We start from the raw sequence: 57,671 nt of genomic DNA on the forward strand, positions 1-57,671 counted from the left end.
GCATCTTCCTCGGGTCTCATTGGCATGCAAATGCAGGGGGCGATGGCCATATTCGCAGTTAATTTAAAACGAATCATGACCTTAATGAAAGAAAAGAAGTAAAAAAAGCATAAGAAAAAGGCGACTTTCCGTTCAAAATTGAACGGAAAGTCACCTTTTTTCGTTTCACATATGTTTTACGGAATGAAAAACGTAAGTTTTTCAGTGCCCTCGTATGAGGCCGCATCCTTTTTTGTATGTTAGTAAATTAAAGTATCCTTTGTAATAGGGGTATGCTTTTATATAAAACCTCATTATGAGAGCCATGCACTATATATTTCTCACCATCTAAAAACACTATTCGTAATGGTATTTCCATCATCCAATTTTGTGAGAATATTTCCTACAACTTTACCATCTGCCCATATTATTTTGGAATGTGAGGGGATTACTTGTAAATATCGAATCGTTTCTTTCGTATCCCATATTTTCTAACATCATGATGAAAGGGTCATATACAAATGCAGCTAACCCGAAGCTCCAATTACCTGTACCCGGAATAATAACATTACTCATAGAACCAAAAAGTCCCGGAAAAAAGACGATGGGTCGTTTTCTTTTATTGGTTTTCATAGTCTCCACCTTTTTATATGAATATTTTTCTCATAACAGTGGCTGAAATAAGCATTAAAATCAGATTTTGTTGAACACTACATAAAAGAAATGACTATGAGTGGAAGGAAACTGAGATGGTGAAAAAAATACTACGTGTTATTTCTATTATCATTAGCATAGTGATTTTCTTTGTTATTTGGATGCATATTGACGTAACACTCGGAAGAAAAATAGAAGCTGAGAAAAATCGCTTGAAGGAGTATCCACCTCATTATAGTGATTTTCAATTATATGTAGAGGGGGAATCACTATATCGTCAGCTCTTTTCTGATATAAAAGGAGCAAAAAACTCTATATTCACTTATTTCTATATTATTTCGGATGATAAAAGCAGCCATACGTTTTTAAAATTGTTAAAGGAAAAGGCGAAAGAAGGGGTAGAAGTATATTTATCAATTGATTGGATTAACGATCTATCTTTTGAAAGAAAGTTAAAAGATGAATTGCAGGCAAGTGGCGTTCATTTTACGTATAGTAGAAAACCGGAATTTCCATTCTTTTTTTATTCGCTTCATCACCGGAATCATCGTCGCATTACAACAATAGATGGAAAAGTTGGTTATACTGGAGGCTTCAACATAGGTGATGAGTACTTAGGAAAAGACAAGCGTTTCGGATACTGGAGAGATTACCATGTACGAGTACAGGGAGAGGGAGTAACGGATTTAGAAGAGCAATTTGTATTAGATTGGAAACGGGACACTTCAGAAGAAATGAAGCGGACAGTTCAGCGGACAGTTAAAGGAAACACGTTACATACTATGTTTAGTTATAATGGTCATGGGATTATTGCGAAATATATTTCTCTCATAAATCAGGCCAAACATTCTATTGTGATTGCTACACCGTATTTTATACCGCGAGATCAAAAACTCATGGATGCATTAATTCAGGCTCGAAAGCGTGGTGTATCTGTAAAAATACTTTGGTCTTATAAACCAGATGTACCTCTTATTAAAGAAGCGGCGTATCCGTATATTCGTCAATCTGTCGAGAATGGGATTACAGTATATGGTTATAAAAAGGGGATGTTCCATGGGAAGTTAATATTTATTGATAATGAAACAACCATTATTGGTACAACAAACTTTACTTCGCGAAGCTTTCATATAAATGATGAAATGGATTTGTATATACATGGTGGTCCTATCGTATCACAAGTGAATCAAGCGTTAGCGCAAGATTTTCATGATTCAAAAGAAATAACAACAGCCTTTTTTGAAACATTATCTTTTTTTGAGCGTTGTAAGGAGAAAGTAGCAAGGTTGATTAGTTTTTATTTATAAGAAGTGGATGACGGGAGGAAAGGGATACGGTAGGATGTCGTATCCTTTTTTTCATGAATGTGAAAAGGAGATGATAGTATTTTGCATTTTTAGGTTTACTTGCCTTTTTCTTCTTGATATTGTTTTGGTATGAAACACAATATTTTAATATAGAGAGGTGCCTGTGAAATGTGGTGTGGTGTTTAATGATGAGGAATATATTTAAATTCATTACAGTCTTTATATATATGGTATTAGTACAGTATGTATTTAATATGTTAGTAGAGCAGGGAGTACTAGTTAAAAACTATGTGTATTTGTTAATTACAGCACCTATTCTGTTCATTGGAGTGTTTAGTATTTTGTATATTTTTGAGCAGGGTGCTAAGGATAAGAAGTAGAACGTGATATGCGTATTGAAACGATATGGGAGAAAAGGGATGTAATGCACACCCCTTTTATTAGAAATATTTAATTTTCATGTACAAGCTTAGTAACATCATCATTTATTAATGTCCCCACATGTTCACCTAAACATATTTTCTTCATAACTCCAGATTCATCAAAATTAAAGACATGTACTGGTAAGTGATAGTCGCGAGCAAGTAATAAAGCAGATTGGTCCATTACTTGTATATTGTGCTGAACGACATCATTATAATTAAGTTTTCGATACATTTTTGCTGATTTATTTCGTTTTGGATCACTTGTGAAGACGCCGTCTACTCCTTGTTTTGCGACTAAAATGGCATCGCTATTCATTTCGATTGCTCGTTGTACACTTGGATAATCTGTTGTAACGAAAGGTTGCCCATTTCCGCCACCAAAAATGACGATATATCCTTTTTCTAAATGATGTACAGCTCGTAAGCGAATATAAGGTTCTGCGACTGCTGTAAAGGGGATAGATGTCATAACGCGTACTTCTGTATCTGTTTTACTTGTTAATACACCCCGAAGCATGAGGCTATTAATAATTGTGCCTAAAGTTCCGATATTGTCTGCTTCAACACGGTCAATCCCCCATTCTTCCGCTAAGTTTCCTCTGAAAATGTTCCCTCCGCCAATGACAATTGAGACTTCGATACCTAAATCAACAATGGATAAAATTTCAGTCGCGATATGCTCTAAACGTTTGGAGCCAAAGCTATTTCCGTCTTGATCAGCAAGCGCGCCTCCGCTTAATTTAATTAAAATACGTTTGTATGGTTTCATGAAAATCCCCCTATATAGATGGCAATAAAAAAGGAACAAAGGCGGGCGCCCTTGTTCCTTGCTAAAAAAAGAAATAGAAAAGAAATAGATATAATGAAGTCCTTCATGTAATTTTTCATAACATCCACTCCTTTTCATTTTAATTAGTTTCGATTCGAATAAATATATCTTTTAGATTATACAAAATAATCTGATGTTTCATCAAGGTTATTTTATTTCTTTTTTTATGAAATAGTGTCAATGAATATTTTAAGAAAAAAATTAGGATTTTTTGTGACAAACTTGTAGGTTTTTGTCTGATTTTGTAGGTTCACCTATATCATGTGTGAGTAAGCTCTTATAAATACAAATTGAAAGCGTTCGCATGAAGGGGATGAAAATACATGAAAAAATTTGGATTAGCAACACAAATATTTGTCGCACTTGTTTTAGGGATTGTAGTAGGGGCAATCTTTTATGGCAATAAAACGGCAATTTCTTATATCACACCAATTGGGGATATATTTATTCATTTAATTAAAATGATTGTAGTACCGATTGTTATTTCAGCACTGATTGTTGCAGTAGCTGGTGTAGGTGATATGAAGAAGCTAGGGAAATTAGGCGGTAAGACAATTCTTTACTTTGAAATTATCACAACGATTGCGATTTTGATGGGATTACTTGCAGCTAATGTGTTCCAGCCAGGTACAGGCGTGGATATGAATAACCTGCAGCAAAGTGATATTTCAGCATATAAGCAAACGGCTGATGCAACACAGAAAAAAGGTTTTGCAGAAACAATTGTTCACATTGTACCAAAGAATGTATTTGAATCAATTGCACAAGGCGATCTATTACCAATTATTTTCTTCTCAGTTTTATTTGGTTTAGGAGTTGCGGCGATTGGTGAAAAAGGAAAGCCTGTGTTTAACTTCTTTGAAGGTGTACTTGAGGCAATGTTTTGGGTCACAAACCAAGTTATGAAATTTGCTCCATTCGGTGTATTTGCATTAATTGCTGTTACAGTTGCAAAGTTTGGCGTAGGAACACTTCTTCCTTTAGGAAAATTAGTGCTAGCTGTGTATGTAACTGTTATACTATTCGTTATTGTTGTATTAGGTATTAATGCGCGAATGGTAGGAGTAAACATTTTTACATTAATGAAAATTTTAAAAGAAGAGCTTATTCTTTCATTTACAACAGCAAGTTCAGAAGCTGTTTTACCTAATATTATGAGGAAAATGGAAGAGTTCGGTTGTCCGAAGGCCGTTGCCTCTTTTGTTATTCCGACAGGTTACACATTTAATTTAACTGGTTCAGCGATTTACCAAGCGTTAGCAGCATTGTTCGTTGCACAAATGTATGGTGTACACATGTCATTAACGGAGCAGATTACGCTATTATTCGTTCTCATGCTGACATCAAAAGGTATGGCAGGGGTTCCTGGTGCATCATTTGTTGTTGTACTTGCAACATTAGGCTCAATGGGATTACCGCTTGAAGGAATCGCGTTAATTGCTGGTATTGACCGCATTTTGGATATGATTCGCTCAGCTGTCAATGTATTAGGAAATGCATTAGCAGCCATTGTTATGTCGAAGTGGGAAGGCGAATTTGATCATGAGAAAGCAAAACGATATGTAGAAACAGTCAAACAAACAAAAGCAGCATAAGAAATAGATGAGGAGTGGGTATTGATGGCAACATTAACTGAAACTACAAAAAATATGCGAATTGAAAAAGACTTTTTAGGTGAAAAAGAAGTACCGATGCATGCTTATTATGGAGTTCAAACAATGCGTGCTGTAGAGAACTTTCCGATTACAGGATATAAAATCCATGAAGGTTTAATTAAGGCACTTGCGATTGTTAAAAAAGCGGCTGCACTTGCGAACACGGATGTAGGACGATTGGAATTGAAAAAGGGCGGTGCTATTGCAGAAGCGGCGCAAGAAATTCTTGAAGGAAAATGGCATGATCATTTTATTGTTGACCCAATTCAGGGCGGTGCAGGAACTTCTATGAACATGAATGCAAATGAAGTCATTGCCAATCGTGCTCTTGAATTATTAGAGATGGAAAAGGGAGACTATCATTATATTAGTCCAAATAGCCATGTGAATATGGCGCAGTCAACAAATGATGCATTCCCAACAGCAATCCATATTGCAACATTAAATGCGCTGGAAGAATTATTACAAACGATGGGATATATGCATGACGTATTTGAATTGAAAGCAGGGCAATTTGATCATGTGATTAAAATGGGACGTACACATTTACAAGACGCTGTACCAATTCGTCTTGGACAAGAATTTAAAGCCTATGCTCGCGTTATTGAACGTGATATAAAACGAATTCAGCAATCCCGTCAACATTTATATGAAGTAAATATGGGAGCAACAGCAGTTGGTACAGGATTAAATGCAGATCCAGAGTACATTGAAGCAGTAGTGAAACATTTAGCTGCGATTAGTGAGTTACCTCTTGTTGGGGCGGAAGATTTGGTAGATGCAACGCAAAATACAGATGCATATACGGAAGTATCAGCTGCGCTGAAAGTATGTATGATGAATATGTCTAAAATTGCAAATGATCTTCGTTTAATGGCATCAGGCCCACGTGTTGGACTTGCAGAAATTATGCTGCCAGCTCGTCAACCAGGCTCATCTATTATGCCAGGAAAAGTAAACCCTGTTATGCCGGAAGTAATTAACCAAATCGCATTCCAAGTAATCGGTAACGACCATACGATTTGTCTTGCTTCAGAAGCTGGTCAATTAGAACTAAACGTTATGGAACCAGTACTTGTCTTTAACTTACTTCAATCCATTAGCATTATGAATAACGGTTTCCGTGCCTTTACAGATAATTGTCTAAAAGGAATTGAAGCAAATGAAGGACGTTTGAAAGAATATGTTGAGAAAAGCGTAGGGATTATTACAGCTGTGAACCCTCATATTGGTTATGAAGCAGCGGCTCGCGTTGCAAAAGAAGCAATCGCAACTGGGCAGTCTGTAAGGGAGCTTTGCGTGAAAAATGGTGTTTTATCACAAGAAGAATTAGATTTAATTTTAGATCCATATGAAATGACACATCCAGGAATTGCGGGAGCAGCTCTTCTAAAGAAAAATTAAAAAAAGAGGGGACATTCCCCTCTTTTTTGTTTACAATATAGAAATGTTATATATAAATAAGGGTAGGGATGTTATGAGTAAATTTACGGTTTCCTCTAATGGAACATTAGAAACAACATTAAGAGGAGGAGAAGTATTGGCAACACCGCTTTTAAATAAAGGTGTCGCTTTCACGAAAGAAGAAAGAGAAGAACTAGGATTAAAAGGGTTATTACCGCCAGCGGTATTAACATTAGATGAACAAGCACGCCGTGCATATGAACAATTTTGTTCGCAGCCGGATGATTTATTAAAAAACGTATATTTAACAGCGTTACATGATCGAAATGAAGTGTTGTTTTATCGCTTATTAACAGATCATTTACGAGAGATGCTTCCAATTGTGTACACGCCAACTGTTGGTGTAGCAATTCAAAGATATAGTCATGAATATCGTAAGCCGCGCGGAGTTTATTTATCAATTAATGATCCTTCTGGTATTGAAGAAGCATTTTCTAATATTGGTGCAACAGCTGAAAATATTGATTTAGTCGTTGTAACAGACGGAGAAGGAATACTAGGAATTGGTGACTGGGGCGTTGGTGGTATTAATATCGCTATCGGAAAGTTAGCTGTTTATACGGCGGCAGTTGGAATCGATCCTAGTCGTGTATTACCTGTTATTTTAGATGTAGGAACGAACCGAGATGATTTATTAAATAATCCGTTTTATATTGGAAACCGTCATCCGCGTGTGACTGGTGAAGCTTATGATACATTTATCGATACATTTGTAAAAGCTGTATGTAACAAGTTTCCGAAAGCATTATTACACTGGGAAGACTTTAGTTCGCGTAATGCACGCAAAATCTTAGATAAATATCGTAATCATGTATGTACATTTAATGATGATATTCAAGGAACAGGTGCTGTTTCACTTGCAGCAGTATTATCAGCCGTAAAAGCTTCAGGTGTCCCGCTTTGTGAACACCGCGTTGTTATCTTTGGTTCTGGTACGGCTGGAATCGGAATTACCGATCAAGTGCGAGATGCGATGATTCGCGCAGGATTATCGGAGAAAGAAGCAAACGAGCATTTTTGGTGTATTGATCGTAACGGTTTACTTACAGATAATATGGAAGATCTTCTTGATTTCCAACGTCAATACGCACGTAAGGAATCTGAAATGAATCAATGGAAACAAGGTGAAGTAATTGGACTTGCAGAAGTTGTGAAACATGTAAGGCCAACAATTTTAATTGGTACATCAACAGTAGCAGGTGCATTTACAGAGGAGATTATAAAGGAAATGGCTTCTCATGTAGATAGACCTATTATTTTACCAATGTCTAATCCAACACCGCTTGCAGAAGCAAAACCAGTAGATTTAATCCATTGGACAGAAGGACGAGCGCTAGTGGCAACAGGAAGTCCATTTGAACCAGTTACATATAATGGTGTAACATATGTAATTGGACAATCAAATAATGCACTTATCTTCCCAGGTCTTGGTCTTGGAACAATTGTTGTTCGTGCGAGTGTAATGACAGATGGTATGTTTGCAGCAGCGGCAGAGGCAGTAGCAAGCAGGGTAGATACAAGTAAGCCAGGAGCACCAATTCTTCCAGAAGTCGAAGAATTGCGTAACATTTCTGAGATAGTTGCAATTGAAGTAGCGAAAGTTGCGGTTGCCGAAGGTGTAGCTCGTGAGAAACTTGATGATAACGATATCAAGGAAGCTGTAAAAAAAGCAATGTGGCAGCCTGTGTATCGCCAAATTAGAGCAGTCGAAATGGTAAGAATATAGAAAGAAAGCCCGTTTATATGATAAGCGGGCTTTCCTTGTTCAATTTTTGAACAAACATATTTCATAAATAGGAAGTGGCATTTTTGAGTTGGAATCAATTATGGAAGAAAGATATGTCCCTTTTAATTATTTTGATGGTGGTTGTTCCGATTGCTGGAGAGCTAAATTTTCATCCGTTTAATGATACATTCCGTGTTAGTTTTGGGACGCCAATTTTTTTCTTTTTGCTATTGTTTTTACGGAAAATACCAGCTGCAGTAGCCGGTATACTTGTTGGGTTATCTGTAGTAGGGTTTCGAGTTTGTCTTGATTGGATGTTACAAGGGTCTTTTCATGTAACGGAGTCTTTTTATTTGCGTTATCCAGTCTTCTTTTATTATTTTGTTTATGGAAGTTTATTTTCAGTATGTAGAGTAAATAAATTTCATCAGAAACCATTTGTAATTGGGTGTCTTGGGATTACAATTGAGATTATAGCAAGCATGTCAGAACTTGCTTTTTATCATGTTTTAGTACTCGGTACGACAATAACTTTTTCTGAAGTAAATAAGATCATCATTATCGCTATTTTTCGAAGCTTTTTTGCTCTTGGATTTTTGAATATGATGAACTTGTATGAAACGAAATTAAAAGAATTACAAATTCGGAAAGAAAATGAAAAAATGTTGATGCATCTTTCTAATTTATATGTAGAGTCGGTTCATTTAAAAAAGACACTTCAAAATGCAGAGTTAATTACACAAGAAGCGTATCAATTATACCGAAATTTACAAGCGAGTGATGATGCAAGTAGCATAGGAATGCATAGTAAAAAAGCGCTAAAAATTGCTGGGGAAGTACACGAAATAAAAAAAGATAATCAAAGAATTTTTGCGGGATTATCAAAACTTTTATTAGATAAAAATCTTTCTGAGTATATAGAAGGTCATGAGTTGACAGAAATGATTGTTAGGATAAATGAGAAGTACGCGCAGCTATTAGGAAAAAAGATAACATTTTCTAAAAGTATAGAAGGTGAGCATGCCGAATATCATGTTTATACTGTATTGTCGCTTTTAAACAATTTAGTTGCAAATGCTGTTGAAGCAATCGAGAGCACCGGTACAATTATAATAAAGGCATATAAAAGAGACACGAATGTGATATTTGAAGTAATCGATGATGGACCTGGTATTTTAGCAAAATATAAAGAGTTAGTATTTAAACCGGGATTTACGTCGAAATATGATCAAACAGGGGCAGCATCGACAGGCATTGGACTTTCCTATATAAAAGAGATGGCTACAGAACTTGGAGGAGAAGTGAAGCTCCAAGGTAGCGAAACCAGCGGAGGATGTAAGTTTATTGTCTGTTTACCAGAGTCAAGTTTAGTACGGGAGGGGGAATAAGGTGTTTTATTATATCGTAGATGATGATGAAGTATTCCGCTCTATGCTTTCACAAATCATTGAAGATGGTGATCTTGGAGAAGTAGTGGGAGAAGCGGAAGATGGCGCTTTCATCGAAGCTGATCAGCTAAATTATAAAAAGATAGATATTTTATTTATTGATTTATTAATGCCGATTCGAGATGGGATTGAAACGGTTCGTCACATCCTGCCAGCGTTTACAGGAAAAATAATTATGATTTCTCAAGTAGAATCGAAACAGCTAATTGGAGAAGCGTATTCGCTCGGGGTAGAATACTATATTACAAAACCATTAAACAAAATTGAAGTTGTATCGGTTGTAAGAAAAGTGATGGAACGCATCCGATTGGAACGCTCCATACAAGATATTCAAAAATCATTGAATAACGTCTTTCAATGGGAACAACCGCAAGTTCGAAATGAACCAGTGCAAGAAGAGAAAAAAATAACGGATTCAGGGCGTTATTTATTATCAGAACTTGGCATTGCTGGAGAGAATGGAAGTAAAGATTTCCTTAGTATGCTGGAATATTTATTTGGGCAAGAAAAAGAAAAAACATTTGAATACGGGTTTCCAGCATTGAAAGATATTTTTCACTATATTACAGTCAAAAAATTAGGAGAAGCGGCCTCGGAAGTGGAAATTGATAAAGAAAGAAAAGCTTCAGAACAAAGGGTACGCAGAGCGATTTATCAATCTTTAAATCATCTAGCTTCCCTTGGCTTAACAGACTTTTCGAATCCCAAGTTTGAAAGCTATGCTCCGAAGTTTTTTGATTTTACTGTTGTTCGGAAACGTATGACAGAAATGACGAAGGAAGAACTAGCAACCTCTGGACATACGAGAATTAATACGAAGAAGTTTATACAAGTATTATATTTTGAGGCGAAGAGGTTAATGGAAATAGAATCAATATAAAAAAGGCTTTCTTATTTTGTAAATGAAGAGGAATTTCAGGGTGAGAATTTCTTTAAAACAATAATTTATCCCGCATTAACGGGCAGTAATACTCCCACCTCAAAATTGGGAGAAAGCAAAGAAGTTAGGTGGGAGATAAACCGCCCGTAAAAGCTCGATTGGTGAGGGCTAATAATCAGTAAGGGATGAAGAAAACCCCCACTGATTAAAGTTTCACTTTATATGTAAAGCTATATACGTCCTGTTTATAAGTACATTACTCTCAAATGAGTAGTGTATTTTTTATGTTATTTTATATTTAAGTGTATAACATGTAAAATGTTGTATAAGAGAAAGTTTTTAATAACTTTAGGAATGTGAATCTTTAGTTTTAGGGAAGGGTCAAAATAATGAGTTTTACATTAAATAAAACAATAATTAAACAGTTATGCGGAGAAACCTCTTACAAAAAGGGCGAGGCTTATTATAGGACAAACAAAGTTAATATTACGAATTATGACGTTGAGAGAAATGTTTGCGAGGCAACAGTGGAAGGGAACGAAGATTTTCACGTCATAATAGAAAACGCTGATAATGGTGATATTGTTGGCAAATGTAGTTGCCCTTCACTGGCTTCTTTTCATTCATACTGCCAACATATTGCCGCTGTATTATTATATGTCAATAATTTTCAGCAAACTGGACGCTCACTACATTCTAGCGATTTCACAAATAGTATGTCTAGAAATGTTCAATTCGCGAACGGGATGTTGGATTTATTTGGTGAAAGGCCACTGCGTCCGAAAAGTAAGCAACATCGGTTTGATACACGTAAGATACTTGATGTGGAATTTATTTGTATGCCAGTTGTTTCAAGAAATGGGGGAGCTTTATTTGGAATTCAGGTAAAGCTAGAGAAGTTATACTCTATATATAAGATTAGAGAGTTTCTTAATAAAGTGGAACAAAGAGAGTCTTTCATATGTTCAAATGATTTTACTTATATGCCAGAGGCCCACAGTTTTCAACAAGAAACTGATGCGGTCATTCAACAATTGATTCAAATTTATCGTAACGAAAAAATGTATGTAGAATCGTTGCAAATAAGTTCCGAGCAAGATGAAAGTATGATTTTAATTCCACCCGCTTCATGGGACTACATGCTTTCATTGCTTTCCGCTACTCAATTTGCAACGTTTGCGTATGATGGGAACTCATTTCATGGCATACAAGTTTCAAAAAAGTTATTACCGATAGAGTTTGAGTTCAGTAAAGGTGCAAATGGAGGATATACCCTTCAAATCAGCGGTTTACATCAAGTTTACGTAATGGATACATATGCGTATGCTCTTTCTGGAGGGCGCTTATATCGCTTGAATGCGGATGATTGTAATCGACTGGTTGAATTAAAAAGAATGATGCGTAATGCACAAAGTAATCAATTTCATATTTCAAATGAGAAAATGAAGTACTTTGTAGAAAAGGTAGTACCAGGTTTAATGAAACTTGGAAATGTTCGAATGGATGAAGTCATATCAGAGCGAATTGAAAAAACACCTCTGAAAGCGAAATTATTTTTAGATCGAGTTAAGAATCGTTTATTGGCAGGTCTAGAATTTCAATATGGAAATGTTGTCATTAATCCGTTAGAAGAGGATGGACAACCCTCTGTCCTTCATCGGGATGAGAAAAGAGAACAAGAAATATTACAAATTATGAATGAAAGTGCCTTTGCGAAGACAGAAGGCGGTTATTTTATGCATAATGAGGAAGCGGAATATAACTTCTTATATCATGTTGTTCCGAAATTGAAAGGTCTACTGGAGATTTATGCGACTACGGCTATTAAGTTGCGTATTCATGGAGGAAACAGTGTACCTCTCATAAGGATAAGGCGGAAAGAACGAATTGATTGGTTATCATTCCGTTTTGATATAAAAGGTATACCGGAAGCAGAAATTAAAGGAGTATTAGCTGCTCTTGAGGAGAAACGAAAATATTATCGATTAGCGAGCGGTGCTTTATTATCATTGGAGAGTAAAGAATTTAATGAAATTAATCAATTTGTAAAGGAATCGGGTATTCGAAAAGAATTTTTAAAAGGAGAAGAAGTGAATGTATCTCTTATTCGTAGTGTGAAATGGATGAACTCACTTCAAGAAGGAAATGTTTTAAGTTTAGATAAATCCGTTCAAGAATTAGTAGAAAACATTCAAAATCCGAAAAAATTAAAATTTACTGTGCCAAATAGTTTAAATACAGTAATGAGAGAGTATCAAACATACGGATTCCAGTGGATGAAAACACTTGCTTATTATCGTTTTGGGGGCATTTTAGCAGATGATATGGGACTCGGCAAAACGTTGCAAAGCATTGCTTTTATAGATTCTGTTTTACCTGAAATTCGAGAGAAGAAACTGCCTATATTAGTTGTCTCTCCGTCTTCGCTCGTTTATAACTGGTTAATTGAGTTGAAAAAATTTGCGCCACATATTAGAGCTGTTATTGCAGATGGGAACCAAACGGAGCGCCGTAAGCTTTTAAAAGATATTACAAAATTTGATGTCGTGATTACGTCATATCCTTTATTACGAAGAGATATAAGACTATATGCACAGCCATTTCATACGTTATTTCTTGATGAAGCACAAGCGTTTAAAAACCATACGACGCAAACTGCAAGAGCAGTGAAAACCATTCAGGCTGAGTACCGTTTCGGGTTAACAGGAACACCTGTAGAAAATTCATTAGAAGAACTATGGTCTATTTTTCACGTCGTCTTCCCGGAATTACTACCGGGAAGAAAAGAGTTCGGTGATTTAAGGCGTGAAGACATAGCGAAGCGCGTAAAACCTTTCGTATTAAGACGATTAAAAGAAGATGTATTAAATGAGTTACCAGAGAAAATAGAGCACTTACAATCATCGGAGCTATTGCCGGATCAGAAGAGGCTTTATGCAGCTTATTTAGCAAAGTTAAGAGAAGAAACTTTAAAACATTTGGATAAAGATACGTTGCGTAAAAATAAAATTAGGATTTTAGCTGGTTTAACGAGACTACGACAAATTTGTTGTCATCCAGGTTTGTTTGTTGATGATTATAAGGGAAGTTCAGCTAAATTTGAACAGCTACTAGAAATTATAGAGGAGTGTAGAAGTACAGGGAAGAGGATTCTTATATTTTCACAATTCACGAAGATGCTTTCCATTATTGGACGTGAATTGAACCGACAAGCTGTATCTTTTTTCTATTTAGATGGGAACACTCCAGCGTTTGAACGTGTAGAGTTATGCAATCGGTTTAACGAAGGGGAAGGAGAGTTATTCCTTATCTCTTTAAAGGCTGGTGGTACTGGACTTAATTTAACGGGAGCGGATACTGTTATACTGTACGATTTATGGTGGAACCCTGCGGTCGAACAGCAGGCAGCAGACCGGGCGTATCGGATGGGGCAAAAGAATACTGTACAAGTTATTAAGTTAGTAGCACAGGGTACAATCGAGGAAAAAATGCATGAACTGCAAGAGAGCAAGAAAAATTTAATTGCAGAGATTATCGAATCTGGACAAGAAAAATTATCATCAATTACTGAGGAAGAAATCCGGGATATTCTTATGATTTAATATCATGAATATAAAAAGCTATGCTCTCATAAATGTGAAAGCATAGCTTTTTTGTAATAATTATATTCTTTTTCGTGTAAAGTAAATAAATCACATGCGTTCCTTAATTATTTTTTTGTGCCTTTACTTTTATATGGTTTCGCATTTTGCTTTTTCTTAGCACTAGATTGCCAGCGGTTCCAGCCTTTACTTCCTGTACCTTGGCCTACACCCTTCTTAGGTTTTGCTTTTGTTTTACTCATATGATCACTCCGTTATTATAGAAAATCTACTTTGATAGTAGTCAATGCCTTTGAAAGATAATCTCGATCTATGACTATGTTTGTTCCTAACAGTTACTGATAAGAACAAACAACTGAATGATATAGTATATCATAAAATCGGCAATAATTTGATGCATTATGAGATCATTATCGAAATTTGTATAGATTCATTCGAATTGTAGAACGTTATTACATATGAAAAGAATCGCAAAGGAAATGAGAATGATGAGAAATACAATGGATTCGGTTTTTCGGACGATTACACTACTTGTCATATACATGATGGTTACAGTGAGTAAATCATTTTTAAAATTAAAACAACAAAAGAAGCGGTAGATTTGATAAGGGTTTTTCATTAATACAAACAATCAATAAAGCTGTAAAATAAAGAATTGAAAAATAATTTTAAACTTTTTGTTGACTTTCTCGTTTTTTTGTATAGAATAATCATTAATAAAATGTTTCAGAGATGTGACAACAAAACGACTATGAAAGGACGAGTAGTAGTAGGAAGTAGTCAAAGCGAGTCAGGGGTGGTGTGAGCCTGATACGAAGCCTGTTATGAAGAACCTCCTGGAGTCGCTAACCGAAACCCTTTAGGGGAAAGTAGACTTAGCCGGGAACTTCGCCGTTACAAGAAGAACAGTATCGAGATTTCTTTAATCTCCGTACTGAATAAGTGAGCAACCTCTGTTGCTAATTTGGGTGGTACCGCGGAACCAAAGCCTTTCGTCCCAGTTTTTTTGGGAAAGAAGGGCTTTTTTTGTTGGCTTCTTTCCACTACATCCAAACATTTTAGGAGGAAACCAACATGTATCAATCATTAATGACAGTAAGAGAGACACAAATCGCAATTAAGGAAGTTAAAACATTTTTTGAGGATCAATTAGCAAAACGTCTTGGATTATTCCGCGTATCTGCACCATTATTCGTAACAAAAAAATCAGGTTTAAACGATCATTTAAACGGTGTAGAACGTCCAATTGAATTTGATATGCTTCATTCAGGAGAAGAATTAGAAATTGTTCATTCACTAGCGAAATGGAAACGATTTGCACTCCATGAATATGGTTACGAGGCTGGTGAAGGTTTATATACAAACATGAACGCGATTCGCCGCGATGAGGAACTTGATGCAACACATTCAATTTATGTTGACCAATGGGATTGGGAAAAAATTATTCAAAAAGAATGGCGTACAGTAGATTACTTACAAGAAACAGTACGAACAATTTATGGAATATTCAAAGATTTAGAAGATTATTTGTTTGAAAAATATCCGTTCCTTGGTAAGTATTTACCAGAAGATGTCGTATTTATCACATCTCAAGAGTTAGAAGATAAATACCCAGAGTTAACGCCGAAAGACCGTGAGCATGCAATTGCGAAGGAGCACGGTGCAGTCTTTATTATCGGAATTGGTGATGCACTTCGCTCTGGTGAAAAACATGATGGACGCGCAGCTGACTACGATGATTGGAAATTAAACGGAGACATCTTATTCTGGCATCCAGTACTGCAATCTTCATTTGAATTATCATCAATGGGAATTCGTGTTGATAGCAAATCACTTGATGAACAGTTAACAAAGACGGGTGAAGATTTCAAACGTGATTATGATTTCCATAAGGGGATTTTAGAAGAAGTACTCCCATTAACACTTGGTGGTGGTATTGGGCAATCAAGAATGTGCATGTACTTCTTACGTAAAGCGCATATCGGTGAAGTTCAATCATCCGTATGGCCTGATGACATGCGTGAAGCTTGTAAGAAGGAAAACATCCACTTATTTTAATGAGGAATGAATTGAACTACTTTTTGAACGGGGATTGACGATTTATAAGTCTACCAAAAGAATGATTTAAATTATATATACATCGATTAAAAACCGACATAAAACCCATCTTCTTAGGTAGGAGAGAGCATAGAAGCGGTCTGCCACATGCGAAGTAACAACAGAAAGAGCAAACGAGTGTAGGTCACTTTTTCTTCTGTATAGCAGGGACAGGGATTTAGATGTCGAAAAATTAAAATGGATTTATATAGCTTTACCTTTTCACTAATTTTAAAGTGTGAAGCTTTTCAAAAAACATCCGAAATATCAAGAGATATCATCTTTTTCTGTTGAAGGCAGAGGAAAAGAGGTACATGATATTTTTGGATGTTTTTTACGTTTTGCACAAAGGAATGTCGTACATTATCAAAAGAAGTAACGGCTAATTGTATGATAGACTGGGATTTGAAATAGCATGTGTGTAGTAGGTACGCATTTGTTTGATAGATGTCTTAGATAGAATGGTTATTGGATAACAAAAAGGAGAGAAAAGTATGTTACATAGTTTACATGCAATAGAAGAAGCGCGGAACGGAAATATGTATACGAAAGAAGCGAATATATGGTTAGGTTTTTTGTTGGAAGAATATGGAGTGGTAAGTGTAGAAAGGAATTACCGAAGTGTATTAGAGTATGTAGAACGGACACTAAGACATTTAGAAAAAATGAATGTTTCATATGGTATTCGTGCTCGTGTAGAAACGGTATTGTGCTGGAGTGAAGTATCGAAGTGTGGTTCTGTAACGCAGCGCAAGAAGTGGAAAGATTTAGGGGTATCTTTTTTAGCACATAATGAAGATTCAGCTTATATTTATAGACGCTATTTCCCATATGATGATGTAACTTTTACACTTATTCGTACACATGGATTAATAGGACAAGTTTTACGAGGAGAAGTGTCCATGACTTCTCATGAAGAATTGGTAAGATTATGGCAGAAAGGTGTAATTTCAAAAGATGAAATGCGTGAAGTGCTTCGGGTTTTAAATGAATGTATTATTGCTGGCGTATCGTATAAGTTATGGAAAAGAGTGCAAGGAGAGGTATATGAACGTATTGAACAAATACTTTGCGGAGAATTGATTGAATATAGTGTTAAGGAACGAATTCGGCGGTTACGTACGAATGCTTCACCTAATGATACATATTTTGTTCAAGAGTATAATTCAATTATGAATGATAGGTTAGAAGAAATGTTTACCGTTTTATTTGATTATGATCTTTGGTATGTAGAAGCAGCATTAACTCATTTTAGTTTTGAAGAATTCGTGAAAGTATTTACATTAGCCTATCAACATATTACTCAGAAGAATGTAGATCATATCAGTTTCCAGCCTCTTATGGACGCATTATATTATGAGAGAGATGGAGAGAAATACTTAAATATTTATACGAAACGAGCAATTGAAAAAGTATTGCGAAGCGTATCTGTAGTAGAATTGCTGCATATGAGCCAAATTCCTAAATCAGAAATGTATCCGGAATTAAAGGTGATTGAAAATGTATTAACAATTGGTTTTGGAACAAGTGAAGTTGGAAAAACGCTCATCGAATTTTGTTTGGCTTGTAAAAAAGAAAATAATGCTCATTATGAACAAGCTGTCATGATGTTATGTGAAATATTTGGCTTACGCCGTGACATGTTTGACCGATTGGAAAATGAGGAAGAATATCTTTCCCATATGAATGGAAGTGTAGATGATAAAGTCGCGGTTCTTCCATATGTAGTAGGAGATACAATAGTAGAAATTGGTCCTGGTGGGGGCGCGATGATGAATAAATTTAAAGAAGCTTACCCGAATAAATCGGTTATTGGAGTAGATCTATCACGTAATGTAATTGAGAAGTTAACAAGTGATAAATACGAAAAAGGCCACGACTGGGAAGTTACACTAGGGGATGCTTTACATCTTGCAGATACATTTCATCCGGAAAGTATTTCTACAGTTCATTGTGGCTCAGTGAATCATGAGATTTTTTCTTACGGAGAAACAGATGGTAAGAAATTTAATGTTGCAACAATGGAACGTTTAGTGAAAAGTGTATTTCAAGTATTGAACCATGGTGGACGTTGGATTATTCGTGATGGAGTAAAGACAGAAAGTAAAGAATGGTGTGAATTACATTTTCACGATGAAACGGCTATGCCTTTTTTAAAAAACTATCAACGTGATTTTAAAGGGCGACAAATTCAGGGCAATATATTGGATGTGGATCGAGTAAGGATGCCAGTTAATGATGCAATGGAATTTTTATATACGTATACATGGGGAGAAGAAGCGTATCCACATGAGGTGCAAGAACAATTTGGTGTATTTACACTTCAAGAATATATTGATTTTGTAGAGAGTGTTGTAGGTTCAGAGAATGTAAAAGTAATTGAGGCCAAGCAGTACCTTTTAGAAGGTTATATAGAACATTTATCGCAAAAAGTTACATTGTATGATGAACACGGTGAACAAATAGCATTGCCAAATAGTACATGTTTGATTGTGTTTGAGAAAAGGTAAAAGAGAAGGAATCATGTTTTTTTACTTAGAGGATAGAAGATGGGGCTAGCAAAATTCGATTGCGTTGCCTCTTTTCAGAAAAGATTCCGAAACGGATTTACATATAATCTGTTTCGGAATCTTTTTTTATGAGCAGGTATAAATTGAGCTTTAGAAATTATGTGTACTAGTTTTATATTTTAAACTAATTTTCTCTAGATTTTACTTAGATTTTACTTTCGCCACCTACAATGAAAATAAGAAAACGTAAGTGTTAAAAAATGACACTTGTTTCATAAGGTGAGGAGGTAACGTGATGGAATTAATAATTGACCATGTCACAAAAAAATACGGAGAGAAAGTAGCGTTAAATGACTGTAGTTTACATTTAAAACCAGGAGTATTAGGACTTTTAGGCCCGAATGGTGCGGGGAAGTCTACACTTATGAGAATTTTAGCAACAATTGAACAACCGACGAATGGTAGTGTGATATGGGATGGGGAAAATATTCAAAAGAAACCGAAGCTGTTACGTTCACAACTCGGATATTTACCGCAAGACTTTGGTGTATATCCAAATATGAACGCAGTCGAGTTTTTAGAGTATATAGCAGCGATGAAAGGTTTATCAATGAGCTCTTCAAAAAAGCGTATCAATGAATTGCTTGAAGCGCTGAACTTAATGAATGACCGGAAACGACTATTAGGCGGCTATTCAGGTGGAATGCGGCAAAGAGTTGGAATTGCACAGGCGCTATTAAATGATCCGAGATTATTGATTGTAGATGAGCCGACAGTAGGATTGGACCCTGAAGAACGAATTCGGTTTAGAAATTTATTATCTAGTCTTTCTTCTAATAGAATCGTTATTTTATCGACACATATTGTAACGGATATTGAATCGATTGCGAGTGATATAGCTTTATTATCAAAAGGGAATGTATTAGCCCATATGCGTCCTGAACAACTATTAAAGCATGTGGAGGGGAAAGTATGGGAATGGGTTATACCAGCTTCTGAGTTACATAATGTTCAAAAGAAATACATAGTAAGCAGCGCGATTCACCGGAGTGATGGAATTCATGCACGCATCGTTTCCAGCAATGCTCCTAGTGCTAAAGCGCATATGGTCGCAGCCTCTCTTGAAGATGCTTACTTATATTATGTTTCTTCGAAAGGAGCGCATAAAATTGAACAATGTATATAATCTATTTTATTTCATGAAAAACAATTTAATTAGGCAAGTGAGAAGTTATCCATTTTTAATTGTAATTGGATTAACGATTTTTTTGGGGTATGCTTGTGTGCCAGCAGCTTCAGCAGGCTATGAAATATTTTATCTTGGTGGAGTTAGAGGAATATATAATTCAAATTGGCTTGGTGGTATGGGAGCAATGACTTCTACTTTATTTATTTGGTTGCTTGGTTTTTATATGCTAAGAAGTCAAATTTCAGACGATCAACAGTTAGGAGTAGGGCAATTGATTGCAGCTTCACCTATAAGTAAATTTCAATATATTTTTAGCAAAACGATTTCTAATTTTATCGTTTTAGTGGCCGTTGAGATGGTATTTATTATTGCTTTTATGGTGATGCAATTTATACGTGGGGAGGACCTTTCGTTTCAATTAGGTGGTTATTTATATCCACTCTTTTATATTGTATTTCCTTCGTTATTGCTTCTAGCGGCATTCACAACTTTTTTTGATGTGTTTCCTGGTTTAAAAGGTGTAGTAGGCAATATTGTGTTCTTTTTCTTGTGGGTGTTATTAGCGATTATGTCGTTTGAAATGCCAAATCGTTATTTAGATGTATTTGGTTTAGGAGTCATTCGTTCTGATATGATACATGATGCAATGAGAGAATATGAATTTTTAAGAGGAACAAATGGTGGAGGATTCGGGTATAACCCAGTAGAGGGAAAGGTTAAAACATTTCACTGGGATGGATTGACCTGGAATGCCGAAATACTTGTAACAAGTTTGGTTTGGAGTGGAATGGCGATGTTACTAATTTGGCTAACGTCCCTGGTGTTTAATAGATTTCTTACATTTACCAAAGTAAAGGAAAAGGTAAGAGAGGTTGAGGGGAATAAGAAAACAATTGCTGTGAATGAACAAAATCATAACGCGTTTACATTCGCTGCTATAACGAAAACAAAGAGCATTAGTATGTTTCGTTTAATTAAAGCTGAGCTATCGATTATGTTAAAAGGATTTACGATTTGGTGGTATGTAATTGCGATTGGGTTTATAGCATTTGGATTGATATGTCCGGTAGATATGTCAAAAGGATGGCTACCTATTATTATAATTTGGCCAATTGCAATTTGGTCACAAATGGCAACTAGAGAACGGTTTTATAGGACAAATCAAATTATTTATTCAAGTTGTTCTCCTTTGTATAAGTTTTTTGCGACGTGGATTTCAGGGATTATAGTAGGGGTTATCATTTCCAGTGGTCTTATCATTCAATTTATATTAATTGAAGATATTTCATTTTTGCTTTCTTGGCTTAGTGGCATAGTATTCATCTCCACACTCGCATTGGCACTTGGTGTATGGAGTAGAACACGTAAGTTATTTGAAGTACTGTATATACTATTATGGTATTTAGGTCCAGTAAATTATCTTCCGTATTTAGATTTCTTAGGGATATCAACATCACACGCAAGTTTGTATAGTATATTATCTATTTTACTACTATGTATCGCATTAATCGGACAAGCGCAACAAACAGGGAGAGTATGGTTAATATTCAAGTGAGTGGTCAAGAGGAGTGATAGAATGAAGAATATAAAAGAGAAAATGTATTTGTTTTCATTAATTGTAGTTTATAAGATTTGATTATAAGTATCTCACAAGCACGACCAAGAAAAAAATAGTAACAAAACACATTCCAAATAGATTTGTTTGGAGTGTGTTTTGTTGTGTAAATAGTTTTTGATTTGTATATTTTAAATTGGCTTGGATTAGAAAATTTTCTAATCTTCCTGGCGGGAGGATAGGAGCATGTTTTGTAGTGCTTTTCCATATAAATCAAGGGGTATGTGATTTTGACTAATGTGATAAAATATAGACATGCCATTTTCTAACGACAGCATGGTCCACGCTATTTCTTCGGCAGATAAAGTAGATTTGTAATTCTCCTTCAATAGTAAACTCTCAATTGCTTTAGAAATTTGTTTTACCGCTTCAGTTATCATGTTAGACCATTTATGGCGTACGGATTCTTCACGCATTGCATATAGAAGAAATTCCATGCTAAGCATACTCCATGTTTGAGTTTGCTGTCTAACTGAATCAAAATACTCATCCATCGTTTCAATAAAATGTGATAATGACTGCTGCTGCCCTATTACTTGACGGATGTTCCGCACATATAAATTCATTTGTTGTTCTACTATAGCTAAGAAGAGATCTTCTTTTGTATGAAAATGAGCATAAACAGCTCCTTTACTAAATCCAGCATGTTCTGCAATCTTATCAACAGAAGCCCCATGAAATCCCAATTTGGCAAAAGTTTCAACAGCTGATTCCAAGAGTAATTGTCGTGTTTCTTTCTTCCTCTCTTCTTGGGTTAATCTTCGTCGGTTCATCGTACTCCTCCTTTTCTTGACAAGTTATATAGTATTAATATACCGTATAGTATGTAAATTCTTATTGGTATATAAATTATAGACGATATCTCGTTAGAAAGTGACCATTATATAAATCTATTTTAATTTTTCGACATCTAAATTCCTGCTAGGCAGAATAAAAAGTAACCTACACTCGTTTGCTCTTTCTGTTTTTACTTTACATGTGGCAGAAAAAGGCCCTGGCTTCTATGCATGGCCAGATGCTCTCTCCCACCTAAAAAGAGGGGGTTTATGTCGGTTTTTTAATTGATGTATATAGTAATGAAATTTTTGATTGTAGTAAGATATAGTAAGAGAGTCTAGTAAAAGGGAGAAGGGGTATCATGCGAAGGAAAGAAGAGTTAATAACTTCGAAACAGAAAGTATCAAAAATTTTGGCGCAAACTGTTAAGAGCGGGATTATCAAGTCGAACCTAATTCCAATGTTTGCAGGATTGACATTGGCTTTATATAAATACCAAATTAGCCCGCTTGAGAAGATTCCGGAAATTATATTTGCTTTTATTGGTTCGATTTTAGTAATAGGTGCGGCAGGGGCGTTTAATAACTTATATGATCGTGATATTGATTCGATTATGGAGAGAACAAAAAATAGACCAACTGTGACTGGGGAAATAAGTCCTAAGGTTGTATTATACCTTGGAATTTTAATGACTATCTTTGGGGTAATAGCGCTATCATTAACTACGTATTTAGCAGCATTGTTAGGATTTTTAGGCTTATTTTTGTATATTGTACCGTATACAATGTGGAGTAAAAGAAGAACAATTTACAATACAGAAATAGGAAGTATTTCAGGGGCAATGCCACCACTCATCGGTTGGGCTGCTATTTACCCAGATATAACGCATCCAGCTATTATTGGTCTTTTTATCATAATGGTTATTTGGCAAATGCCTCATTTCTATGCCATAGCTATTCGCAAACATAATGAGTATAAGGCTGCGAAGGTTCCAATGCTTCCAGTAGTCAAAGGTGTGAAAAGAACATATATACAAACGAATATTTATTTAATCATTTTAATTGGAATCAGTGTTCTTTTAGGCTCTTTAAGTGTTGGACTTATGTTAGTAGCGCTTCTTTTAAGTATTTTATGGCTGCTTTTAAGTATTTTTGGTTATAAAAAAATGGATTCAGAGAAATGGGCAAAAGCATTGTTTATTTTTTCTCTTTTCCATATGACGATTTTATTTTCAACAATTATTATCTATTCCCTTATCGGTGTTTTTTTCGGAAGATGAATATGTGTAACGAATTAAGATATTTAGAACGGTTTGATTTGTAAAGAACAAGAAAAAACCAATTTCTCACGTATAAAAAAGAGAGATTGGTTTTTTGTGTAGGAATAAATTTTGTTTATGTTTGTGCTGTTAAATAGAACAACAGGAATCGTTACTTGAATCAAACTGTATTTTTGTCGGCAATACGTACTATAGAGTTGGAAGTGTAATATGAATCGTTGTCCCTTTCTCTATTTCACTGTATACATGAATTGTTCCGCCATGTGCTGTTATAATTTTATGAGCGATCGCCATTCCTAGGCCGGTGCCTTCGCTTGAAACATTTGTAGTTGTCCCTCGGTAGTACTGCTTAAATAAATTTTGAACTGTCATTTCATCCATACCGGCGCCAGTATCTTCTATTATAATATGTATATCGTCTTCTAATGAGATAGTGGTATGAATTTTCGTTCCTTCATGGTTATGTAAAACAGCGTTTATAAATAAGTTTTGTAAAGAACGGTGGAGTAATTTTGTATCAATCGGAATCATTATTTTTGTTTCGTCTGACTGAAAGCTAAAATAATAATGTTCAGACCGTGGATCGTTTGTTATATTAGCTATTATTCTTCTTGTAAATTCAACAATGTTTATTTCTTCTGTTCTTAATGGGATCTGTGAATCTTGAAGACGAAAGGAGAGATTTAAGTCTTCAATTAATTCTTTCATATGGTCCCCTTTTTGCTGAATCTCTTGTAAGAACTTCTCTTTTTCTTCCTGACTCCACTCATGGTCAGGTGATAACATAAGTGCACTGTATCCTGTAATATAAGTGAGCGGTGTTTTTAAATCGTGAGAGATTCCTGCCATCCATTCTCGTTTCATTTTTTCTAATTGCTCTCGTTCAGTCTCTATTTCTCGTAGTCTATTCGTTAAGTGCTCTATGTTAAGAAAGACGTCTTTATATAAGCGGTAAGGTCCCTTTAGTCTTCCTGTTTTTTTACTATACATTTGCTTTGTATTTTCTGGTGCGGTATAAGAACCATCTGCTAGATGATGAATCCATGAAATCATTCGAAATAAAGGCTTTCCGATATACCATCCATATATAATAGCACCTAAAATAAGAGTGCATATAAACAGACTGAAAACGATAAGAGCTTCCGTGTCCTTGTTGTCTGTATTTATTCCAATAAGGGGCAATATAACTTCTATTAAGACTGCCATTACAATCCCCATAAAAAAAGTGCCGATAACTAAACTAAGAATGAAATGAAAGCCTAGTCGGAAACCGATTTTCATTTGGACAGCTCCTTAGTATACGGCATAAATTTGTAGCCGATTCCTCTTAAATTAATGATATATTTAGGGGACTTTGGATCGACTTCTATTTTCTTGCGTAATTTAGAAATGTGCATTACTACTGTTTTATCATCACCCATAGAAGAGAGTCTCCATACTTGTTCATATAGTTGTTCAGCTGTAAAAATTCGATTTGGATGCGTACATAAGAAAGTAAGTAATTCTAGTTCTTTTGCTGTACAATGAACAGGTTTTCCGTGTACAGTCATACGTCCTTCGCTTGGATAGAGAGAAAAGGACTGGAAATGTAGATTTGAATTTTCTACTTGCTGGTGATCTAGCAGTATACGTTGTCTACGTAATTGTACGTTAATTCGAGCAGCTACTTCTAAAGGATTAAATGGCTTTGTTATGTAATCATCCCCGCCAATTCCGAGACCTGTTAATTTATCTAAATCACTGGAGCGTGCTGTTACAAATAAAATAGGGGTATTTGTATAGTTTCGAATTTGTCTACATAGTTCGAAACCATCTATGTCTGGTAGCATAACATCAAGTAAAATGATATCGAATGAATGATTTTTAATTAAGTTTAACGTCTCTGTACCGTTTATAGCGGTTGTTATATGAATGAAGTTTTCTTTCTTTAAGGTAAGTACCAACATGTCTAATATACCTTGTTCATCATCTATTAAAAGGATCTTTTCTGTTCTCATTATGTATCCGCCTTTACATGTTTTTCGTATTGTTTAGAAGTGATTTGGAAAATATTTCACATGTAATAGTGTAACATAATTGTATTTTGCTGGAGAAACAAATAAGAGCAAAGAAGATGCTCCTTGCTCTTATTTTTGGAATGAAATTAATTCATTTGTACCATGGGTTCAATTTTAGCCATAAATGATTGGTGAAGTGCTTCTACACCATCTACTAAGTGTAAGCGGTTGATTACAACAGATACTTTAATTTCAGATGTACTTACCATTTTAATATGAATATTTCCTTCTTTTAATGTAGAGAACATATTAGCAGCGACACCTGGATTAGATACCATGCCAGACCCTACGATAGATACTTTTGCTAGATGATTTTCGTATTCTATAGATTCATAGTGAAGTGCTTCTTGATTTTGTTCTAATACTTCTAATGTTTCTCTTAAATCATTGGAGTGAATAGAGAAGGATAGATGTACAGTTCCTTCATTTGTAATACTTTGAATAATAATATCAACATTAATATGAGCAGTAGCTAATGTAGAAAAAACAGTTGAAAGCGATCCTTGTTCGAGTCCTTTAATTGTGATGCGTGTAATATTATCTTCAAATGCAATACCTTTTACCACCGATTGTTGTTCCATGTTACATTCTCCCCTTACAATTGTCCCATTTTCTTGTTTCATACTTGAGCGAACTTCTAACAATACGTTATAATTTTTTGCAAATTCAACAGCACGTGGGTGTAAGACACCAGCACCTAAATTTGCGAGTTCTAACATTTCATCATAAGAAATTTCATTTAATTTATAAGCGTCATTTACAATGCGTGGATCAGTCGTATAAACGCCTGTTACATCTGTGTAAATATCACATTTTTTTGCTTTCAGCGCAGCTGCTAATGCAACAGCAGTAGTATCAGAACCACCGCGACCTAGGGTTGTAATTTCTTTTTCTTCACTTAAGCCCTGGAAACCAGCCACAATGATAATGGTTCCTTCTTGTAAATGGGATTGGATACGTTCTGTGTTAATATCAGTGATCCGTGCACTACTATGTACAGATTCTGTTGTAATACCAGCTTGCCAACCAGTTAGTGAAATAGCGTTGTACCCTTTTGTTTGTAGCGCAATTGTTAAGAGGGAAATCGTTACTTGTTCGCCAGTTGTTAAAAGCATATCCATTTCACGTTTACTTGGATTTTCAGTAATAGCGCTAGCGAGCGCAACGAGTTCATCTGTATTTTTGCCCATTGCAGAAACGACAGAAACAACGCTATGACCTCGTTCATATTCCTCAATAATTAAATCTGCTACATGTTGAATGCGCTGTATACTTCCGACAGAAGTGCCACCAAATTTTTGAACAATCGTTTCCATTACAAATTCCTTCTTTCATCCATTTTTGTTAATAAATCAGGAAAGGTGTAAACATATATAGGAGATTAATGTATAAATTTTCCAATACCACTGTAGTTACCGGAAAGAAAAATAAAAAAACACCATCTCAAATAGATGAGGATGGTGCTGTTACAGGAAAAGGGAAACAGAAAAGGGAGCTAATAAAAAAACCGCCAAAAAAGGAATATCATAATAAGCATGATATCTCTTTTTTGTAGATAGCTCTTCATACATACACGTCTGTACATATGACAGTTCTGTTTCTATTCGAAAACAGCCCCAATTGATAAATACAGAGAAATTTATCAATTTCGGCAACACTTCCTTTTTTCTAAACTCATCGACATCTCTGTGTCTCCTTTAGAATACTTATAAGTGCTGCAACCTCTATCTCACGTTTTAGGCGAGAGTGTTTGATTTATGAAGTTGTTAATAACATTTGTTTTATAATAATTCAAAATTTTTCAGGAATCAAGTACTTTATTAAAATTCCGAAAATTAAAGTCTATTTATTTCTCTTTTACTTCCCTAGCTGCAGCTTGAACAATACTTTCTGGAAATTCTACCTTTCCGCCAGGGGCTAAATATCCTAGAAATCCTAAATGATCAGGACGCTTTATTAACAAGACTTTGTCATCATTTTGAATCATGCACATAGTATACATTCGATGTTCTATTTCTTTCCATTTTGTCGACATAATGATTAATCCCCTTTGTTAATAATATAATAAACTGTATTTTTCAATGAGGAATTTGTGTGAATTTTCTAGAAATAAGGTTATGCTCAAGAAAGATTTTATACCAAAAAAATACAAAATTAATACAAAAAAATCCATATTTCGATTGACTGTAAAAAATTTCGAAATTATACTTATTTTATTAAAAATATTATCCTTGAGAGGGGAACATATTCTATGAAATATAGAATCATCGCAGCAGGTGTTCTAGCAGCTAGTTTATTATCTTATTCATCTAGTAGTTTTGCTCAAACAAAAACATTCCCAGACGTAGAAAACCATTGGTCTAAAGAGTCTGTGAACTATTTAGTAGGAAAAGGTGCTATCGCAGGTAACCCGGACGGTACATTCACTCCTGACAGAGAAGTAACTCGTGGGGAAGCAGCTACAATGATGGCAAAAGTCTTAAACTTAAAGATTGAAGATGGGGCGAAACCAACTTATAAAGATGCTCAAAATCATTGGGCTACAAAATACATTGCAGCTGTAGAAAAAGCGGGTGTAATCAAAGGTAAAGGAGACGGTACTTTTGACCCAGATGGTAAAATTGATCGTGCTTCAATCGCATCTATGGTTGTAGGAGCATACAAATTTGATACAAAAGTAAGTGGAACAGTAGAAACAAAATTCGCAGACTTAAACAATCACTGGGGGAAAGAGAAAGCTAATATTCTAGTTGCTTTAGGAATCTCTAAAGGTACTACAAGTACGACTTGGGAACCAACAAAAACTGTAACGAGAGCAGAAGCAGCGCAATTTATTGCAAAAGCTGATTCATTTCAGGTTCAAGATCCTTTAGAAGGAAAAGTAATTATTATTGATCCTGGTCATGGTGGAAAAGATCCGGGGAAAGATACTCAAGGGCTATCTGAGAGTAATATTGTGTTAGATACGTCTAAACGATTACAACAATTATTAGAGAAAAATACGCCATTCAATGCTTTATTAACACGTGAAACAGATATCCGATTAGGGGATGACCAAAAAAGCGATCTTGAAAATCGTGTGAAATTTGCAAAAGAACACGACGGAGATATTTTTGTTAGTATTCATGCGAATGCTTCTCAGGAACACAATGGATATGGAACAGAAACATTTTATTATAAAGAATCAAAAACAGGTGAATTAACTGAGCGTGAAAAAGAAAGTCGTATGTTAGCAGAAAAAATACAAAAACGTTTAGTTGAAGCACTTCATACAAGAGATCGCAAGGTGCAAGAAAAAGATCTTTATGTAACTAGAGAAAATGAAATGCCAGCAGTGTTAACTGAACTTGCTTTTTTAGATAATAGCGCAGATTATGAAAAGCTAGCTACTGAATCAGGAAGACAAGTTGCAGCAGAAGCAATTTATGCTGGGATTTTAGATTATTATGAATGGAAAAATTATGACGTATCTAAATATCGACTAGCAAAATAACTGTTTTATATTTGAGCACATCAGCTTTTAATAGGATGTGCTTTTTGTGTGAGAGTTATATAGTTTTTAATCAAAATAGAAAAATATATCGTTTTATATTGATTTTAAATAAATATAGGGCTAGATTAGTTTATTTTTATAACGTATACTTTTATCGTTGACTAATTTATCTCGTTATTTGTAGGTTGTAATCATTTCTCTTAATAAGAAATCACCAGTTTATTAGAGGGAATGAAAGTGTTACTTCATTTGAGAGTGTGTTAGTTTAATAGGTGAAATGTTAATATTTTATGAAAAAAGGAGGCGAGTTAACACGGGACGAGCAAGTACATAACGTGTTAAAAGTAAGATGAAAAAAGTAATTTCTAATGTTTTAGCAATGACAATTGCATTGCAAGTTGTAATGGTTCCATCCACTTCGTTTGCGGCTGAAAATGAATTTTCAGATGTGCCAAAAGATTATTGGGCATATGAAGCAATCACTTATTTAACAAATAAAAAGGTGATTGCAGGATATGACAACGGCAAATTTGGTCTAGGGGACGCTGTAACACGTGAACAAGTAGCTGCACTCGTTTATCGTGCACTTAAGTTAGAAGCTAAAGAAGGATATAAAAATCCATATCATGATGTTAGTGCGAGTACAACGATGTTTCCAAATGAGATTCTAGCTTTAACAGAGATGGGAATCTTTTCAGGGGATGAAAAGGGAAACTTTAGACCAAAGGCCTCTTTAACTCGTGCTGAGATGGCAGTGATTTTACAAAGAGCCAATAAATTAGCAGTAAAGGCTAACCATACATTTAATGATGTAGATCCAAAAGCATGGTCATGGGCACAAGATGCGATTAGTGCTCTACAGTCTAATGGTATTGCAAATGGAGATGGAAAAGGTGCATTTAACCCGTCTGGAATTGTAACACGCGAAGAATATGCACAATTTTTATTTAATGCTGAATCTTATGTGAACTTAGATTTAACATTGGCTTCTAATGTTACAGCGCAAGAGATTGATAATTTTATTAAGAAATCTCGTTCTGATAGCCCGCTGATTGGCCATGGACAAGACTTTATTGCAGCTCAAAATGAACATGGTGTAAATGCTCTTTACTTAGCAGCACATGCAATTTTAGAATCTGGTTATGGAAGATCTGAAATCTCGTATCGTAAACATAATTTATTTGGATTACGTGCATATGATCGAGATCCGTTCTATCATGCGAAATATTTGCCAACATATCGTGATAGTATCTCATATAATGCCAACTATGTAAGAGAACGCTATTTAGAGAAAGATGGAATGTATTTTTATGGGCCAACATTAGTTGGGATGAATGTGAAGTACGCATCTGATCCAGAATGGTCTGGAAAAATCGCCGGTCTTATGGAACGAATTAAACCGTTTAACAGAAATGATTATCAAAATGCAAATAAATTACCAAAAAACCCTAATACATTAGATGTTGATGCGTTAGGAAATGAAATTCCATATAACGATCTAGGGAATAAAGAAGTAACTGTTCAATCGGCAGGAAAGTATTATCAGGTACCATATCCGTACGACTTGCAAATTAAGAGTGTACCGAACGTTACACAAAATGAAATTGGAACATTAGAGAATGGATCAACAGTAACTGTTCATCGGGAAGATCCAAATGGATGGGTAGAGTTCTCTATGAAAGACAATCCAGAAAAATATTGGACATTAAAAAGCAATTTAAGCATGTAATGTTATAAAACGAAGAAAAGGTGTTTTCCGTGTGGGAAAACACCTTTTCTACATTTCATGGAATACAAATGTTTGCTTCATTTTTTTTCCTTCATTCTCTGGATGCCCGTTATAACTAAATTCTTTCTCTTCCCAAGTAATGACGACTTCAAATGTATTGGCATTGGTGTATAGAGGGAAAATCATATGTTCAAAACTTGTATGGCTTTTTGAAATATTCATATCTGAGTTACTGGAAGGTTTAAATATCGCTTGCGATGTTGGGTTATTATGAAGTACCTCAACGGACACGTTCGATACATCTTTACCAATATTTTTTACAAATAAACTGTATGTATCAAAGACGCCTTGTTTCGGTTGTAAAGCATTTGGATTTGTGCTGTGAGATTTATCGATTTCGATATACCACTGTTTAGACTTTGAAGCAACGGGAAGCTCTTGGAATGTATAGGCACTAGCTTGTAGAGGGAGTGCTAAACAGATAAGAGTGAATAAGAAAATTATTTTTTGTTTCATATATATCTCCCATTCGTTGGAAATTTGTTGTTAGTATGTGCTATTTTTAGGGGAATATGCATTGGTTATTTGTGAAAAAGATTTTGATAACTATATGTTGAATAACTGGGATGAGCATTTTGCAATTGGAAAAAACGACACTAATTCTTTTAGTATCGGCTTGATTTTTAAATGTAGTGTAGTGTTTTCAAAATAAACTATAATCATTAAAATATCAAAAACCCCTGATTTCGATCAAAATCAGGGGTTTTTGGTATTTTAATAGACTTAGTGAAATGAATAAACTATTGTTGCTTATTCAAGAAAAGCACCTGTTAAATTAATGAACAAATACGGATTAACGAATGCTAGCTTTGCGGAAACCGTCAAATATACCGATTGCTGCAGATAAAATAAAGATGAAAATTCCACCGCCAACTATCCATCTTTCAAATTGATTAGCTGTTATGGTAAATAAATCAGCCATATACGTAATAAAATCTGGGGTCATCACATTTGGATTTATTACTATAACAATGAATACAATGGCTGCGATAAGCAGGAGTGCAGTATTACAAATTGCTATTCCTTTTGTCCATTGTTCCTTTATTAATTTATAAAGAGCTAATGCTATTTCGCAACCAATTACAACAAGAACGATTGGCCAATATCCAAGTAAAACTTCCTGATTAAAAGTTGGGGTCACGAATTTAAGTCCGTCTCTGCCGCGTTCATATACACCTACAAGATGATTCGCATAAAAATAAAGAGTTGACCAAATTGCAGTCCACATTAAACTTCCAAATACTTCGCCTTTTAAAATCGCTTTTTTCTTAGGGACATGAGGGATATTTTTCAAATCATCAGGAGTCCATTTTTTAAAGCTTGCTGTTAATGGCTGCTCATCTCTTCCTTTATCTGTTCTTTCTAAAATAGCAAACACAAGTGTTAGCCAAAAGAATACGTGGATCCCTACTTCAATGATGCTCCCGATTCCTTTGCCTATAAGATTCAAAACAATATTTAGAACCGCTTGTTCTCCACTATATCCAATAAAATATACGGCAATCACCGAGATTAACGAAATGACAGCGGCAATCGGTAAAATCATTTTTAGTAGCGTCACATATACATCAAAATAGCGTGGACCAATTAAGTGCATTGGCCGATCTCGATAACCACTAGCCAATATGACTGGACTCCCTAATTTTTTAAGAACCGCCTTTACATCTTCTTCGCTGTAATCATCAGGCAGCATATCCTCTATGGTTGACCGTAACTCAAGTGTAATATCTTCACGATTTTTTTCAGGCAGTCTCCGAGTAACTTCCTGAATATAAATCTCAATTAGATTCATCATCTTCCTCCCCCTTTAATAAGTTATAAAGCTCTTTCGAATTCTTTAGCCATTCCTTTTTTAACTGCAAAAATATCTCTACCCCATATTCACTTAAAACATAGTACTTACGGGGTCTACTCTCAGATGTATCCCAACTACTCGACACCAATTCCTGTTTCTCCAATCGGCGAAGTAATGGATATAAGGTACTTTGATCTATGGAAATACCTGATCCCTCCAATAACTGAACAAGTGAATATCCATACTGCGGGGTTTGTAATTGACTTAAAACCGCTAATGTCAACGTTCCTCTCCTAAGCTCTGTCGTTAATGAATTCAATAAATTACTCATTCACCCACCTCATCTTTATTACTATATGTCATACAGTATTTGTTTTATACTATGCATCGTACACTGTTGTTGTGACAAAATTAATCAGAAACAAGAAATATTTAAAAAAACAAAAAATTAGTAAGTAAGGTATATAAAAAGAAGCCACAAATTGGTGCTATTTCAATAAGGAATGTGCTTATTTCTTACTACTGGTAATGGAATTTATGTAAATTACCAAAGAAACATTTTTATTTAATGGGAATGTATAGCTAATCCATTTGTAATATTATCGCAACGATTGTAACGATAATTCTGAAAAAATGAAATCGAATTCTAATTCTGAGGGTATTTCCACTTGTTTGGTTGGATTTTGAGAAAGAGTAAGGTAAATACTTTCAAAGCAATATAAAAGGAAAAATAGGTACCTTTATGCATGTTAAACTAGCATAAATAGGCATACTAGATAGTTTTGAATTATTTGAATTTAAAGTGTTTTTAACCCTGATGAAACACGAATCATTCTAATTGTTAGTACAATTAGAATGTAAGATTTAATTGGAAAGTGGGGGTTATTGTGAAAGAAACAATTAGTAGTTATGAAGATTTATTGAATATGCTAGACTCATTATTGCGTGAACCAACTCAATTTTGGGATAATTTTTATTCTAATCGTGAAAAAGGAATTCCCTTTTTTAGCAATAAACCAGATGAGAACTTAGTTAATTATTTCGAGAAAAAATTACTTAATTCAGGAAAAGTTCTTGAACTTGGATGTGGTCCGGGAAGGAATGCAATTTACTTTGCTGAAAAAGGATGCTTAGTTGATGCAGTAGATTTATCACAGGAATCCATTCAATGGGCAACAGAACGAGCAAAAGAAAAAAATGTAAATATACATTTTATTTGTAGTAATATCTTTGATTTACAAATTGAAGAGGGTACATACGATATTGTGTATGATTCAGGATGCTTTCATCATATTGCTCCACACAGAAGAATGAGTTATATAAATTTGGTGAAAAAGGCTTTAAAACCAGGTGGTTATTTTGCAATCACTTGTTTTGTTCAAGGCGGAGAATTAGGTGGGGCAGACATAACGGATTGGGAAGTATACAAACTACAAAGTCTTAAAGGTGGATTAGGTTTTACAGATGAAAAACTTAGAGTCATCTTTAGAGATTTTTCTGAAGTAGAAATACGTAGAATGAAAGAGATAAAACAATCGAATAAAGTATTTGGTGTCTCTGGATTGTGGACAGCCTTATTTATGAAAAAGTTTACTGAGTAGGAAAAAGAATTATATTTATTTATGTTAACAAAGACTATGTGAACGAAGAAACCCTTCAAAAAATCTGAAGGGTTTTTTCTATATGAGAGAACGCTTTTTTTATGTTTCAAGTAAGATTACTACTAGAATAACAAATGTTTATTAAGTATCCAAAAATTTCAATTGGAATTATAGTAACCATGTTGACAAAAATATTAGAGGTTGTTATTGTAATTATAGTCAACATGGTGACGAAAATAAGAGGAGGATATATTTATGGAATATTCTAAAGTACTTAGAGAGTTATATTTAATGCAGCAGACTTACGCTACTTTTTTTTCCGTTACTAATAAGCTGCAAATACAAGGTGATAACTACTTTGAGAAATTAACATCACGACAGTACATGATCATGCTTGCAATAGCCCACTTGCCAGAGGATGAAACAACACTCATTAATATTGCAAGAAAGTTAGAAACCAGCAAACAAAGTGCAAAAAAGCTGATAGTCAATCTGGAGAATAAAGGATACCTTGTTACGATGCCAAGCAAACGAGATAAACGTGCTATTAACGTTACAATCACAGAATCAGGAAAAAAAGTGATGCTAGAATGTGGTGAGAAAGCAGTATGCTTGATGGCGGATATTTTCAATGATTTCACAACGGAAGAATTAGAAACATTATGGAGTTTATTAAAAAGAATATATGGTAATAGCGACGAAGAAGAACAGGTTGGTTTTGAGGAAGATGTAAATTATAAATTTGAAGATCTAGAAGGGTTCCAAGAGGCACAAACTCGAGCTTTGGATCGTTTTGTTTTACGAAGAAAGCATTTTTAAATGGTCGAGATTAAAATATATAACATTATTGCTACTTAAAATTTTTATACCATTATGGAGGTCTTGTGATATGAAATTACAGATAAAACCAAAAGTTGCGCTTATTGATGAAAGGATTAATATTTCTGTTACAGAGTTGACACCAGGAGAAAAGTTGAAAATAACCGCATCCATGCATTTTCCGTGGGCAGTAGGTGAAAAGTATGAATCATTCGCTTTGTTTACTGCAGATTCAAACGGTAATGTTGATTTATCAAAACATAAACCTGATTCTGGAACTTATGACTATATAGATAGTATGGGGCTTATTGCATCTTTACAAAAGATTAGTAGTGAGGGAGGGAATATGGCTCTTAATATATCAATAGAAAATAGTATATTTATTGATATAGTATGTGAATCTGGACAAGACCGAGAATGTGTAAGATTAGAGCGTATGTTTAAGTTATCTGAAGTAAAAAGACAACAGATTACTGATGAATTTATGGGAGAGTTGTTTTACTCTGAAAACTCGAATAATAAAACGATTATAGTATTGGGTGGATCTGATGGTGAACGAAGTGGTCTTGCTCTTCTGTCAGGACCATTAGCATCTAGAGGTTTTAATGTTTTAATCGTTGGATACTTTAATGAGGAGGGATTACCTAAAAAGCTTGAAGAAATTCCTCTTGAATATTTCGAAAAGGTGTTTTCTTGGCTTAAAAAAAATTCATTAACACATGCTAGTGAAATATACGTACATGGTACATCTAAAGGCGGAGAGTTGGCGTTACTTCTGGCTTCAAGATACAACGTCATTTCTAAAGTAGCAGTTTCTGCACCTCATGCGTATTGTTTCCAAGCGTTAGATGGCCTTATGAGCGGAAAAAACGTTTCATCATGGTCATATGAAGGAAAATCATTGCCATTTATACCAGTTGATAATGACATTTTTTATGAGCATCAGCGTAGTTGCTTAGAAAAGAATACACCTTTTGGATTTACTACTACATATAAAAAGAGTGTAGAAATAGCAAAAAATAAAGAAGATGCACGAATAAAAATAGAGAATGCACATGCAGACTTACTATTAATTGCAGGCCAGGAAGATAACGTGTGGAATACTTATGATGCATGTGTTGAAGTGATGGATACTTTGGCAAAACGCAATTATAAATATGACTACAATCTTTTAGAGTATAAAGATTTAGGTCACTCATTACCAATACCGTATGTTGTACCTTTAAGTGAAACATTGAACGTAAAAATGGGTTTAGGAGTTTTCACTTGTGGTGGTACATTACAAGGAAACTCTTATGGTCAATCAGATTCTTGGCAGAAAACAATAGAATTTTTTATGAATTAATTTAACATTATAAAGGAAAATTATATGTAATTTTACATATTTGTTGATATTTAAGTTTAATATCTGTATATTGTAATTAAGAGTGTTATTTGTATTTGTATTTGTATTTGTGTTTTTATTTGTTGTATTACTTGTGTGCTCCAGTTCTGGAGCCTTTTTTTATGCGAAAATGCTTCAAGATTGAGACAGGGGCAGAAATATATAAGTTATAAAGCTAATCTTTCTTGTTTTGTAGGAGGATTAGCTTTTTTTATAAATGCGTGTGCTATTTGTTGGCTACATTTTACAAATAAACGAATAAGTTATATAATCAATAATTATATTAACATTGTTAATATAATTATTGATTATATAACTCGTGTGGGGTGTTTATATTGAAAGGAAGAGATGTTGTTTTAGGGTTATTAATGGAAAAAGAGTTGTCTGGTTATGACATAAAAATTGTCTTTGAAGATGTATTTACTTATTTTTTTGATGGGAGTTTTGGGATGATCTATCCAACGTTAAGACAATTAGAGAAAGAAGGGAAAATAAAAAAAGAGGTTGTAATGCAAGAAGGAAAGCCAAATAAAAAAATGTACTTCATAACGGACGAAGGAAGAGAAGAGTTTTATCAATATATGAAGACTGATGTAGAGAAGGATGTTCTACGCTCTGACTTTCTAATGCGCATGTATTTTGGGGACTATAGCGATACAAATACGATGAAAAAGTGGATTGAAGAAGAAATTGAAAGAAAAGAAACGTATATCGCCGATCTTCGCTTGAAATATGAGAAGTGGAAAGCGGGTATAACATTTGCAGAAGAGATTTCGTTAGATGTGGGGATCGCATCCTATACCGCACAAGTAGAAACATTAAAGGAGAAATTAGCTCAGCTTACACATAAAGAAGAGACTGATAAAACGAAAGAGTAAAAAGAAACGTTCAAGTTAAATAAAAGGGGGAGATTGACATGGAGCAATCAAGGGGTATCAAGATAGTATTTTTAATGTGTTTAGGTATCTTTCTTTGTATGATTGATACCACCATTATGAACATTGCTTTACCGGCCATACAATCTAGTATAAATACATCATTAGAAAAAATGTCATGGATATTAAATGTGTATACAATGACGATTGCGGTACTTGCGATTCCATTAGGACGTATTGCAGATATTTTTGGTAAGGCGAAAATGTATATCATTGGTTTAATCGTTTTTGGAGGCGGCTCGGTGCTTTGTGCATTTGCGAATACAGGAGATTTTTTAATATTTTCTCGATTTATACAAAGTATAGGTGCTGCGATTTTATTTCCGACTAGTATGGTAATTGGAGTATCAGCAGTTCCATTAGCTAAGAGACATATTGCACTTAGCATTTTAGGGATAACACAAGGCTTATCAGCTGCAATTGGCCCTGTAATAGGGGGGCTTATTACACAAAATTTAGGATGGAGATGGGTATTCTTCGTCAATATTCCGATTTGTGTCGTTGGGATTGTTTTATGCTTTATTATGCTACAAATAAAAAATGAAGAACGTGTCGTATCCAAAATTGATTGGATCGGGTTGGTGCTAAGTAGTTCAGCGATTTTCTTTTTCACCCTCGTATTAGTAAAGGGGAATACATGGGGATGGCTAAGCGGTTTAGCATGGGTTTGCTATATGACTAGCATTATTTCCTTCCTATTATTTATTTTAGTAGAAAGAAAAGTTGCAGCGCCGATGGTGAATTTACAACTCTTTAAAGATCGGACCTTTGTTGGAGCTTCTATTGTTGTTATATTAAGTAATCTATTCTTAATTGGAGTAACTGTATTACTTCCAACTTTTCTTACAAAAATGCAGCATCGAACAGAAGTTGAAGCCGCTTTTTTAGTTACACCTATTTCAGCGATGATATTTGTTGTTTCTCCGTTATCTGGAATGCTGATTAAGAAGTTTGGGAAAACCTTTATTATTTTATCGGGATTTATCGTGATGAGTGTAGCGTATTATTGGTTACAACTGATAGGGGTAGATTCGGCGAGTAAGGATATTATTGTTCCTTGTATGATATTAGGTGTTGGGTATGGTTTAGTTGTAGGGCCTATTACAATTTTAAGTGCTTCTTCATTTGAAGGAGAATTACTAACTGCTTCTCAAAGCGTCGTATCGATGCTAAGACAAGTAGGGATTGTATTAGCTGTGGCTATATTTGTGTCAACTTTAACTCATAATCTATCGATAAATAAAGAGAAAGTTTATCGCTATGCCGAAGAAAAAGTTCGTAATATCCACGTAGATCAGGATGAGCAAGCTAGAATATTACAAATAACAAAAGAAAATATACAAAATAAAAACTTTGAATCAAATGCGGAAAAGAAACAAAGTGAAGATAATTTTGGTCTGAGCAAGGAACAAAAAGATAAGTTAATTCATGAAAAAGTGAATGAAGCTTTAAGCAGCGTTCCAATAGAATATAGAGAAGTAAAAAGAGAAGAAATTACAAGGCAAGTAACAAAAGCAATTGAAGAAAAAGAAAAGAAAGTAGGGGAAGAGATTCTTGCATTCGCAAGTGATGTTAGTCACTATGCAGAAAACAAGATGGCGATGAGTTTTACAGATTTATATAAGGTGAGTGCACCAATAATTTTGATTTGTGGTTTGGTTAGTTTGGTGTTTTATGAAGGGAAGTTTCGAGTAAGCAGGAGAAGAAAGAGGGTAACAAGTGAGGTGTAGTGAAGTAAATAAGTAATCATTGTGATTGGATTAATGAGAGAAAAGCTGTATACTGTATTTTAGAAAATGTAGTAAAGTGTTAAGTTAGTTCTCTCCACTTAGAATACCACTTTGAAATAGAATGTAGTAAAATTGTTCATACCAATAACATTCTTATAGAAGGAGAAATGCAGGAGCTATTTTTCTTGTGAAAAGATGCACATTTATCCTCGGTTTATCTCGTAAAAGCCCGATTGATGAAGGCTAATAATCAGTGGGGGATGAAGAATCCCTCACTGATTAAAGTTTCACTTTATATTTAGAAGTATACGGTTGGAATTTTAATAGGATTTGTTGGAACAATACTAGGAGATGTATAATTTTTTGTTTACAAAGGTGTCTCAATGATTGAGATATTAATTCGCAATTGGTATGGCTGGATGGTGATTACAAATAGAACAACAATTACATTATCTCATTTCGCATTTTGGGTATTTCGGAATTATTGTTGCTTTAGTTGGTGGGATTATTGGGTTACCAATACCTGATGAAACAATATTAACGTTTGTAGGGTACTATGTACATAAAGGGGAAATGAATTTTTTCCTTGCATTATTAACTGCGTGTATCGGTTCGTCAATTGGTATTACGATTAGTTACTTGTTAGGAGTAAAACTTGGAATTCCGTTCTTAAAGAAATTTGGTCCGAAAATACATATTACAGAAAATAAAATAAATCGGACACGGATTTTGTTTCAGAAAATTGGTCCTGCCTTATTGTTTATTGGCTATTTTATTCCAGGAGTTCGACATGTTACTGCTTATTTAGCTGGGATTTCTGGTTATCGATTTTCGACATTTTGCTTTTATGCGTATTCAGGAGCATTATTATGGAGTTTCACTTTTATCAAGCTAGGATTTGAGTTAGGAGAAAAGTGGCGTCAGGTAGGGCATTATGTTCACCGTTATGGGTTTGTTCTTTTGCTTCTATCACTGGTTATTGCGTGTTTGGTTCTTCTATATTTTCGCTTGAAAAAAGATAGACGTAATGTATCATGATAAATATTATTTCGAGGGATATGTAAATTAGTAATTACATCATTAATGTAATGTATGGTGATTACAACAAAAGAGACTCCACCAGGAATCTCTTTTGTTTATTTAAATGAAAAATAATCAGTATCCCTGTTACTGAAAACAAGAGTAGGAGAATGTTTTGGTACCACTGAGTTTGAAGTTTTCTAGCCTGCATGTATGTTTTCATCACTTAGTCAAAAATCCATTTCTCCAAGTAGGATACAATAATTTCCATCCTTCCTTTTTTGCTTTTTGATTCGATGCTCCTCTTTCCCATGGCATTTTTCCATATATATAATTTGGACTTGGTGTATGCAGCTGCTCTGCATAATACGATCCCCAAACAGCGCTTTTTACTGGTTCGTCATCGACAATGTTATAGGTCCCGTTTGCCCAACCTATTGCTTGAATTGTAGCATTTACTGCATCTTTCACATGAATAAACGATGTTATGCCATCATTTACAGCCATTTCACTGTTTATGCATTGTTTTGCAATCATGCCGTTTTTATCATACCAAGTTCCTGGTCCATACAGTGAACCATATCTTAAAATAATGGAATTTGGAATTTCTTGCACAGCATTTTCCAATGCTACAATACCATCAATTGTAATTTTTCTTTTGCCCATCGCTTGAATATCTAAAGAGTCCTCTTCGGTTGCGATTGTTTCACCTGGTTCATATGCCCAGGCAATACTCTGGGCAATCATTCGTTTTACATCAAGTTTTTTTACTACATCAATTATATGGCGCGTTCCAATTGTGCGTACTTTGGCATTGTCTAATACACTTCCATTACTAAGTGCTGTTACTTGATGTATAACAATATCTGGTTGGAAGTCTTGTAAAATGGCTTGTACTTGTTCTTTTTTTAATACATTTCCAACGTAAGCTGTTGCACCTAATGACTGTAACAATTCAACTTTTCTGTTGTTTGTTGTCATTCCACCAACTATATGTCCTTTTTTAATTAAGGCTGGTATGAGATTCACTCCAATAACGCCTGTTGCACCTGTAACGAAAACTTTCAAATTAACCCCTTCTTTCTTCTATGCTTTAAACAACTTCATTGTAGGGCGTCCTATTATCCTATACAATGACAATAAATCTAAACTGTACCGGTAAAGGGGTATATAAATGCTGAAATATCAACAAATTATGGCTGATTTAATTCAAGCAATGGAACGAGGCGTATTAACGGAAGGATCTAAAATACCTTCTATACGTGAGTTGAAAAATCGATACTTTTGTAGTTCAGAAACAGTATTAAAGGCATTAAATGAATTAAAATATCAACATAGAATTTTTTCGATTCCTAAAAGTGGTTTTTACGTATTGTCTACATCTCATTATAAAAACATTAAAAAAACAACGATGATTGATTTTGCTACCGCTACACCGGAAAAGACAATGTTTCCGTATACAGAGTTTCAACATTGTTTAAACCAAGCTATTGAGATTCAACAAGGTGGGCTTTTTTCTTATGGTACGACAGTGAATGGGCTACCTTCATTAATTCAGGAAATACAAAAACTACTTGGACAATACCAAGTGTTTGCAAAGCATGGAAATATTGTGATTACAACAGGTACACAACAAGCGCTCTATATATTGACTCAAATTCATTTTCCAAATGAAGGGGATACCATTCTAATTGAACAGCCAACATATCATCTTTTTAATAGATTAATTGAAACTACAGGTGTAAAGTGTATAGGTATTAAGCGCGATGCAAACGGTATTGATTTCAATCAGTTAGAAAACATTTTTTCGAATCATCATATTAAATTTTTCTACACGATGCCTAGGTTCCATAATCCCCTTGGGACCTCATATAGTAAAAAGGAAAAACTAAACATTTTATCTTTGGCAAAAAAATATAATGTTTACATTGTGGAAGATGATTATTTAGCTGACTTTGACCTTGATACAAAAGCAGATCCTTTATTTGCTTATGATTTATGTGATCGAGTTATTTATCTAAAGAGCTTTTCCAAAATTATTTTTCCAGGATTAAGAATTGGAGTAACCGTACTTCCTGAAGATATTCTCAATAATTTTTTAACACTAAAACGAGTAATTGATTATGATACAAGCCTTATTACACAAGGTGCATTGGAACTTTACTTGAAAAGTGGTATGTTTCATACGCACAGTAAGCTGCTTGCAAAAAAATATGCGAAAAAATCGATACTATTACATCAAGAAATTAAAAGACAACTCAAACATTGTGAAATTAGCATTGACTATAAACGACCAATTTCTCCTGATACAAAGTTACATCTTGCTTTACCTCAAAATATTAATGCAACCGAATTGATTCAACGTTTACATGTTGAACATGTGCTAATGAAGCCTATTGATGAAAATTATTTATCAAATTTTTATAAAGAAAATATCATCAAAATAGATGCAAGAAATATAAATGCATCTCTCATTTCAACTGGCATTCAAACTATATTTCAAATAATATCTCGAATGAGAATGTAATAACTTATAAAAAGGAATGATATGAATGCCTTGTAAATATTTGTCCATTTTAAGTATAAAGGAGAGTAAATAATGAGCGGAGATTTTACAGAAAATCAACAACATAAAGAAAAAGTACCTTGGAAATTAGGGAAGCATCTAAACCACAATCATGTAGAAACGTTAAATAGACTAATAACAGATCACCATCAACGTATGTTTCATTTATTAAACAACAAGAGAACGTAAAGTATGATGGAAATATATAATTTAGGGTAAATTTATAAACCGTTGTTTAAATGCATTTTCTCTATATGGAATGTAAGATAATGAAAGTATAGTTTTCAATAATTACATAGTCAGAAGAGACAAGATAACATATAATGAGAAAGGATTTTAAAAAAAGGTGAGGTGGAACTGTTTTATGAGTAATCCGAGTATAGGAGAGTCGGATATAGAATCGACATTAGAGGCAGTCATACAACTGAATATTCGAAGCGGATTACTTTGTAGAAATAGTTACCGCTTCATGTGGATTTTGGAAAGATGGCTTCCTCTATAAGTGAGGAGGTTTGTACAATGGTACAAAAAATCTGGAATCAAATTAAAGGACAAAAAAAAGAAGCTACGAAAATTCAAGGTTTTGATATTGATTTAAACCAAGAAAGCTTATCACGTATTGACCGACTTGTAGATCGTTACGAGTCAGAAATCCTTCGCCAACTTGATAGTGCATATACACAACGAACAAAGTGGGCAGACCGACTAGCTGATAAAATTGCACAGTTTGGAGGTAGCTGGCGATTCATCACCTGGTTTGCATGTTTTCTTGGTTTCTGGATTATGTGGAATAGCCTGTCTATCACAAAAGGAACACACTTTGATGCTCCACCATTCATTTTACTGAACTTATGCTTATCTTTTATAGCAGCATTTCAAGCTCCTGTTATTATGATGAGTCAAAACCGTCAAGCTGCGCGTGATAAACATGAATCTGTTATTGACTTTGCGATTAATTATAAAGCAGAGCAAGAAATTGATGACATGCAAAGTCGGCTGCACCATATAGAGAGTGAATTAACGGAAATTAAAGACTTATTGAAACAATTAAAGGAAAAATAAATATATTGCTTTTAAGAAAATTCCCGATAACGGGATTTATGTAAAAGGTTGATATATATAAGTACAAATTGAAAAATTGCATAAAGCCTTTCTTTTTAGGTGGAAGAGAGAATCCGGCCATGCATAGAAGCGGTTAGACCCTTTTCTTGCCCCATGCCAAGTGAAACCAAAGAGAGAAAACGAGTGCAGGTCACTTTTTGTTCTTCATAGCCGCGACTTATATGCTGGAAAATTAAAATGGATATATCATAGAACTTTTAAAAAAAAAGAAAGATAGAAAACCTTCTGGTGAAACAGGAGGTTTTCTATTATGTTGATTAGTTTTTTGTTTCATTCTAATAAAGAAGAGTGAGAATAGAAGAACTCCCTTTAAACATAAAGGTTGAAGGGGATTTTTCTATTTTAATGGGAGTAATATCTTTATATTTAGAATGTTTTCATCCTGAAAATGTAGTAAAGAGTAGATATGCATTTAAAATAGCGATAATAATAGCAATGAACCAGGCGATCAATTTGGTCCAAAGTGAGTTTGTAAATTCACCCATTTTCTTTTTGTCACTAGTAAACATAATAAGTGGAATAACTGCAAATGAAAGTTGAAGAGATAGGATAACTTGACTTAATACTAAAAGATCCGTGGTTCCTTTTTCTCCATATATTAGTGTTACAATGACCGCAGGTATAATAGCGATTAAACGCGTAATTAAGCGGCGAATCCATGGGCGTAAACGAATTTTTAAAAAACCTTCCATTACAATTTGCCCAGCTAACGTTCCTGTTAATGTAGAATTTTGTCCTGAGGCTAATAAAGCAACGGCAAATAATACGCTCGCAACCCCACTTCCAAGAATCGGATTTAACAATTGATAGGCATCCTGAATTTCTGCTACTTCGGTATGCCCTGTTGTATGAAAGGCAGACGCTGCTAATATTAAAATTGATGCATTAATAAATAAAGCTAACATTAATGCGATCGTGGAGTCAATCACTGAAAACTTAATCGCTTCTCGTTTTCCTTTGGGCGTTTCTTCATAATTTCTCGTTTGTACGATAGAAGAATGTAAATACAAATTATGTGGCATAACCGTAGCTCCTAAAATTCCAAGTGCAATAAATAGCATTTCAGGATTTTGAATAATCTCTTTACTTGGAACAAATCCTTTTGCAATCTCATTCAGTTGTGGCTGCGACATAAAGAGTTCCACACCAAAACAAACGGAAATTGTTGCAATTAAACTAATGACAATAACTTCAATATAACGAAATCCTTTATTTTGTAATAAAAGTACTAATAAGATATCAAATGAAGTAATGCATACGCCCCATACAAGAGGAATATGAAATAAAAGGTTTAATGCGATAGCGGAACCTATCACTTCCGCTAAATCACAAGCTGCAATAGCTAATTCACATAGTATCCATAAAACAAATGACACAGGCTTACTGTAATGATCCCGACATGCTTGTGCTAAGTCTCTTCCTGTTACAATCCCTAACTTTGCAGATAGTGCTTGCAAAATAATAGCCATAAAGTTAGAAATCAAAATGACAGATAGTAATGTATAGTTATAAGCAGATCCTCCAGCTAACGATGTAGCCCAGTTCCCGGGATCCATGTATCCTACTGCAACAAGATAACCTGGTCCCATAAATGCAAGGAGCTTTCGAAGGGAATTTCCCTTCTTCGGTACCTTCATACTTTTATACACTTCTCGTAAGCTAGGATTGCTGTTGTGTTGCCGCCAACCTTCTCGATGTGATACAGCAACCGCCTCTTTCTTTTTGACTGTTTCTAATTCATCCATAACGTATCCTCTCCTTTTAACTTATTTTCATTTTGTTCACTGAAGGCGAAATGACAGATAGTGTAGTATTTTTATTTTTAAAAACCTAAAATATGGTTTTATTTTTTCTTTATGGAAAAAATATGGCGTGACACTTCGAAATTTTACCTAAACCAACTTTTTTAGTCTAATGTAAAAATATGATGTGTGATTAAATTTTATGCAAAAGGAAGAAGATAGGTGAGTATAAATAAGATTACCTTTGTCATGAAACATATGTACTTGTTAACAGACAACATAGGAAGCTTGAGAGGGATTCAATTGGTAATGCCTTTGGTGCTATTTTCAGTTGTATCTCGTATGATTCAACAGCCGAAACACGTAGGGTAAGTTTCCTATGAACGGTATGAGACAACAAAAGAAAAAACGATGTTAAATTCTTATACAACATCATGGTGGAAAACAAATTCACCTTAATTTGATGACGACATGGTGGTACCCACAAGTACAAAAAAATGGGTTCCAAATAGGAACCCATCTAATTATCTCCTTTTAATAGTCGCAGACCATTTGAAATAACGAGACTTGTACTCCCCTCATGACCGATAACGCCAAATAGAAGAGCCAAAAAATGATGTATTGAAAGAGGTTGCCCAAAAGTAGCTATTCAGCTACTTTTGGGATAACCTCCTGTATTTTTTAGCTGTATATTTTAAAGTTCCTAATGTAAATCCCACTTTATAATTAGTCCCAAATGTGTAAGTCCTCCGCCAAATCCATATAGTAAAATCGTATCACCATTGTTTAATGTTCCTTCTTTTCTAGCTAAGTCTAAGGCTAATGGAATAGAAACAGATGAGGTATTTCCCATGAATTTCACACTAGTTAAAGTTTTATCTAATGAAAATCCGGATTTATCACATATAGATTCAATCATTCGCAAATTAGCACTGTGTGGTACAAACCAATTTATATCATCCATTTGTAGGCCTGCTGCATGTAATAAGGTTTTCATACCCAGTGGTACAGTACGCACAGCCCATTTATAAACTTCTCTTCCGTTTTGTACCATTTTTCCATTTGTTTGTAGAGGTTTTTCATCCATGATAGTAGAAAGATTTGTTCTATATAGATGGATACCGCCTTCCCCGTTTGTTCCCATGTGAGAAGCGATAAAACTTGGTTTTTCCTCATCTCTTTCCAATAAAAAAGCTCCGGATCCGTCACCAAATAAAATACAGGTGGTGCGGTCTGTATAATCCGTTACTTTTGATAATGTTTCTGTAGCTACGACTAAAACTTTACGATGGGATCCAGCAGTAATTAAATTATTAGCCACATGTAATCCATAAGTAAAGCCAGCGCAGGTAGCGTTTAAATCAAAAGCAAGTGTATGAGGAATGTGAAAATGATTTTGGATTTGACATGCTACACTTGGAAACACATAGTCAGGAGTAGTTGTGGCTACGATGATACAATCAACGTCTTCTAAAGTTTTTTTATATGTTTCAGTTAAATTTTTAATAGCTTTGAAAGCTAAATTTGATGCGAATTCTTGTTCACCGGCAATTCTTCTTTCCTTCATTCCCGTTCTTTGTACAATCCATTCATCGCTAGTATCAACCAGTTTTTCTAAATCATCATTTGACAACTTTTGTTCTGGAACATAAGTCCCAATTGCTGTAATACGAGCTGTGGAGTTCATTCCAACATCCCCTGTCCTTTGGATTTATAACTTGATATTAGTACTAGGTTATAAAAATGTCAATAGTCTGTAATTTTATAGTTGTTATATTTTAAAGACGGATATAAGGCTCAAGTTGGACATATAGATGGGCTGTTGAGTATGACGTGGTAAAAGAAACTCTTTATTTTTGAATAGAGGAATTTGACGTGTTTTATAAAATACTATAAATAAACTTTATGATATAAGGAAATCTAGAAGGGGTATGATGTAGTTGAATAGGATTGTCTATGTGATATGGTTTGCGATATTTTTTAGTAGTATTTTTATAATTTCAACAGAGCGCGCTTATGCCTGTGACTGCGTGAAGACAACAGCAGAGGAGTCATTTAAGAAAGGTGATGCGGTATTTGAAGGGGAAGTACTCGAAATTCGAGAATGGAAAGAAAAGAATGAGGTAGGTCAAGCAATATTATTTGAAGTGAAGAAAAACTGGAAAGGTGCAGATTCTTCTCAAGTAATTGTTTATACAAGTGGCGGTACTTGTGCATTTCTTTTTTCGAAAGGGGAGAATTATCTTGTGTTTTCTTCTCAGCGTGGGGAAGAAAAGCAGCTATATACTTCTAGTTGTAGTAGAACGAAACAAGTGGCTCAAGCAGAAGGAGATATATCTATTTTGAATCAATTTGCTAAAGGGATTACTCCAACGAAACAAGTGGATCTTAAAGTTAATAGGCAGAATTGTTCAAACATAAATAGCGTGGTTATGTTTTCTAGTATAGGGGCATTTTTACTTATAATTGTTTTGAGTATGTTTCTAATAAGACGTATGCGCAAAAAATGATGAATAGAGAAAATACAGATTTTCTTTGTTGTAATATACATATTGGTATTTTTTAAAGAAAGATATACACGCAAAATACTGAAAATTATGTTAAAATAGTGTTAATTAAGTAAAAAGGGGGATTATTTACATGAAAAAAGACCGTCTTGCTCAAATAGATTTAACGAAAAGAATTGAATCAAAATCTAAGTACAATAAGAAGCTGGAAAGATATCAAAGGCGCTTATTGGCACTACAGCAGATTTTAAAAAAAGAAAAAATAGCCGTTATTATGGCTATGGAAGGTTGGGATGCAGCAGGGAAGGGAGGAGCAATTAAACGAATTACTGAGCATCTTGATCCGCGTGGATTTCAAGTAAATCCAATTGGTGCACCTGCTCCCCATGAAAAACGTTATCATTATATGCAAAGGTTTTGGCGGAAAATTCCGCAATATGGTCAAATCACTATTTTCGATCGCTCTTGGTACGGTCGTGTATTGGTTGAACGCGTAGAAGGCTTTGCTACAAAAGAAGAGTGGACTAGAGCATACGATGAAATCAATGATTTCGAAAAACTATTAACAGATGATCGTTACATAGTATCAAAGTTCTTCTATCATATTAGTAAAGATGAACAGTTAGTACGATTTAAAGATCGAGAGAAAAATCCTCTTAAGAGATGGAAAATTACAGATGAAGATTGGCGCAATCGTGAAAAGTGGGATGAATATGTCGAGGCAATGGAAGAGATGTTTGAAAAAACAGATAAACCAAATGCAAGATGGAATATTATTGCTAGTAACGATAAATTATATGCGCGTGTGAAAACATTGAAAGTGATCATTTCATTAATTGAGGACTATTTCTTAGAACATGAAATAGAACTGCCAGCATACTATCATGAAATGAAAGAAGAAAAGCAAGAAGAGATCGAACACGTGCACGATGTGGGGCGTTAAATTTATAATAAGATGTATGTGCAAAAAATGAAGAATACGCTAGAAAAATAATGATTTTCTTTATGCCCAAAAGTGAAGGTTATTGTTGTGAAAACTACATAATTATGCTAAAATTTATGTAACTTTTAATGAACGGAGGGGTCTCCTTTGATCTTAATCAGATTACGTCTCAATACTTTGTGCCGATAATTGAATAGCGCTCAAAGGCTCTGTCTGTGTACAGAGTAAACGGGATTGGTCTGCCTATTTTAAAGGAACCCTTTATTGAACTTATATGTGAAAAGAGGGAGGGACGAATACGCCCTCTTTTTGTTTTGCCTTTATAAATAGAATGAGATGGTATAGGTGTATACTTGTTTTTGATACGTATACCATTGGGGACTTATTGACCTTGTAATAGGACGGAGGCGTCGCTTTCTCCTATTTCTTTGGTGTACTCTCATCCGTTTACGAAAAACACAGGCAGTGACCTGTGTTTTTTATTTTACGTAATCGAAATGGAGGAATAAATATATGGAAGAACTAGTACAAAAAGCGATATTAGTTGGTGTTAATTTAAATAATGAAAGTGATTTTGAATATTCGATGGAGGAGTTAGCAAATCTTGCGGAAGCATGTGATGTGGAAGTTCTAGGGCAAGTTACGCAAAATTTACATCGCGTAAATCCATCACATTATATTGGAACAGGGAAAATTGAAGAAGTTTCCGCTTTTGTGAAGGAAGCAGATGCGAATATGGTTATTTTTAATGATGAGTTATCACCTTCGCAAATTCGAAATTTGGAAGCCGACTTAGATTGTAAAGTCATTGATCGTACCATTTTAATTCTAGATATTTTTGCGCAGCGTGCTAAGACGAAAGAAGCACAGTTGCAAGTTGAAGTAGCACATTTACAATACATGATGCCACGCTTAATCGGTCTTCGTGAATCGTTAGGAAGACAGAGCGGCGGTGTTGGTACGAAAAACAAAGGTGTCGGCGAGAAGAAATTAGAGCTAGATCGTCGTAAGATTGAAGAGCAAATTGCAGTGTTAAATAAAGAATTAGAAGCTCTTGTTGCGCAGCGCCAAACGCAGCGTAAACAGCGTAAGAAAAATGAAATTCCGGTTGTTTCATTAGTAGGGTATACAAATGCGGGTAAGTCAACGATGATGAATACGATGCTCGAGATCTTTAACGGATCCGTAGAGAAACAAGTATTTGAAAAAGATATGTTATTTGCGACACTAGAAACATCGGTGCGAAATATTCAGCTTCCTGATAATAAATCATTCTTATTAACAGATACAGTTGGTTTTGTAAGTAAATTACCGCACCATCTTGTGAAAGCATTCCGTTCTACATTAGAAGAAGTGGCTGAGGCAGATTTACTCATTCATGTTGTGGATTATGCAAATCCAAATTATGAACAATTGATTGAGATTACAAATCAAACACTAAAACAAATTGGTGTTGAAAATATCCCGACGATTTATGCGTATAACAAATCAGATATGATGGATGTTGAAATCCCGAAAGTTCAGGATAATCGTGTGTACCTATCTGCAAAGCAACACGTTGGGATAGAAGAACTTGTAGAAATGATTCGTTCACATATTTACAAAGAGTATACAAAATGTGAGATGTTAATTCCTTATGATCAAGGGCAAGTTGTTTCTTATTTCAATGATCATGCACATGTTGTATCTACAAGTTATGAAAATGAAGGTACGAAAATTTCACTCGAATGTAAGACGAGTGATTTTGAGAAGTATAAGCGTTTTGTAATCTAAAGTGAAAAAGGCATCGATTGTGTTTGAAAATCACTAGATATAATAAAAATATTAATGAATGAAGAAAAGTTATATAATTTTGTAGGTTTTAAGAGGATAGATGAAAGCAGGGGATACTTTGCTTCATCTATCCTTATTTTTGTACTACATATAGCATCATTTACTTAATAAGAATCTTATTTACCAACTATTTATTTCTGTATTACAATATAACTGAAAAGATAAATAAAACTGACAATTTAAAACAAAATAGGGAGTGTGTAATCATGGATCGAATTTATTTTGTGGACAATCCTTGGCCTAATGGTCATCGAATAATTAACTTTGAGTGGGGTGCACATTTTAAATACGGAGAAGAATTGGGAGAAAAAGCGGGTTTGTATTTTGATTTACATTTAGAGACTGCAGACTATTATGAAGAAGATAAGGGTGAGGATGAAGACGCAGAAGATGAAGCAGAGAGCGATTGGCAGGCGAAGATTGTATGGAACAACTATCATAGTTGTACTTTGTCGTCAGAAGAGTGGAATTATAAGGGCTTTCGCGTAGGAAGTGACGAGGCACCATTTGATTTGGAAATGCTAGATGGAAAGGAATATATAATCGATTTTTTATCCAAAGAAGAACAGGAAGATTTGGATTTAGATATGACTGCATTTGATGTTTATTTGCTTGGTCATGATGCTTCAGGCTTTCATAGTATTAAGTTTACTAGATTAGAAAGACAGGCTTATCAAATTGAATGGAAAGGTAAATTGGCACTTGCCTATGTTGGTGATCACGAATTCAAATATGATTTTCATACAATCATTTCGTCTGCGTCATTTAGAGGGATTTCGATTCCTAATGAAATCACAGATCATAGAGCTTATGAGCTTCTAAGACGCTTTGTCAGCAACCCAGCATTATTTGAATTGCAGAATGATAATGGCAATAGACGATTTGTATTCAAATAACGAGATGATTTATCCCGCATTAACGGGCAAGTAATACTCCCACCTAAAAAGAGGGGTTTTATGTCAGTTTTTAATTGATGTATATATAAAGAAAATTGCTGTAATAAAATCCGACAAAATATATCTGAATACATAGTTTTAACAGGAGGCGTAATCATGCAAAGTTACGTTGCTGGAAAAAGTAACAAAATCAGTATAGAATAAAAAATTAGAAATTAGTTTAGCAGGTGTAAGTAATGCTAATGTACTACATTTACTTTGTTTTGAAGGAGGAGAGTGAAATATGCAGGCAGTTTCAAAGGAAAATACAGTAGCCTCACCAACGATATATCGTATTTTATTTGCGATTAGTTTCGGTCATTTTTTAAATGATTCCATGCAAGCTGTTGTACCGGCTCTGTTTCCTATTTTGGAAAAAACGATGAATTTGTCTTATATGCAGGTAGGGTGGATTGCGTTTGCATTAAATATGACGTCATCGATTATGCAGCCGGTATTTGGAATGTATTCAGATAAGAAGCCATCACCATTTTTATTACCGCTCGGTATGTTTTCTAGTATGCTTGGGATGATTGGACTTGCGTTTGCACCAAACTTTATTATTGTTATTATTTCTGTTTTATTTATTGGGTTAGGATCAGCGGTCTTTCATCCTGAGGGAGCACGTGTTGCTTATATGGCAGCGGGTGCAAAGCGTGGTTTAGCGCAGTCTATTTATCAAGTAGGAGGAAATACAGGGAATTCCCTTGCGCCAATTTTTACAGCGCTAATTTTTGTTCCACTTGGTCAAATAGGAGCGCTTGGTTTCACAGGATTTGCGGCGGTTGGTATTGCATTGTTAATTTTCGTTTCAAGCTGGTACAAAAATGAATTAATCAATGGCGCTGTGCGCAGAAAGAAACGGGCTGCACTTGAGGCTGAAAATGCGATTGTTAGTACGCATATTAAATTTGTAATTGTCCTTCTTGTGTTCTTGACCTTTGTACGTTCTTGGTATGGAGCTGGTATCGGGAATTTTTATCAGTTTTATTTAATTGAACATTACGGTTTGTCTATTAAAAATGCGCAGTACTTCGTATTTGCCTTTATGATTGCTGGAGTACTTGGAACATTCTTTGGTGGACCGTTAGCAGACCGATTTGGTAAGAAAAATATTATCGTATTTTCAATGCTTGGTTCTGCACCACTTGCGCTTTTATTACCACATGTTTCGCTTACGTGGGTCGTACCGTTATTTATCTGTATTGGTTTTATTAGTTCTAGTAGTTTTAGTGTTATTGTTGTGTATGCACAAGAACTTGTCCCAGGAAAAGTTGGAATGGTATCAGGTTTAATTGTTGGCCTTGCATTTGGTCTGGGAGCATTAGGTGCTGTTGTTCTTGGGAAATTAGCAGATGTTTATAGTTTGCAATTTATTATGGTATTGTGTAGTTGTTTACCATTAATTGGACTTACGTCATGGTTACTGCCAAGCGATCGAAAACCACTATAGAATAGGGGATGTACTATGATAGCCAAACGATTAGATATTGGTAAGAAAGTGTTATGTATTGCATATCAGGAGAACGTTATTTAAGTATGGGATTGTTTGAATAATTTTTTTAGACTAGAAAAAGGTGTAGCTATTTGTAAGCTACACCTTTTTTATGTTAATTTACGAACTTTTTTAGTACAGGTAAACGGTTAATACGATCACCAATAATATGTGACGCAAGTCCGCTTGTTAATACGAAAATAAGGTAGACAAAACCTCCAACTGCACCGCATATGATAACGATGAGTAATGATTCGATATAAGGCTGTCCAGGAATTAACCATCCTATCATCGCTTTTAATCCTATTACGACAGCAGACATTGCTGCGGAGTAAATTGTAATAAGAAATACTGTTTTAGCTGTTTCTGCAATTTTAAATTTCGCAAATTTAACGATGCAATATAACATAATGATATCAGAAACAAGATATCCAAGAATTGTTCCAAGCACTGCACCATGTCCGCCTAATAAGTGTAGAAGTGGTGTATTTACAACGATTTTTACGAGAATACCAACTGAGAAGGCGATCATTGTTTTTCGTTGATAATCAATACCTTGTAGGATAGCTGCTGAAACAGTGAAAATTGCACTTAGTACTGCTGATGGCGCATAAGAAATTAAATATTGCGATCCGCCTAAAGCTGTATCAGGACTCATATATACCATGCGGAATGCATCATACGCGATGCTAGCAAGCCCGAATGCAGCAGGTATTGTAAAGAATAGTAGCACTTGGAAAATCTTTGTGATTTGTTCTTGTAATTCTTCTAGTTTCCCGCTTGTAAATGATTTTGTTATCGCTGGAATAATGGTAAGTGAAAATCCAGTTGCGAGTGAAGCAGGAATCATAATTAATTTTTGAGCATAGTTCGTTATATAAGCGAAGATCGCATTCGCAGTTTCAAGTGGTGTTCCAATTGCCCTTAGTGCATCTGCAACTGTATATTGATCCACTAATGTATACAGTGGAATGGCAATCCCTACAAATACAATTGGAATCGCGTAACGAAGTAATTCCATATAGAGATTTTTTAAAGGAATATTTGATGACCTTGACTTCAGTTCACCTTCAGGTGGTTTTAAATGATCATACTTCTTCCAATACATGATTAAAATCGAAACGCTGGCAATTGCTCCAATGACAGCGCCAAATGTAGCGACTGCAACGGAAGAAGCTACAGAACCACCTAGTAACTTTGAAACGATAAAACTACCAACTAAAATGAAAACAACACGGGCAATTTGTTCTACAACTTGAGAAACAGCACTTGGTTTCATATGTTGGAAACCTTGGAAGTATCCACGTGTAACACTCATCGCGGGTACAATGATGAGTGCGAAGCTTAATGCTCGCATTGTCAGTGTGACGTCAGCGATAAATTGTGGATCAGGTGTTTTCGACCGAATAATGAATTGTGATACGTAAGGTGCACCGATAAATAAAATTAAAAATCCAGCGAACCCCATGAGCATCATTAGTTTTACACTGGAATTATACAGTTTTTTACTTGTGCTGTAGTCACCTAATGCATTATATTTCGCAACAAATTTAGATACGGCAATTGGAATACCAGCCGTTGAAAAGCTAAGTAAAATACCATACCAAGAATATGCATACGCATATAAAGCAACCCCTTGTTCCCCAACTAATAATTGAAAAGGGAAAAAGTATATAAAACCTAAAATACGCGAAATCATTGTGGCACCGCTTAGTAAAGCAGTCCCTTTTAAAACTTTTGAAGTAGACAACGTTTTTCCTCCTACTCGTGCTGCATTACAATCATCCTATACTACTATAAACCTGTCGGTGTATTTAATAAAGTATAAACCATAAGTAATGTAATACTATTCATAGAAAAGTCATATTTTGAATTTTAATGGCGAAAACTAGAGATATAATACATGAAAATTCAAAAAATAAGTTGACACTATTTTTAATGTGTGATAAAAATGATAGTAATTAATTTGAAAAATAATATTTGAGCAATGAAAGGGTAAAGTAGTGAAAATCTCCCTATCTCAGAGAGCTGATGGTTGGTGTGAATCAGTATATAGGTTATTCATGAAGTTCGTCCTGGAGCATCTTTCATAAATCTCACATTGTGAGGAAATGAAAGACGGTAGTGTATGCCGTTATCAAATAAAGTGGTGAAGAATTTTTTCACAACTAGGGTGGTACCGCGATATATATCGTCCCTACGTTTTTACGTAGGGGCGTTTTTTATTTTGGGATTATTCTCGTTGTAGCTTCATAACTAGGGTGGTACCGCGATATTTTGTCGTCCCTACGTTTTACGTAGGGACGATTTTTATTTCGTTAGCTTCTCAGTATTCTTCACAACTAGGGTGGTACCGCGATATTTTTATCGTCCCTACGTTTTTGTAGGGGCGATTTTTTATTTTCGAAAGGAAGTGGATAGAACAATATGAGTAAGGCTGAAATGTAATAAAAAGAAAAAATAGAAAAAGAGAGGAGATAGAAAAATGAATTCACAGCAATGGACATCGAAATTAGGCTTTGTTTTAGCGGCAGCAGGTTCAGCAATTGGTCTTGGCGCAATTTGGAAGTTTCCATACATGGCTGGTATTGGAGGAGGCGGTGCGTTCTTCCTTATTTTCATCGGTTTTACTTTACTGATTGGTTTACCTTTATTGTTAGCAGAATTTGTGATAGGAAGAAGCACACAAAAAGAGGCTGTTGATGCGTATAGAGATATCGCTCCTAATACATTATGGCCGTGGGTTGGTAAGTTAGGGATTGTAACATGTTTCATATTACTTTCTTTCTACAGTGTTGTGGGAGGGTGGATTTTATTATATTTATGGAATGCCATTACAGGTAGACTATGGGAAGGGAATGGTGCGTACGAAGCAACATTTGGTGAAATCATTTCCAATCCATATTTAGCAGTCGGAGCACAGCTATTATTTATTCTTATTACTATTTTTATTGTAAGTAAAGGTGTACAAAACGGTGTTGAAAAAGTAAATAAATATTTTATGCCAGCACTATTTGTTTTATTCTTTGTATTAATTGTTCGTGCTCTTACATTAGATGGAGCGGGAGAAGGGGTACGCTTCTTCTTACAACCTGATTTCTCACATGTAACGTCTGAAATTATTTTATATGCGATGGGACAATCGTTCTTCTCGTTATCTGTCGGTGTAGCAGTAATGGTGACGTACAGCTCGTACTTACCGAAAGAAGAAAGCTTACCACGTTCAGCATTTTCAATTGTTGGTTTAACACTTGTTATTACATTGCTTGCTGGACTGGCAATTTTCCCGGTTGTATTTGCGTTTGGCATAGAGCCGTCTCAAGGACCAGGACTACTATTTATTGTATTGCCAGCTATTTTTAGTAAAATGGCATTCGGAAAATTATTCTTTATTGTTTTCTTATTACTATTCTTCTTTGCGACTGTAACATCAGCAATCTCTATGCTTGAAATTAGCGTTGCTTCTTTAACAACAAAAGGTAAAGGAAAGCGCGAAAAAATGGCATTGCTTGTTGGACTGTTAATCTTTGTTGTTGGGATTCCATCAGCGCTATCATATGGTGTATTAAGCGATGTGAAGCTCTTTGGGAAAACAGTTTTTGATTTAGCAGACTTTACAGTAAGTAACGTTCTTATGCCGCTTGGCGTGTTACTAGTTGCGATTTTCGTTCCACTGAAGATGAAGAAAGACGTATTAATGAAAGAACTGGGAGTAAGTAAAAGCAAAGGATATAAATTGTTTGTATTATGGTTATTCTTACTTCGCTATATAGCACCAATTGCGATTATTATTGTATTTTTAAATGTAATTGGGATTATTTAATGTAATGATTCTTTTCATCTCATGAAGCGGCCTCATATTATCTTTAGTTTCAATTTGTATGTATGATATCAAAATCAATGAATTGTTTCTTGTTAAAGTAGGATGCAAGAAAGAAAAAGTTGTCATATAATAAGAAACAAACGGTATATTGGGAGGTGTTGATATGGCAATTACAATACAGTTGCCAGACACTGCAGCGTCTCATGCAAAGCCAAGTATGGAAACGGCGATACTTTGCGTGAGGTAGACAAGTAATATACAATCGCCAAAATGAGCTCGTATCATTTCTTTTATATTTGGCTTTGCACCTTATTGAAATGAACCATAAAAAATAAGGGGCGAGCAGAGATGAAATACGTAAAAGCAGCGACTGTTTTACCGGAAAAATTAATTATAGAAATTCAAAAGTATGTGCAAGGGGAAACGATCTATATTCCAAAACAAGAAAATGCACATTATAAATGGGGTACACAATCTGGCGGAAGAAAGCAACTTGACGAGCGGAATAGAGATATTAAACATGCTTTTAAAAATGGAACTTCAATTCAGCAATTAGCAGAGGAATACTTTCTTTCTACAGAAACGATAAAAAAAATCGTATATTCAAAATAACAAAAAGCACTGATTATTCGATAAGAAATAATCA

Annotated in this window: 46 protein-coding genes, 4 pseudogenes, 1 riboswitch and 2 other annotated features; of the genes and pseudogenes, 33 read left to right on the forward strand and 17 right to left on the reverse strand. The window is 34.8% G+C overall.

All coding sequences use genetic code 11. From position 1 onward, the window contains the following. Nucleotides 1-247 precede the first annotated feature (247 nt). Nucleotides 248-461, reverse strand: a pseudogene (locus ACIQ7L_RS20825) (acetyltransferase); the annotation flags it as partial. Next, nucleotides 436-612, reverse strand: a pseudogene (locus ACIQ7L_RS20830) (acetyltransferase); the annotation flags it as partial. The pseudogenes ACIQ7L_RS20825 and ACIQ7L_RS20830, both read right to left, overlap by 26 nt. 116 nt (nucleotides 613-728) lie before the next feature. On the opposite strand from ACIQ7L_RS20830, the gene cls reads away from it, so the two are divergent. Further along, entirely contained in the window at nucleotides 729-1,940 is a 1,212-nt protein-coding gene (gene cls, locus ACIQ7L_RS20835; protein WP_400571311.1) for a cardiolipin synthase, read from the forward strand. 450 nt (nucleotides 1,941-2,390) lie between these two features. Here cls and pyrH read toward each other — a convergent pair whose 3' ends face one another. Further along, the gene (pyrH, locus tag ACIQ7L_RS20840; RefSeq protein WP_400571312.1) at nucleotides 2,391-3,134 is read right to left on the reverse strand and encodes a UMP kinase; all 744 of its coding nucleotides are present in this window, start codon (nucleotides 3,132-3,134) and stop codon (nucleotides 2,391-2,393) included. Between the two features lie 383 nt (nucleotides 3,135-3,517). Between pyrH and ACIQ7L_RS20845 the strand changes: the two genes are divergently transcribed. From ACIQ7L_RS20845 to ACIQ7L_RS20870, 6 genes are all read left to right on the forward strand, one after another. Further along, on the forward strand, nucleotides 3,518-4,789 hold the full coding sequence (locus ACIQ7L_RS20845) for a cation:dicarboxylate symporter family transporter (protein ID WP_400571313.1): 1,272 nt from the start codon (nucleotides 3,518-3,520) through the stop codon (nucleotides 4,787-4,789). 24 nt (nucleotides 4,790-4,813) lie between these two features. Then, nucleotides 4,814-6,253, forward strand: a complete 1,440-nt coding sequence (gene aspA / locus ACIQ7L_RS20850; RefSeq protein ID WP_097896309.1) for an aspartate ammonia-lyase — start codon at nucleotides 4,814-4,816, stop codon at nucleotides 6,251-6,253. 52 nt (nucleotides 6,254-6,305) lie between these two features. Beyond that, nucleotides 6,306-8,039 (forward strand): oxaloacetate-decarboxylating malate dehydrogenase, encoded by a 1,734-nt coding sequence (gene malS, locus ACIQ7L_RS20855; RefSeq protein ID WP_400571462.1) that lies wholly within the window; start codon nucleotides 6,306-6,308, stop codon nucleotides 8,037-8,039. Between the two features lie 74 nt (nucleotides 8,040-8,113). Then, the gene (locus ACIQ7L_RS20860) at nucleotides 8,114-9,427 is read left to right on the forward strand and encodes an ATP-binding protein (RefSeq protein ID WP_400571314.1); all 1,314 of its coding nucleotides are present in this window, start codon (nucleotides 8,114-8,116) and stop codon (nucleotides 9,425-9,427) included. A gap of 1 nt (nucleotide 9,428) precedes the next feature. Beyond that, nucleotides 9,429-10,367 (forward strand): response regulator, encoded by a 939-nt coding sequence (locus tag ACIQ7L_RS20865; RefSeq protein ID WP_097896313.1) that lies wholly within the window; start codon nucleotides 9,429-9,431, stop codon nucleotides 10,365-10,367. 389 nt (nucleotides 10,368-10,756) lie between these two features. After that, entirely contained in the window at nucleotides 10,757-13,969 is a 3,213-nt protein-coding gene (locus ACIQ7L_RS20870; RefSeq protein ID WP_400571315.1) for a DEAD/DEAH box helicase, read from the forward strand. Between the two features lie 107 nt (nucleotides 13,970-14,076). Here the strand turns inward: ACIQ7L_RS20870 and ACIQ7L_RS20875 are convergent, their stop codons facing one another. Beyond that, a complete protein-coding gene (locus ACIQ7L_RS20875; protein ID WP_097896317.1) occupies nucleotides 14,077-14,211 on the reverse strand; it encodes a DUF3934 domain-containing protein in 135 nt (44 codons plus the stop codon). Between the two features lie 500 nt (nucleotides 14,212-14,711). Continuing rightward, nucleotides 14,712-14,972: a binding site (T-box leader), on the forward strand. Nucleotides 14,973-15,043: 71 nt separating this feature from the next. Here ACIQ7L_RS20875 and asnA point away from each other — a divergent pair. The 4 genes from asnA to ACIQ7L_RS20895 all read left to right on the forward strand — a co-directional run bounded on the left by asnA (nucleotide 15,044) and on the right by ACIQ7L_RS20895 (nucleotide 21,320). Next, a complete protein-coding gene (gene asnA, locus ACIQ7L_RS20880; RefSeq protein ID WP_400571316.1) occupies nucleotides 15,044-16,027 on the forward strand; it encodes an aspartate--ammonia ligase in 984 nt (327 codons plus the stop codon). A 533-nt stretch (nucleotides 16,028-16,560) separates the two neighbouring features. Continuing rightward, nucleotides 16,561-18,576 (forward strand): class I SAM-dependent methyltransferase, encoded by a 2,016-nt coding sequence (locus tag ACIQ7L_RS20885; protein ID WP_400571317.1) that lies wholly within the window; start codon nucleotides 16,561-16,563, stop codon nucleotides 18,574-18,576. Nucleotides 18,577-18,871: 295 nt separating this feature from the next. Continuing rightward, nucleotides 18,872-19,762, forward strand: a complete 891-nt coding sequence (locus tag ACIQ7L_RS20890) for an ABC transporter ATP-binding protein (protein WP_400571318.1) — start codon at nucleotides 18,872-18,874, stop codon at nucleotides 19,760-19,762. After that, nucleotides 19,746-21,320: a hypothetical protein gene (locus ACIQ7L_RS20895; protein ID WP_400571319.1), complete on the forward strand. Its 1,575-nt coding sequence runs from the start codon at nucleotides 19,746-19,748 to the stop codon at nucleotides 21,318-21,320. The genes ACIQ7L_RS20890 and ACIQ7L_RS20895 overlap by 17 nt, the downstream gene beginning before the upstream one ends. A gap of 218 nt (nucleotides 21,321-21,538) precedes the next feature. On the opposite strand, the gene ACIQ7L_RS20900 is transcribed toward ACIQ7L_RS20895, so the two are convergent. Next, a complete protein-coding gene (locus ACIQ7L_RS20900; protein ID WP_400571320.1) occupies nucleotides 21,539-22,153 on the reverse strand; it encodes a TetR/AcrR family transcriptional regulator in 615 nt (204 codons plus the stop codon). A 365-nt stretch (nucleotides 22,154-22,518) separates the two neighbouring features. Here ACIQ7L_RS20900 and cyoE point away from each other — a divergent pair, with 365 nt between their 5' ends. Continuing rightward, complete coding sequence (gene cyoE, locus ACIQ7L_RS20905) at nucleotides 22,519-23,436, forward strand: heme o synthase (protein WP_400571321.1); 918 nt, start codon at nucleotides 22,519-22,521, stop codon at nucleotides 23,434-23,436. 189 nt (nucleotides 23,437-23,625) lie between these two features. Here the strand turns inward: cyoE and ACIQ7L_RS20910 are convergent, their stop codons facing one another. The 4 genes and pseudogenes from ACIQ7L_RS20910 to ACIQ7L_RS20925 all read right to left on the reverse strand — a co-directional run. Then, the gene (locus ACIQ7L_RS20910; protein ID WP_400571322.1) at nucleotides 23,626-24,717 is read right to left on the reverse strand and encodes a sensor histidine kinase; all 1,092 of its coding nucleotides are present in this window, start codon (nucleotides 24,715-24,717) and stop codon (nucleotides 23,626-23,628) included. Then, complete coding sequence (locus ACIQ7L_RS20915) at nucleotides 24,714-25,433, reverse strand: response regulator transcription factor (RefSeq protein WP_400571323.1); 720 nt, start codon at nucleotides 25,431-25,433, stop codon at nucleotides 24,714-24,716. The genes ACIQ7L_RS20910 and ACIQ7L_RS20915 overlap by 4 nt, the downstream gene beginning before the upstream one ends. Before the next feature lie 146 nt (nucleotides 25,434-25,579). Beyond that, complete coding sequence (locus ACIQ7L_RS20920; RefSeq protein ID WP_400571324.1) at nucleotides 25,580-26,809, reverse strand: aspartate kinase; 1,230 nt, start codon at nucleotides 26,807-26,809, stop codon at nucleotides 25,580-25,582. Between the two features lie 232 nt (nucleotides 26,810-27,041). Then, a riboswitch (Lysine riboswitch) is annotated at nucleotides 27,042-27,228 on the reverse strand. A gap of 114 nt (nucleotides 27,229-27,342) precedes the next feature. Beyond that, nucleotides 27,343-27,528: pseudogene (locus tag ACIQ7L_RS20925) on the reverse strand (NUDIX domain-containing protein); the annotation flags it as partial. Nucleotides 27,529-27,744: 216 nt separating this feature from the next. On the opposite strand from ACIQ7L_RS20925, the gene ACIQ7L_RS20930 reads away from it, so the two are divergent. Next, complete coding sequence (locus tag ACIQ7L_RS20930; RefSeq protein WP_400571325.1) at nucleotides 27,745-28,986, forward strand: N-acetylmuramoyl-L-alanine amidase; 1,242 nt, start codon at nucleotides 27,745-27,747, stop codon at nucleotides 28,984-28,986. 349 nt (nucleotides 28,987-29,335) lie between these two features. Continuing rightward, nucleotides 29,336-30,715, forward strand: a complete 1,380-nt coding sequence (locus tag ACIQ7L_RS20935) for an S-layer homology domain-containing protein (protein WP_400571326.1) — start codon at nucleotides 29,336-29,338, stop codon at nucleotides 30,713-30,715. 48 nt (nucleotides 30,716-30,763) lie between these two features. On the opposite strand, the gene ACIQ7L_RS20940 is transcribed toward ACIQ7L_RS20935, so the two are convergent. The 3 genes from ACIQ7L_RS20940 to ACIQ7L_RS20950 form a co-directional block, all read right to left on the reverse strand. After that, nucleotides 30,764-31,231 carry a hypothetical protein gene (locus ACIQ7L_RS20940; RefSeq protein ID WP_400571327.1) on the reverse strand — a complete coding sequence of 156 codons (468 nt, stop codon included), beginning with the start codon at nucleotides 31,229-31,231 and terminating at the stop codon, nucleotides 30,764-30,766. Nucleotides 31,232-31,568: 337 nt separating this feature from the next. After that, the gene (locus tag ACIQ7L_RS20945) at nucleotides 31,569-32,567 is read right to left on the reverse strand and encodes an HAAS signaling domain-containing protein (protein ID WP_400571328.1); all 999 of its coding nucleotides are present in this window, start codon (nucleotides 32,565-32,567) and stop codon (nucleotides 31,569-31,571) included. After that, nucleotides 32,554-32,901, reverse strand: a complete 348-nt coding sequence (locus tag ACIQ7L_RS20950) for a PadR family transcriptional regulator (protein ID WP_400571329.1) — start codon at nucleotides 32,899-32,901, stop codon at nucleotides 32,554-32,556. The genes ACIQ7L_RS20945 and ACIQ7L_RS20950 overlap by 14 nt, the downstream gene beginning before the upstream one ends. A 556-nt stretch (nucleotides 32,902-33,457) precedes the next feature. On the opposite strand from ACIQ7L_RS20950, the gene ACIQ7L_RS20955 reads away from it, so the two are divergent. The 7 genes from ACIQ7L_RS20955 to ACIQ7L_RS20985 all read left to right on the forward strand — a co-directional run bounded on the left by ACIQ7L_RS20955 (nucleotide 33,458) and on the right by ACIQ7L_RS20985 (nucleotide 40,077). Continuing rightward, nucleotides 33,458-34,171 carry a class I SAM-dependent methyltransferase gene (locus ACIQ7L_RS20955; protein WP_400571330.1) on the forward strand — a complete coding sequence of 238 codons (714 nt, stop codon included), beginning with the start codon at nucleotides 33,458-33,460 and terminating at the stop codon, nucleotides 34,169-34,171. Between the two features lie 255 nt (nucleotides 34,172-34,426). Beyond that, complete coding sequence (locus tag ACIQ7L_RS20960; RefSeq protein ID WP_400571331.1) at nucleotides 34,427-34,990, forward strand: MarR family winged helix-turn-helix transcriptional regulator; 564 nt, start codon at nucleotides 34,427-34,429, stop codon at nucleotides 34,988-34,990. A gap of 70 nt (nucleotides 34,991-35,060) precedes the next feature. Next, complete coding sequence (locus ACIQ7L_RS20965) at nucleotides 35,061-36,335, forward strand: acyl-CoA thioester hydrolase/BAAT C-terminal domain-containing protein (RefSeq protein WP_400571332.1); 1,275 nt, start codon at nucleotides 35,061-35,063, stop codon at nucleotides 36,333-36,335. Between the two features lie 374 nt (nucleotides 36,336-36,709). Beyond that, nucleotides 36,710-37,252 (forward strand): helix-turn-helix transcriptional regulator, encoded by a 543-nt coding sequence (locus tag ACIQ7L_RS20970; protein ID WP_400571333.1) that lies wholly within the window; start codon nucleotides 36,710-36,712, stop codon nucleotides 37,250-37,252. A gap of 38 nt (nucleotides 37,253-37,290) precedes the next feature. Next, complete coding sequence (locus tag ACIQ7L_RS20975) at nucleotides 37,291-39,039, forward strand: MFS transporter (protein ID WP_400571334.1); 1,749 nt, start codon at nucleotides 37,291-37,293, stop codon at nucleotides 39,037-39,039. A 383-nt stretch (nucleotides 39,040-39,422) separates the two neighbouring features. Continuing rightward, nucleotides 39,423-39,566, forward strand: coding sequence for a hypothetical protein (locus ACIQ7L_RS20980; protein ID WP_400571335.1), 144 nt, complete (start codon nucleotides 39,423-39,425; stop codon nucleotides 39,564-39,566). After that, complete coding sequence (locus ACIQ7L_RS20985) at nucleotides 39,520-40,077, forward strand: DedA family protein (RefSeq protein ID WP_400571464.1); 558 nt, start codon at nucleotides 39,520-39,522, stop codon at nucleotides 40,075-40,077. The genes ACIQ7L_RS20980 and ACIQ7L_RS20985 overlap by 47 nt, the downstream gene beginning before the upstream one ends. A 204-nt stretch (nucleotides 40,078-40,281) precedes the next feature. On the opposite strand, the gene ACIQ7L_RS20990 is transcribed toward ACIQ7L_RS20985, so the two are convergent. Continuing rightward, nucleotides 40,282-41,127, reverse strand: a complete 846-nt coding sequence (locus tag ACIQ7L_RS20990; RefSeq protein ID WP_400571336.1) for an NAD-dependent epimerase/dehydratase family protein — start codon at nucleotides 41,125-41,127, stop codon at nucleotides 40,282-40,284. Nucleotides 41,128-41,233: 106 nt separating this feature from the next. Here ACIQ7L_RS20990 and ACIQ7L_RS20995 point away from each other — a divergent pair, with 106 nt between their 5' ends. From ACIQ7L_RS20995 to ACIQ7L_RS21010, 4 genes are all read left to right on the forward strand, one after another. Further along, nucleotides 41,234-42,586: an aminotransferase-like domain-containing protein gene (locus tag ACIQ7L_RS20995; RefSeq protein WP_400571337.1), complete on the forward strand. Its 1,353-nt coding sequence runs from the start codon at nucleotides 41,234-41,236 to the stop codon at nucleotides 42,584-42,586. Nucleotides 42,587-42,658: 72 nt separating this feature from the next. Further along, on the forward strand, nucleotides 42,659-42,814 hold the full coding sequence (locus ACIQ7L_RS21000) for a hypothetical protein (protein WP_400571338.1): 156 nt from the start codon (nucleotides 42,659-42,661) through the stop codon (nucleotides 42,812-42,814). 175 nt (nucleotides 42,815-42,989) lie between these two features. Then, nucleotides 42,990-43,127 carry a hypothetical protein gene (locus tag ACIQ7L_RS21005; protein WP_400571339.1) on the forward strand — a complete coding sequence of 46 codons (138 nt, stop codon included), beginning with the start codon at nucleotides 42,990-42,992 and terminating at the stop codon, nucleotides 43,125-43,127. A gap of 17 nt (nucleotides 43,128-43,144) precedes the next feature. Next, nucleotides 43,145-43,687 (forward strand): DUF1003 domain-containing protein, encoded by a 543-nt coding sequence (locus ACIQ7L_RS21010; RefSeq protein WP_400571340.1) that lies wholly within the window; start codon nucleotides 43,145-43,147, stop codon nucleotides 43,685-43,687. 437 nt (nucleotides 43,688-44,124) lie between these two features. On the opposite strand, the gene ACIQ7L_RS21015 is transcribed toward ACIQ7L_RS21010, so the two are convergent. Further along, on the reverse strand, nucleotides 44,125-45,492 hold the full coding sequence (locus tag ACIQ7L_RS21015; protein WP_400571341.1) for an Nramp family divalent metal transporter: 1,368 nt from the start codon (nucleotides 45,490-45,492) through the stop codon (nucleotides 44,125-44,127). A 219-nt stretch (nucleotides 45,493-45,711) separates the two neighbouring features. Here ACIQ7L_RS21015 and ACIQ7L_RS21020 point away from each other — a divergent pair, with 219 nt between their 5' ends. After that, nucleotides 45,712-45,861, forward strand: coding sequence for a hypothetical protein (locus ACIQ7L_RS21020; RefSeq protein ID WP_400571342.1), 150 nt, complete (start codon nucleotides 45,712-45,714; stop codon nucleotides 45,859-45,861). Nucleotides 45,862-46,009: 148 nt separating this feature from the next. On the opposite strand, the pseudogene ACIQ7L_RS21025 reads toward ACIQ7L_RS21020, so the two are convergent. Both ACIQ7L_RS21025 and ACIQ7L_RS21030 read right to left on the reverse strand, forming a co-directional pair. Further along, nucleotides 46,010-46,099, reverse strand: a pseudogene (locus tag ACIQ7L_RS21025) (hypothetical protein); the annotation flags it as partial. A 93-nt stretch (nucleotides 46,100-46,192) separates the two neighbouring features. Then, complete coding sequence (locus tag ACIQ7L_RS21030; RefSeq protein ID WP_400571343.1) at nucleotides 46,193-47,176, reverse strand: ketoacyl-ACP synthase III; 984 nt, start codon at nucleotides 47,174-47,176, stop codon at nucleotides 46,193-46,195. A 253-nt stretch (nucleotides 47,177-47,429) separates the two neighbouring features. On the opposite strand from ACIQ7L_RS21030, the gene ACIQ7L_RS21035 reads away from it, so the two are divergent. The 5 genes from ACIQ7L_RS21035 (at nucleotide 47,430) to ACIQ7L_RS21055 (ending at nucleotide 53,160) form a co-directional block, all read left to right on the forward strand. Then, nucleotides 47,430-47,999, forward strand: coding sequence for a cobalamin biosynthesis protein CbiN (locus ACIQ7L_RS21035; RefSeq protein ID WP_400571344.1), 570 nt, complete (start codon nucleotides 47,430-47,432; stop codon nucleotides 47,997-47,999). Nucleotides 48,000-48,129: 130 nt separating this feature from the next. After that, the gene (locus ACIQ7L_RS21040) at nucleotides 48,130-48,939 is read left to right on the forward strand and encodes a polyphosphate kinase 2 family protein (RefSeq protein ID WP_400571345.1); all 810 of its coding nucleotides are present in this window, start codon (nucleotides 48,130-48,132) and stop codon (nucleotides 48,937-48,939) included. A gap of 513 nt (nucleotides 48,940-49,452) precedes the next feature. Next, nucleotides 49,453-50,712 (forward strand): GTPase HflX, encoded by a 1,260-nt coding sequence (gene hflX, locus ACIQ7L_RS21045; protein ID WP_400571346.1) that lies wholly within the window; start codon nucleotides 49,453-49,455, stop codon nucleotides 50,710-50,712. Nucleotides 50,713-50,978: 266 nt separating this feature from the next. Continuing rightward, on the forward strand, nucleotides 50,979-51,668 hold the full coding sequence (locus tag ACIQ7L_RS21050) for a hypothetical protein (protein ID WP_400571347.1): 690 nt from the start codon (nucleotides 50,979-50,981) through the stop codon (nucleotides 51,666-51,668). Between the two features lie 283 nt (nucleotides 51,669-51,951). After that, entirely contained in the window at nucleotides 51,952-53,160 is a 1,209-nt protein-coding gene (locus ACIQ7L_RS21055; protein WP_097896365.1) for an MFS transporter, read from the forward strand. A 157-nt stretch (nucleotides 53,161-53,317) separates the two neighbouring features. Here ACIQ7L_RS21055 and ACIQ7L_RS21060 read toward each other — a convergent pair whose 3' ends face one another. Further along, a complete protein-coding gene (locus ACIQ7L_RS21060) occupies nucleotides 53,318-54,952 on the reverse strand; it encodes a putative polysaccharide biosynthesis protein (RefSeq protein ID WP_400571348.1) in 1,635 nt (544 codons plus the stop codon). Between the two features lie 228 nt (nucleotides 54,953-55,180). Then, nucleotides 55,181-55,404 (forward strand) — a binding site (T-box leader). 283 nt (nucleotides 55,405-55,687) lie between these two features. On the opposite strand from ACIQ7L_RS21060, the gene ACIQ7L_RS21065 reads away from it, so the two are divergent. Both ACIQ7L_RS21065 and ACIQ7L_RS21070 read left to right on the forward strand, forming a co-directional pair. Next, nucleotides 55,688-57,025 (forward strand): sodium-dependent transporter, encoded by a 1,338-nt coding sequence (locus tag ACIQ7L_RS21065; RefSeq protein ID WP_400571349.1) that lies wholly within the window; start codon nucleotides 55,688-55,690, stop codon nucleotides 57,023-57,025. A gap of 348 nt (nucleotides 57,026-57,373) precedes the next feature. Then, nucleotides 57,374-57,637, forward strand: coding sequence for a CD3324 family protein (locus ACIQ7L_RS21070; RefSeq protein WP_400571350.1), 264 nt, complete (start codon nucleotides 57,374-57,376; stop codon nucleotides 57,635-57,637). Nucleotides 57,638-57,671 lie beyond the last annotated feature (34 nt).

The sequence above is a fragment of the Bacillus sp. NPDC094106 genome (genome assembly GCF_044764345.1).
Classification (GTDB): domain Bacteria; phylum Bacillota; class Bacilli; order Bacillales; family Bacillaceae_G; genus Bacillus_A.

What these genes read in the sequence shown, in the direction of transcription:
- ACIQ7L_RS21070 (WP_400571350.1), top strand. Translation starts at nt 57,374, where the DNA reads ATGAAATACGTAAAAGCAGCGACTGTTTTACCGGAAAAATTAATTATA.
- ACIQ7L_RS21050 (WP_400571347.1), top strand. Translation starts at nt 50,979, where the DNA reads ATGGATCGAATTTATTTTGTGGACAATCCTTGGCCTAATGGTCATCGA.
- ACIQ7L_RS20980 (WP_400571335.1), top strand. Translation starts at nt 39,423, where the DNA reads ATGATTGAGATATTAATTCGCAATTGGTATGGCTGGATGGTGATTACA.
- ACIQ7L_RS20945 (WP_400571328.1), bottom strand. Translation starts at nt 32,567, where the DNA reads ATGAATCTAATTGAGATTTATATTCAGGAAGTTACTCGGAGACTGCCT.
- ACIQ7L_RS21040 (WP_400571345.1), top strand. Translation starts at nt 48,130, where the DNA reads ATGAAAAAAGACCGTCTTGCTCAAATAGATTTAACGAAAAGAATTGAA.
- cyoE (WP_400571321.1), top strand. Translation starts at nt 22,519, where the DNA reads ATGCGAAGGAAAGAAGAGTTAATAACTTCGAAACAGAAAGTATCAAAA.
- ACIQ7L_RS21010 (WP_400571340.1), top strand. Translation starts at nt 43,145, where the DNA reads ATGGTACAAAAAATCTGGAATCAAATTAAAGGACAAAAAAAAGAAGCT.
- ACIQ7L_RS21065 (WP_400571349.1), top strand. Translation starts at nt 55,688, where the DNA reads ATGAATTCACAGCAATGGACATCGAAATTAGGCTTTGTTTTAGCGGCA.
- asnA (WP_400571316.1), top strand. Translation starts at nt 15,044, where the DNA reads ATGTATCAATCATTAATGACAGTAAGAGAGACACAAATCGCAATTAAG.
- ACIQ7L_RS21015 (WP_400571341.1), bottom strand. Translation starts at nt 45,492, where the DNA reads ATGGATGAATTAGAAACAGTCAAAAAGAAAGAGGCGGTTGCTGTATCA.
- ACIQ7L_RS20900 (WP_400571320.1), bottom strand. Translation starts at nt 22,153, where the DNA reads ATGAACCGACGAAGATTAACCCAAGAAGAGAGGAAGAAAGAAACACGA.
- cls (WP_400571311.1), top strand. Translation starts at nt 729, where the DNA reads ATGGTGAAAAAAATACTACGTGTTATTTCTATTATCATTAGCATAGTG.
- pyrH (WP_400571312.1), bottom strand. Translation starts at nt 3,134, where the DNA reads ATGAAACCATACAAACGTATTTTAATTAAATTAAGCGGAGGCGCGCTT.
- aspA (WP_097896309.1), top strand. Translation starts at nt 4,814, where the DNA reads ATGGCAACATTAACTGAAACTACAAAAAATATGCGAATTGAAAAAGAC.
- ACIQ7L_RS20940 (WP_400571327.1), bottom strand. Translation starts at nt 31,231, where the DNA reads ATGAAACAAAAAATAATTTTCTTATTCACTCTTATCTGTTTAGCACTC.
- ACIQ7L_RS20910 (WP_400571322.1), bottom strand. Translation starts at nt 24,717, where the DNA reads ATGAAAATCGGTTTCCGACTAGGCTTTCATTTCATTCTTAGTTTAGTT.
- ACIQ7L_RS20870 (WP_400571315.1), top strand. Translation starts at nt 10,757, where the DNA reads ATGAGTTTTACATTAAATAAAACAATAATTAAACAGTTATGCGGAGAA.
- ACIQ7L_RS20890 (WP_400571318.1), top strand. Translation starts at nt 18,872, where the DNA reads ATGGAATTAATAATTGACCATGTCACAAAAAAATACGGAGAGAAAGTA.
- hflX (WP_400571346.1), top strand. Translation starts at nt 49,453, where the DNA reads ATGGAAGAACTAGTACAAAAAGCGATATTAGTTGGTGTTAATTTAAAT.
- ACIQ7L_RS20930 (WP_400571325.1), top strand. Translation starts at nt 27,745, where the DNA reads ATGAAATATAGAATCATCGCAGCAGGTGTTCTAGCAGCTAGTTTATTA.
- ACIQ7L_RS20995 (WP_400571337.1), top strand. Translation starts at nt 41,234, where the DNA reads ATGCTGAAATATCAACAAATTATGGCTGATTTAATTCAAGCAATGGAA.
- ACIQ7L_RS21055 (WP_097896365.1), top strand. Translation starts at nt 51,952, where the DNA reads ATGCAGGCAGTTTCAAAGGAAAATACAGTAGCCTCACCAACGATATAT.
- ACIQ7L_RS20935 (WP_400571326.1), top strand. Translation starts at nt 29,336, where the DNA reads ATGAAAAAAGTAATTTCTAATGTTTTAGCAATGACAATTGCATTGCAA.
- ACIQ7L_RS20875 (WP_097896317.1), bottom strand. Translation starts at nt 14,211, where the DNA reads ATGAGTAAAACAAAAGCAAAACCTAAGAAGGGTGTAGGCCAAGGTACA.
- ACIQ7L_RS20960 (WP_400571331.1), top strand. Translation starts at nt 34,427, where the DNA reads ATGGAATATTCTAAAGTACTTAGAGAGTTATATTTAATGCAGCAGACT.
- ACIQ7L_RS21030 (WP_400571343.1), bottom strand. Translation starts at nt 47,176, where the DNA reads ATGAACTCCACAGCTCGTATTACAGCAATTGGGACTTATGTTCCAGAA.
- ACIQ7L_RS20920 (WP_400571324.1), bottom strand. Translation starts at nt 26,809, where the DNA reads ATGGAAACGATTGTTCAAAAATTTGGTGGCACTTCTGTCGGAAGTATA.
- ACIQ7L_RS20915 (WP_400571323.1), bottom strand. Translation starts at nt 25,433, where the DNA reads ATGAGAACAGAAAAGATCCTTTTAATAGATGATGAACAAGGTATATTA.
- ACIQ7L_RS21000 (WP_400571338.1), top strand. Translation starts at nt 42,659, where the DNA reads ATGAGCGGAGATTTTACAGAAAATCAACAACATAAAGAAAAAGTACCT.
- ACIQ7L_RS21005 (WP_400571339.1), top strand. Translation starts at nt 42,990, where the DNA reads ATGAGTAATCCGAGTATAGGAGAGTCGGATATAGAATCGACATTAGAG.
- ACIQ7L_RS20975 (WP_400571334.1), top strand. Translation starts at nt 37,291, where the DNA reads ATGGAGCAATCAAGGGGTATCAAGATAGTATTTTTAATGTGTTTAGGT.
- ACIQ7L_RS20965 (WP_400571332.1), top strand. Translation starts at nt 35,061, where the DNA reads ATGAAATTACAGATAAAACCAAAAGTTGCGCTTATTGATGAAAGGATT.
- ACIQ7L_RS20845 (WP_400571313.1), top strand. Translation starts at nt 3,518, where the DNA reads ATGAAAAAATTTGGATTAGCAACACAAATATTTGTCGCACTTGTTTTA.
- ACIQ7L_RS20885 (WP_400571317.1), top strand. Translation starts at nt 16,561, where the DNA reads ATGTTACATAGTTTACATGCAATAGAAGAAGCGCGGAACGGAAATATG.
- ACIQ7L_RS20950 (WP_400571329.1), bottom strand. Translation starts at nt 32,901, where the DNA reads ATGAGTAATTTATTGAATTCATTAACGACAGAGCTTAGGAGAGGAACG.